Origin of the sequence: Rhizobium sp. WYJ-E13 (genome assembly GCF_018987265.1) — a bacterium.
Lineage (GTDB): Bacteria > Pseudomonadota > Alphaproteobacteria > Rhizobiales > Rhizobiaceae > Rhizobium.
The window spans coordinates 287826-343259 of the sequence record NZ_CP076855.1; the positions used below are offsets into that span (position 1 = coordinate 287826).

Annotated in this window: 56 protein-coding genes and 1 pseudogene (2 of these 57 running past the window's edge); 24 read left to right on the forward strand and 33 right to left on the reverse strand. The window is 58.3% G+C overall.

Annotated features, from left to right (window positions below; translation table 11 throughout):
* A protein-coding gene (locus tag KQ933_RS32735) for a DUF763 domain-containing protein (protein ID WP_216761049.1) crosses the window boundary here: on the forward strand, positions 1-945 show its 3' portion. 318 nt of this gene lie to the left of the window's left edge; 945 of the gene's 1263 nt are visible here — the last part of the coding sequence; its start codon lies beyond the left edge, outside the window; the stop codon is at positions 943-945.
* Between the two features lie 122 nt (positions 946-1067).
* Here KQ933_RS32735 and KQ933_RS32740 read toward each other — a convergent pair whose 3' ends face one another.
* The 6 genes from KQ933_RS32740 to KQ933_RS32765 form a co-directional block, all read right to left on the reverse strand.
* Positions 1068-1781, reverse strand: coding sequence for a hypothetical protein (locus tag KQ933_RS32740; protein ID WP_216761050.1), 714 nt, complete (start codon positions 1779-1781; stop codon positions 1068-1070).
* The gene (locus KQ933_RS32745; protein ID WP_216761052.1) at positions 1778-4849 is read right to left on the reverse strand and encodes a class I SAM-dependent DNA methyltransferase; all 3072 of its coding nucleotides are present in this window, start codon (positions 4847-4849) and stop codon (positions 1778-1780) included. Before KQ933_RS32745 ends, KQ933_RS32740 begins: the two co-directional genes overlap by 4 nt.
* Positions 4846-5310 (reverse strand): hypothetical protein, encoded by a 465-nt coding sequence (locus tag KQ933_RS32750; protein WP_216761053.1) that lies wholly within the window; start codon positions 5308-5310, stop codon positions 4846-4848. Before KQ933_RS32750 ends, KQ933_RS32745 begins: the two co-directional genes overlap by 4 nt.
* 195 nt (positions 5311-5505) lie before the next feature.
* Positions 5506-6144 carry a hypothetical protein gene (locus tag KQ933_RS32755; protein WP_216761055.1) on the reverse strand — a complete coding sequence of 213 codons (639 nt, stop codon included), beginning with the start codon at positions 6142-6144 and terminating at the stop codon, positions 5506-5508.
* Positions 6144-7649, reverse strand: coding sequence for an ATP-binding protein (locus KQ933_RS32760; protein WP_216761056.1), 1506 nt, complete (start codon positions 7647-7649; stop codon positions 6144-6146). The genes KQ933_RS32755 and KQ933_RS32760 overlap by 1 nt, the downstream gene beginning before the upstream one ends.
* 534 nt (positions 7650-8183) lie before the next feature.
* A complete protein-coding gene (locus tag KQ933_RS32765) occupies positions 8184-9224 on the reverse strand; it encodes an aldo/keto reductase (protein WP_216761058.1) in 1041 nt (346 codons plus the stop codon).
* 121 nt (positions 9225-9345) lie between these two features.
* Here KQ933_RS32765 and KQ933_RS32770 point away from each other — a divergent pair, with 121 nt between their 5' ends.
* Positions 9346-9948, forward strand: coding sequence for a TetR/AcrR family transcriptional regulator (locus KQ933_RS32770; RefSeq protein ID WP_216761059.1), 603 nt, complete (start codon positions 9346-9348; stop codon positions 9946-9948).
* Positions 9949-10123: 175 nt separating this feature from the next.
* On the forward strand, positions 10124-10879 hold the full coding sequence (locus tag KQ933_RS32775) for an SDR family NAD(P)-dependent oxidoreductase (protein WP_216761061.1): 756 nt from the start codon (positions 10124-10126) through the stop codon (positions 10877-10879).
* A 97-nt stretch (positions 10880-10976) separates the two neighbouring features.
* Here the strand turns inward: KQ933_RS32775 and KQ933_RS32780 are convergent, their stop codons facing one another.
* The gene (locus tag KQ933_RS32780; protein WP_216761063.1) at positions 10977-11513 is read right to left on the reverse strand and encodes a hypothetical protein; all 537 of its coding nucleotides are present in this window, start codon (positions 11511-11513) and stop codon (positions 10977-10979) included.
* Positions 11514-11631: 118 nt separating this feature from the next.
* On the opposite strand from KQ933_RS32780, the gene KQ933_RS32785 reads away from it, so the two are divergent.
* Complete coding sequence (locus KQ933_RS32785) at positions 11632-12546, forward strand: LysR family transcriptional regulator (protein WP_216761064.1); 915 nt, start codon at positions 11632-11634, stop codon at positions 12544-12546.
* A 129-nt stretch (positions 12547-12675) separates the two neighbouring features.
* Here the strand turns inward: KQ933_RS32785 and KQ933_RS32790 are convergent, their stop codons facing one another.
* A complete protein-coding gene (locus KQ933_RS32790) occupies positions 12676-13131 on the reverse strand; it encodes a MarR family winged helix-turn-helix transcriptional regulator (protein ID WP_216761066.1) in 456 nt (151 codons plus the stop codon).
* Positions 13112-13867, reverse strand: coding sequence for an SDR family oxidoreductase (locus KQ933_RS32795; protein ID WP_216761068.1), 756 nt, complete (start codon positions 13865-13867; stop codon positions 13112-13114). Before KQ933_RS32795 ends, KQ933_RS32790 begins: the two co-directional genes overlap by 20 nt.
* A gap of 95 nt (positions 13868-13962) precedes the next feature.
* On the opposite strand from KQ933_RS32795, the gene KQ933_RS32800 reads away from it, so the two are divergent.
* A complete protein-coding gene (locus tag KQ933_RS32800; RefSeq protein ID WP_216761069.1) occupies positions 13963-14346 on the forward strand; it encodes a hypothetical protein in 384 nt (127 codons plus the stop codon).
* Between the two features lie 128 nt (positions 14347-14474).
* Here the strand turns inward: KQ933_RS32800 and KQ933_RS32805 are convergent, their stop codons facing one another.
* The 5 genes from KQ933_RS32805 to KQ933_RS32825 all read right to left on the reverse strand — a co-directional run bounded on the left by KQ933_RS32805 (position 14475) and on the right by KQ933_RS32825 (position 16297).
* Positions 14475-14741, reverse strand: coding sequence for a hypothetical protein (locus tag KQ933_RS32805; RefSeq protein WP_216761336.1), 267 nt, complete (start codon positions 14739-14741; stop codon positions 14475-14477).
* 2 nt (positions 14742-14743) lie between these two features.
* Positions 14744-14986, reverse strand: a complete 243-nt coding sequence (locus KQ933_RS32810) for a hypothetical protein (RefSeq protein WP_253958477.1) — start codon at positions 14984-14986, stop codon at positions 14744-14746.
* A 15-nt stretch (positions 14987-15001) separates the two neighbouring features.
* Positions 15002-15247: a hypothetical protein gene (locus KQ933_RS32815; protein ID WP_168302186.1), complete on the reverse strand. Its 246-nt coding sequence runs from the start codon at positions 15245-15247 to the stop codon at positions 15002-15004.
* 84 nt (positions 15248-15331) lie between these two features.
* Entirely contained in the window at positions 15332-16108 is a 777-nt protein-coding gene (xth, locus tag KQ933_RS32820) for an exodeoxyribonuclease III (protein WP_216761070.1), read from the reverse strand.
* Positions 16109-16120: 12 nt separating this feature from the next.
* Positions 16121-16297, reverse strand: coding sequence for a hypothetical protein (locus KQ933_RS32825; protein ID WP_216761071.1), 177 nt, complete (start codon positions 16295-16297; stop codon positions 16121-16123).
* Positions 16298-16495: 198 nt separating this feature from the next.
* Between KQ933_RS32825 and KQ933_RS32830 the strand changes: the two genes are divergently transcribed.
* Genes KQ933_RS32830 through ligD (KQ933_RS32840) form a run of 3 tightly spaced genes read left to right on the forward strand, consistent with a single transcriptional unit; the run spans position 16496 to position 19254 of the window.
* Positions 16496-17398 (forward strand): Ku protein, encoded by a 903-nt coding sequence (locus tag KQ933_RS32830; protein ID WP_216761072.1) that lies wholly within the window; start codon positions 16496-16498, stop codon positions 17396-17398.
* A 12-nt stretch (positions 17399-17410) separates the two neighbouring features.
* Positions 17411-18226: a Ku protein gene (locus KQ933_RS32835; RefSeq protein ID WP_216761073.1), complete on the forward strand. Its 816-nt coding sequence runs from the start codon at positions 17411-17413 to the stop codon at positions 18224-18226.
* Positions 18223-19254 carry a non-homologous end-joining DNA ligase gene (gene ligD / locus KQ933_RS32840; protein WP_216761074.1) on the forward strand — a complete coding sequence of 344 codons (1032 nt, stop codon included), beginning with the start codon at positions 18223-18225 and terminating at the stop codon, positions 19252-19254. The genes KQ933_RS32835 and ligD (KQ933_RS32840) overlap by 4 nt, the downstream gene beginning before the upstream one ends.
* Before the next feature lie 32 nt (positions 19255-19286).
* Here ligD (KQ933_RS32840) and KQ933_RS32845 read toward each other — a convergent pair whose 3' ends face one another.
* Together KQ933_RS32845 and ligD (KQ933_RS32850) are read right to left on the reverse strand one after the other, a co-directional pair.
* Positions 19287-19706 carry a DUF4112 domain-containing protein gene (locus KQ933_RS32845; protein ID WP_216761075.1) on the reverse strand — a complete coding sequence of 140 codons (420 nt, stop codon included), beginning with the start codon at positions 19704-19706 and terminating at the stop codon, positions 19287-19289.
* Positions 19703-22363: a DNA ligase D gene (gene ligD, locus KQ933_RS32850; RefSeq protein ID WP_216761076.1), complete on the reverse strand. Its 2661-nt coding sequence runs from the start codon at positions 22361-22363 to the stop codon at positions 19703-19705. Before ligD (KQ933_RS32850) ends, KQ933_RS32845 begins: the two co-directional genes overlap by 4 nt.
* A gap of 624 nt (positions 22364-22987) precedes the next feature.
* Here ligD (KQ933_RS32850) and KQ933_RS32855 point away from each other — a divergent pair.
* Together KQ933_RS32855 and KQ933_RS32860 are read left to right on the forward strand one after the other, a co-directional pair.
* Positions 22988-23746 carry an ImuA family protein gene (locus tag KQ933_RS32855; protein WP_216761077.1) on the forward strand — a complete coding sequence of 253 codons (759 nt, stop codon included), beginning with the start codon at positions 22988-22990 and terminating at the stop codon, positions 23744-23746.
* Positions 23664-24056 (forward strand): annotated as a pseudogene (locus KQ933_RS32860) (DNA polymerase Y family protein); the annotation flags it as partial. The gene KQ933_RS32855 and the pseudogene KQ933_RS32860, both read left to right, overlap by 83 nt.
* 172 nt (positions 24057-24228) lie before the next feature.
* On the opposite strand, the gene KQ933_RS32865 reads toward KQ933_RS32860, so the two are convergent.
* From KQ933_RS32865 to KQ933_RS32875, 3 genes are all read right to left on the reverse strand, one after another.
* Positions 24229-25785 carry an ISL3 family transposase gene (locus tag KQ933_RS32865; RefSeq protein WP_216761078.1) on the reverse strand — a complete coding sequence of 519 codons (1557 nt, stop codon included), beginning with the start codon at positions 25783-25785 and terminating at the stop codon, positions 24229-24231.
* Positions 25786-25905: 120 nt separating this feature from the next.
* Positions 25906-26187: a WGR domain-containing protein gene (locus tag KQ933_RS32870; protein WP_216761338.1), complete on the reverse strand. Its 282-nt coding sequence runs from the start codon at positions 26185-26187 to the stop codon at positions 25906-25908.
* A gap of 165 nt (positions 26188-26352) precedes the next feature.
* Complete coding sequence (locus KQ933_RS32875) at positions 26353-26670, reverse strand: non-heme iron oxygenase ferredoxin subunit (RefSeq protein WP_216761079.1); 318 nt, start codon at positions 26668-26670, stop codon at positions 26353-26355.
* Between the two features lie 174 nt (positions 26671-26844).
* On the opposite strand from KQ933_RS32875, the gene KQ933_RS32880 reads away from it, so the two are divergent.
* From KQ933_RS32880 to KQ933_RS32895, 4 genes are read left to right on the forward strand one after another with little or no spacing between them, the layout of a single operon-like run.
* Positions 26845-28131, forward strand: coding sequence for a Rieske 2Fe-2S domain-containing protein (locus tag KQ933_RS32880; RefSeq protein ID WP_216761080.1), 1287 nt, complete (start codon positions 26845-26847; stop codon positions 28129-28131).
* A 10-nt stretch (positions 28132-28141) separates the two neighbouring features.
* Positions 28142-28666, forward strand: a complete 525-nt coding sequence (locus KQ933_RS32885) for a hypothetical protein (protein ID WP_216761081.1) — start codon at positions 28142-28144, stop codon at positions 28664-28666.
* Between the two features lie 37 nt (positions 28667-28703).
* Positions 28704-29573: an IclR family transcriptional regulator gene (locus KQ933_RS32890; RefSeq protein WP_253958478.1), complete on the forward strand. Its 870-nt coding sequence runs from the start codon at positions 28704-28706 to the stop codon at positions 29571-29573.
* Positions 29574-29589: 16 nt separating this feature from the next.
* Positions 29590-30600 (forward strand): FAD-binding oxidoreductase, encoded by a 1011-nt coding sequence (locus KQ933_RS32895; RefSeq protein WP_216761082.1) that lies wholly within the window; start codon positions 29590-29592, stop codon positions 30598-30600.
* A gap of 275 nt (positions 30601-30875) precedes the next feature.
* Here KQ933_RS32895 and KQ933_RS32900 read toward each other — a convergent pair whose 3' ends face one another.
* From KQ933_RS32900 to KQ933_RS32915, 4 genes are read right to left on the reverse strand one after another with little or no spacing between them, the layout of a single operon-like run.
* Positions 30876-31064 (reverse strand): hypothetical protein, encoded by a 189-nt coding sequence (locus tag KQ933_RS32900; RefSeq protein WP_216761083.1) that lies wholly within the window; start codon positions 31062-31064, stop codon positions 30876-30878.
* 7 nt (positions 31065-31071) lie between these two features.
* Positions 31072-31920, reverse strand: coding sequence for an alpha/beta fold hydrolase (locus tag KQ933_RS32905; protein ID WP_216761084.1), 849 nt, complete (start codon positions 31918-31920; stop codon positions 31072-31074).
* A 14-nt stretch (positions 31921-31934) separates the two neighbouring features.
* Positions 31935-32612, reverse strand: a complete 678-nt coding sequence (locus KQ933_RS32910) for an RraA family protein (RefSeq protein WP_216761085.1) — start codon at positions 32610-32612, stop codon at positions 31935-31937.
* A 9-nt stretch (positions 32613-32621) separates the two neighbouring features.
* Positions 32622-33731 (reverse strand): zinc-binding dehydrogenase, encoded by a 1110-nt coding sequence (locus KQ933_RS32915; RefSeq protein WP_216761086.1) that lies wholly within the window; start codon positions 33729-33731, stop codon positions 32622-32624.
* 77 nt (positions 33732-33808) lie between these two features.
* Here KQ933_RS32915 and KQ933_RS32920 point away from each other — a divergent pair, with 77 nt between their 5' ends.
* Positions 33809-34183: a hypothetical protein gene (locus KQ933_RS32920; RefSeq protein ID WP_253958479.1), complete on the forward strand. Its 375-nt coding sequence runs from the start codon at positions 33809-33811 to the stop codon at positions 34181-34183.
* Positions 34184-34194: 11 nt separating this feature from the next.
* On the opposite strand, the gene KQ933_RS32925 is transcribed toward KQ933_RS32920, so the two are convergent.
* The 7 genes from KQ933_RS32925 to KQ933_RS32955 all read right to left on the reverse strand — a co-directional run bounded on the left by KQ933_RS32925 (position 34195) and on the right by KQ933_RS32955 (position 42260).
* A complete protein-coding gene (locus KQ933_RS32925; RefSeq protein ID WP_216761087.1) occupies positions 34195-35235 on the reverse strand; it encodes an amidohydrolase family protein in 1041 nt (346 codons plus the stop codon).
* A 47-nt stretch (positions 35236-35282) separates the two neighbouring features.
* Positions 35283-36152, reverse strand: coding sequence for a phosphate ABC transporter substrate-binding protein (locus tag KQ933_RS32930; RefSeq protein ID WP_216761088.1), 870 nt, complete (start codon positions 36150-36152; stop codon positions 35283-35285).
* 178 nt (positions 36153-36330) lie between these two features.
* Positions 36331-37152, reverse strand: coding sequence for an ABC transporter permease (locus KQ933_RS32935; protein ID WP_216761089.1), 822 nt, complete (start codon positions 37150-37152; stop codon positions 36331-36333).
* Positions 37149-37994, reverse strand: a complete 846-nt coding sequence (locus KQ933_RS32940; protein ID WP_216761090.1) for an ABC transporter ATP-binding protein — start codon at positions 37992-37994, stop codon at positions 37149-37151. The genes KQ933_RS32935 and KQ933_RS32940 overlap by 4 nt, the downstream gene beginning before the upstream one ends.
* 8 nt (positions 37995-38002) lie before the next feature.
* Complete coding sequence (locus KQ933_RS32945; protein WP_216761091.1) at positions 38003-39040, reverse strand: ABC transporter substrate-binding protein; 1038 nt, start codon at positions 39038-39040, stop codon at positions 38003-38005.
* A gap of 134 nt (positions 39041-39174) precedes the next feature.
* A complete protein-coding gene (locus KQ933_RS32950; protein ID WP_216761092.1) occupies positions 39175-40335 on the reverse strand; it encodes an alpha-hydroxy acid oxidase in 1161 nt (386 codons plus the stop codon).
* 140 nt (positions 40336-40475) lie between these two features.
* Entirely contained in the window at positions 40476-42260 is a 1785-nt protein-coding gene (locus tag KQ933_RS32955) for a thiamine pyrophosphate-binding protein (protein ID WP_253958480.1), read from the reverse strand.
* 242 nt (positions 42261-42502) lie between these two features.
* On the opposite strand from KQ933_RS32955, the gene KQ933_RS32960 reads away from it, so the two are divergent.
* Genes KQ933_RS32960 through KQ933_RS32980 form a run of 5 tightly spaced genes read left to right on the forward strand, consistent with a single transcriptional unit; the run spans position 42503 to position 47421 of the window.
* Entirely contained in the window at positions 42503-43309 is an 807-nt protein-coding gene (locus tag KQ933_RS32960; RefSeq protein WP_216761093.1) for an ABC transporter ATP-binding protein, read from the forward strand.
* Positions 43310-43335: 26 nt separating this feature from the next.
* Positions 43336-44310, forward strand: a complete 975-nt coding sequence (locus KQ933_RS32965; protein ID WP_216761094.1) for an ABC transporter substrate-binding protein — start codon at positions 43336-43338, stop codon at positions 44308-44310.
* Between the two features lie 4 nt (positions 44311-44314).
* The gene (locus tag KQ933_RS32970) at positions 44315-45091 is read left to right on the forward strand and encodes an ABC transporter permease (protein WP_216761095.1); all 777 of its coding nucleotides are present in this window, start codon (positions 44315-44317) and stop codon (positions 45089-45091) included.
* A complete protein-coding gene (locus tag KQ933_RS32975; protein ID WP_216761096.1) occupies positions 45073-45882 on the forward strand; it encodes an ABC transporter permease in 810 nt (269 codons plus the stop codon). The genes KQ933_RS32970 and KQ933_RS32975 overlap by 19 nt, the downstream gene beginning before the upstream one ends.
* A 54-nt stretch (positions 45883-45936) precedes the next feature.
* A complete protein-coding gene (locus KQ933_RS32980) occupies positions 45937-47421 on the forward strand; it encodes an aldehyde dehydrogenase family protein (protein ID WP_216761097.1) in 1485 nt (494 codons plus the stop codon).
* Positions 47422-47876: 455 nt separating this feature from the next.
* On the opposite strand, the gene KQ933_RS32985 is transcribed toward KQ933_RS32980, so the two are convergent.
* The 3 genes from KQ933_RS32985 to KQ933_RS32995 form a co-directional block, all read right to left on the reverse strand.
* A complete protein-coding gene (locus KQ933_RS32985) occupies positions 47877-49088 on the reverse strand; it encodes a cytochrome P450 (RefSeq protein WP_216761098.1) in 1212 nt (403 codons plus the stop codon).
* Positions 49089-49748: 660 nt separating this feature from the next.
* Positions 49749-50741, reverse strand: a complete 993-nt coding sequence (locus KQ933_RS32990) for an ABC transporter substrate-binding protein (protein ID WP_216761099.1) — start codon at positions 50739-50741, stop codon at positions 49749-49751.
* A 170-nt stretch (positions 50742-50911) separates the two neighbouring features.
* Positions 50912-51670 carry an SDR family NAD(P)-dependent oxidoreductase gene (locus KQ933_RS32995; protein ID WP_216761100.1) on the reverse strand — a complete coding sequence of 253 codons (759 nt, stop codon included), beginning with the start codon at positions 51668-51670 and terminating at the stop codon, positions 50912-50914.
* 100 nt (positions 51671-51770) lie between these two features.
* Between KQ933_RS32995 and KQ933_RS33000 the strand changes: the two genes are divergently transcribed.
* The 4 genes from KQ933_RS33000 to KQ933_RS33015 all read left to right on the forward strand — a co-directional run.
* Positions 51771-53060 (forward strand): Rieske 2Fe-2S domain-containing protein, encoded by a 1290-nt coding sequence (locus tag KQ933_RS33000; protein ID WP_216761101.1) that lies wholly within the window; start codon positions 51771-51773, stop codon positions 53058-53060.
* Between the two features lie 58 nt (positions 53061-53118).
* Positions 53119-53697, forward strand: coding sequence for a DUF533 domain-containing protein (locus tag KQ933_RS33005; RefSeq protein ID WP_216761102.1), 579 nt, complete (start codon positions 53119-53121; stop codon positions 53695-53697).
* A gap of 57 nt (positions 53698-53754) precedes the next feature.
* The gene (locus KQ933_RS33010) at positions 53755-55182 is read left to right on the forward strand and encodes an aldehyde dehydrogenase family protein (RefSeq protein WP_216761103.1); all 1428 of its coding nucleotides are present in this window, start codon (positions 53755-53757) and stop codon (positions 55180-55182) included.
* Positions 55183-55275: 93 nt separating this feature from the next.
* On the forward strand, positions 55276-55434 hold the beginning of the coding sequence (locus KQ933_RS33015) for a PDR/VanB family oxidoreductase (protein WP_216761104.1). It continues 813 nt past the right edge of the window; 159 of the gene's 972 nt are visible here — the first part of the coding sequence; it begins with the start codon at positions 55276-55278; its stop codon lies beyond the right edge, outside the window.

Sequence of the window (55434 nt, forward strand, 5' to 3'; positions counted from 1 at the left end):
TCAGAACTGCTTGCAATTGCCGACCGCACCGGCTTCGATGGTAATCAGCTCGCGTCCACAAGCCGCCTCGTTGCCAAGGTGGACAGTGCAGCAGTCCAGGACGGCTTCGACCTCTACTTGCACGGTTTCATCACGACCGCGGACGGAAGCTGGGTGGTCGTCCAGCAAGGGATGAATGGTGACCGACGCCAGGCAAGGCGATATCACTGGCTCTCAGAGGGCCTAGAAAGCTTTGTGGATTCCCCTCATGCCGCAATCGAGGGGCGTGACCAGGGGCTGATCATGAATCTTGCGGATAAGAGAGCTCGTGCTTCTAGGGTCGCACAACTCGAACTTCTGAACGAACTCGGTCCCGAGCAAATCGCTGATGAGTTCTATAAGATAACAGGCACGGATCGACCGCGCCGGACGGCCGTGGAGCCTCAGTTGTCCTTGCCGCATCTGGTGATGCCAATTCGGCACGACGTTCGAGAATCTGACGTAAACATGGGCCGGCTGCATGGCAATCTTGCGGCCGCAGCCGATCGCGGGCCCAAGGACTTTGCGGATTTGCTGCTCACGCCAAATGTTGGACCCCGAACTGTAAGCGCTCTGGCGATGGTTGCCGAAGTCATTCACGGGGCGCCCTGTCGTTTCTCTGATCCAGCTCGCTTTTCTCTGGCCCATGGAGGAAAGGACCGGCATCCGTACCCAGTCCCAATCAAAATCTACGATGAAACGATCCGGGTAATGAAATCGGCCGTGAAGAAGGGACGGCTAGGCCAGCAGGAAGAACTGCTTGCTATAAAGCGTCTTGACGATCAGGCGCGTCGACTGGAGCGATACGTGACAGGGCCCGACCTCAAAGAAATCATCGCGGGCGAATTCCGACATTCGGCTGAGTTTGGCGGCCGGTCCATATTTGGACATGAAGTCGATCTCGAAGAAAAAAACAGAGATAGCTAATTTCTCATTTTCTCGGCTCAATAAAATTCTATAACGGCGAAGTGGTAGAGAGAGCTTACAAACCGCGTCGCGAAAACTCTGAAGCAGTCCAGCCCGGCTTCTCGGAAGTGATCGCAAGTCCGTCAGGCTGGAGCTGTCTGCGTTTCAAAATCAAGGATCGAATGCAGCACAGTGACAGGAGCCAGTCCGATCGCAGTTCGAGCGTGGTCCGACGCAAGTGAGATTCGTTCCACGCCGAGTTCGACTGAAGCGGTTCTCAAGGCCGCAACTCCTGCCGATAACGAGGTGGCGACCGCGGCGAGCCAACTGGTCGGGTTAACATAAGCATAGCCCACCATGCCTGCGGCAAGATCCTTGGAATAAGGCGGCTGGCGTTCGATGAAGCATCCCAGACCGTCCGCCGCCATGTAGCGGCCGGCGATATCACCAGGATTTCGTAAAGGCTTGGCTTCCACGACAAACGCGACGGCGCGCCCAGCCTCGAACTTCCGCTCGAAACGGAAATCGGCCTTCGACTTGCGCGTCCCATGCCTCTCGTCGCCCGGAGTTGGGCTTTCATAACTTACATGGATCCGATCACGATTGCTGTCGATCTCGGCATCATTTCGAAGCCGCCGCATCCGGTCGCCGAGGCCCGAGGTGATCTCGGGCTCTGTTGGGCTGTTACTTTTGCACCCGCCTAGAAACGAATTCCATTCGTCGGCCGTCCGCAACAGCGCGTGGCTGTCCTCCAGCAGGAGCAGCGCATCTGAGATGAACTCGCTCCACAGGTCGGCTTCCTGGAAAGTTAGCCCTCGCCCAACGAGCCATTGCTGCAACGAAATAACCGCCGTCATACAGCCTCTTTGCTATCGAATCCGGCCATCGCGGCGGCCGTGATAAGGTCCGCATCGGCAAACGCGCGCTCCAGCGTCCAGTGCATCCGTTCGCCCGGTTTGACAAGGACGCTCGCCATCTCCTCTCGCGACTGCCACAAGAAACGGCTTTGCGTCATGGCGCTCGCGCTGTTGCGGTTATAGGTCTCTATTGCCTTGTTCGCGAAGTAGTCGGCCCGACTGGCAGGGGAGTGGTTACTGGTCACGTATTCGATAACAACGGCGAGCAGGTCAGCGTCGACCCGCAAAACTCTTGCGCTGTATCGCTTTCGCCCGCCGTCAATCTCGTGCAGTAAGCCGGCAATATAGGTCTCGAGCTCGGCTTGGTCGCTCGCCCGCAATGCGTCATCGGGCGTCCCACCATCCGTGAACCCTTCTCTGAACGAATTGAACTCGTCGATCAGACGCTGATAAAGCGGCGGTAAGCCGAGTTTCGCGCAGATTATTGCTTCGCGTTCCTCGGGCGTGACCGTCAAGAGGTCGGCCCAGTCATCCCTCTCAAGACCGCCGAACGGCCATGGGAGATCGAGGACGGTACTCAGTTCGATATTCGCCCGATCGATCGTCATTCGACGTCCACTAACGAAGCACAGATAGCGGAAGGTGCTTGAGGCCATGTAGAGCGCAAGGGCCTCGAGGAACCGGCGATACCGGGCCGGAAGTTCCTCCCCCGCGAACTTTGGAAAGCAGGCAACGATGAAGAAACTTGTGGCGACGGGCAGCTCGACAAAGATGGCCGTCTCGCAGTTGCGCGGGAGAAGGACAACGTTGCCCATCAGATAGGGTCGCGAACCCGGAACGGCCCGTTCCAACTGTGAGGAAGGAAGTGGCACAATGCTTCGAGCCGGGAACAGGCTTCGCTCACGACCAAGCTGATACTTCCAGAACGTATCCCGCTTGGAGTCGTTGCTAAGGACAAAGCGGCTATCAAGATTTTGGTCGACCTCGATCTTAAATTGAAGGCCGATGGTATCGTTGAGCTGTCGCATCGCCTGCAGCCGCCCGGAAGCGATTTGCCGGTCGAGCTTGGCAAGCACTCGCCGGTCGACCGGGGAGCAGGTAAACAGATGGCGCCATCCAGCATCGGTCAGATCGTCCGCGTCCTGCCAAAGAACCTGCGTCCAGTCTTGAAGAAGTGTCCAAAGGCGCCCCTTCCTGCTAGCCGGCTGTGTGGATCGCAGCGGGCGGTACAGCCAGAAAGGCCGGTTCGATTCTCCTGTCGCCTTGCGCAAGATGACAGCGGCCGTTGCTTGACGCGCGCCTCGTTCGGCTTTCTTGTCCGCGGTGCCGGCGGTACGTGCGGAAGAGCGGCGAAACAACGCGTAGCGAAGATGCGCGAAATCAGCGATACCGATCAACTCGGTTTTCGTTCGCAACTCCCGCGTAAACTTGTCGGAGAAGGTGTTAACAAGGCTTTTCTGCGGAAGCAGGAGAGCCGCGACGCCTTCTTGCTTCAAATGTTCATGATAGGCCTTCCAGAGGAACAGTTCAGCTACCTGCTTATCACCAATCGGAACCTTGGACCGTTTGTGGTAGTCGTTCGCATGGTCGCTATCGAGCGTGCCTAGTTGGACCCAAGGCGGGTTTCCGACAACAACATCGCACGCGATCCCGCTCGATACATCGGAGAAGAAATCTCCGACTCTGATATTGGCCCCGCGCTCGGGTGTTGCCGTCAACATCGGAGGAAACAGTCGCCGGCGTCCGACTCGGACCGGCCACCGCGCATAATCGGCCGCCTCCTTTGGCTCAACATAATCGAGCATTGTTAGATACAGGCTAAAAGCTGCAACATGACAAGCAGTAGCATTCAGTTCGACGCCAAAGATTCTTTCCGTCATCAGCGTGTGGAGATAATCGAGCGGAAGATGCGCCTCGCCCGCCGTAAGTGCAGACTCCACGATCCGCCGATAGGCACCGACGAGAAAGACGCCGGATCCTGCGGCCGGATCGAAAACGCGGGTGTCAGCATTCAGCGATGTCGCCTCTTCAACGCGATCGAGCGCGTAGTCGGCAAGGAATGGCGGCGTGTAAAAGGCTCCGAAGCGTTTACCCGCTTCTCTGTTCTCGTTCCTCAGGAACATCTCGTAGATGGCTGAAAGCGTTTCCGTTCGAATGCTTGCAAAGTCGTAGTCGAGAAAGCTCAGTTGAAGCGCGTCGTTTGAGCCCAATTCGGCGCCGTGTCGCAGTACCCGTCTCAATAGGTTAAGGTGCTCGGCGTCATACGCGTCCGCATAGTCCTTGGGCATTGGGAAGATGCTGCCGTTGAACACTTCATCGAGACGGCCGAATAGCGTTTTGATGTCGGCAGACGACCATTCGCTGTCGACGCCCAGGCCTATTCCCGTCAGTTCCCACTCAGCCAGTCGCTCGGGGGTGATGAAACCGCGATCGACCAAGAAATAGAAATAGAGCAATCGTGCGATGAGCGCATTGATGACACTCGGCGCCAAGGCGCGGCGCGACCGCGTCTCCGCGGAAAAAGCAACAGATAAATCTGCGAGAGATCTCAGGAGGCGTTCATCGACGAACTCGTCTGCTGTGCGCGCTTCGTCGCGCCAAGCAAGAGAACTCCGCAGAACCTTCGCTGATAAAGGCGCCAATGCGGACTGTCCGCCAATGCCGACCAGCTTGTCGGACGGATCGATCGAAACCTCCGTCGCATACCGCTCCCAGCGGGACGACGAAAAACCGAATCCTTGACACACCCATAGCCGATCCGGCCCGACGGCTACGAGATAAGGTGCGAGCCCTTGGCTCCAGACGCTGCGATGCACCCGCATGGCATCGGCCGCATCCGAAACCGCAGCCAGATAGACCAGAGGGGTAAACCGTGCGTGCTCCGGGCCGAGCAACGTTCCTTGAGAGCCAGTCCAGAGCCCGAAGGCGGCCCGAACGTTCATTAACTGCGCCGCAAGCCGCAAGGCATGACGATGGTTCGGCTGGCTCGCGAAGGAATCCGCCAGAACATAGCCTGGATCCCCTCGATAACCGAGTAAGTCCGCGACTTTATCGAGCAAATCGCTCATCGGTGCTTCCTGCCGACAGCCTGAGGTGCAAAGGGAAGCGGTATTTGTGGTTGCTCCGCTCTTGAGGAAAAGGCCGCATCCCACAGGCGATCGACGATCGGCTCACAGGGAATCAGGATTGCAGGCTGTTCGTGCAGCAATCGCGAAGGATCAGACAATTCAATTGCCTCGGCCGTCACCATAATCACCGTTGAGCGGAGAGCCCCCGGTCGTTGCTGCGCGCAAAGATTGAAAAGTTCATCCCAGCGCTCCGCGAATTTGGCGATTCCGATATCGAGGGTATGCACCGCCGCCGCCAGTGCCGCCAGTGCGATCAACTCGCCTGCAGAAAAACGCGCGCTCTTGCCCGTTTTCTTCGCGAGGCACGGGATGACCTTACGCCAGTGGCGCCAAGCTTCCGGGCTAACGCCAGCGAACTTGCGGGCTTGTTCGCCCGTATATTGAATGGCGGTCGCTGACATGTTTTCTTGGGGCTAACAACAAGAACCTTGTTCTACTGCACCTTTATCCTTTTGCCAATCCTTCTGATGTGGATGCCGATGTTCGCAAGAAAGAACCTTAATGAGGTACCAAAGCTTCAGGCTGAGCAGTGACGGGTTCTTCCGTGGGCGAGAAAAGGAGGCATTGCGGGATCACAGAGCGCAAGTGGCGAGCGCCTAATCCTGCGGAACCGTCTCAAGGTAAGCTTTGATGCCGGCAAGTGCTACATGCATATCGATCCGATCTGAAAAGGGATCCATAAGGACACCGATCTGCTGGGCCATGGCAGGATGGATCGGCACCTTCGCTGCTCCCGCCTTCTTCTTTCCGTAGCGACTCAAGCCGCACATTGCGACTGTTTCGATACCCTTGTCCGTGAGAGGTTTGACGACTTTCCCGAACCACTGGATGTGATCGGCGTAGTTGTCAAAATGGGGATGAACAATTTTGTATTGCTCAGATCGAGTTGGGAACCGCTTGAGCGCGGGATTGACCCTGACCTCTTTCTCCTTCTTGGCAAGATTACAATCCTTGCAGGAAATGCTGAGGTTTTCAGGTACGAACATGAATCTGGCTGCTGCGTCACGGGATATGATGTGTTCCCCGTCCCAGACAGCATTATTGTTGGTCGCGATCTCAAAGGTGCAATAGCAGCACCGCTGATCCTGTTCAGCGATGTAATGATCTTTGATTTGTTTTCTAACTGGAGCTACTTCATCTTCACCCCAATAGGATCCAATCTGATCGACGGCAGGTCGGTTTTCGAAATCATTGACAATCAGCTGGTTTGCGTCGGAATAGACAACGGGGTTCATTACGACGCCTTCGTTCCCGCAGCCCGAGCGACGTTAGCGATATCCCCGATGATATCCGCAATCGGATCATTCGGTTTCAATTGCTCACTAATCTTCTGAAGATCGGCGGTCACTTCATTGAATTCAGGAGACCTCGACTTGCCTTCCGAGATGAGGCCAAGTGCTGCAACGACCCTTTCCCGGACGTAGAGGTTCCCGGGCATTGGCGTTCCGAAAACTTCCGCGAGCAGGTAGTCTGCCGATTGACCGGTGATATCTTCCGTCGCGGGGAGAGTCGGTTGGTCAAGCGCGATGACGTTCGCGTGCTTGGGAAGCTCAGATATGACCATGGGAGAATGTGTGGCAATAACGAAGTGGCATCCATTGAAGCGGGCGAATGTCTTAATCAAAAGGTCGACGTAATCGACCTGCCATTCGGGATGGAGGCTGAGTTCCGGTTCGTCGATCAAGACAAGGCTTGCATTGTTGATGACCGATGCCAGTGCGAGCAACGCGCAGATCATGCTCAGCTGGCCGGAACTGGCACGTCGCAGGTTCGAAACCGGACCGTTGATTTGCTTAACCTCGACGCCCGATAGCCTGAGAAAACCTGCTCGCCGTAGCGGTTGCAGGATGCGAAACGTTTCGTCGAGATCGCCTCCGTAGTTGAAGTCGGCGACTGTCCTGACGAAACCGTCCTCCGCGCGCGCCATCGCCAGCTCCAGAAGATTGTTCAACTCTACTTCGTCAAAGCCGCTCCGAAGCATTTCCTCGACATTGCGGCTCTCCGAAAAGTTGCCGATCGATTTCCAATCGACCCTTTCTCCACGTTGCAAACGCCGCAATACGGACGAATGGATTCGTATCTTGTAGATGACGGTCAAAATCGGCTCTAGGCCGAGGAATTGAAACACCGAACCAATGTTGATGCGACGAAGAGCTTCATTCTCCCCTTCCTCGAACAGGTTGTTCAGGGAACGGAACAGAAGCGATTCCATCGACGCTTTGCCGAATTGATCGCGAAGACCCAGATATTCGTAGACCGATGGATCAACCGGCTTCACAGAATGCCTTATGGAGCGGGGAACTGGGAATTTGTCGAAGGGGCTGATGGTGAGGGCTACCACGCGCCTTGGGAGTGGCAGATCGTAAATTGGTACAGGCAAGCCATCGACATGGCATTCCAGGCTTTGCTTGCCATGGTAGTCAATCGTGCAACGCCGACCATCGATCATGTATGAGAGGTGCTCGAGAGGAAACTCTTTGATCGTGCGCCGCTTTCGCGTCTGCAACTGCTCCAACGTGACGAACGTCTGGACGATCGAGCTGAGAAGATGCGACTTTCCAGTTCCGTTCTTGCCAATCAGTGCAGTAATGTGTTCCGAAGAAGATGACCGAAGGCTTTGAGGCGGCTCGCTAAACGAAACATGGGGATTCATCCACTCTCGTTGTCGACGCCAGGGAAGGTCTACCTGGACCTTCGCCGTGCGAGCAGCCAGCAGCTGAAAATCGTCCCGTGCGTACATAGATCCCCTCACACTGACCCTGTGGGTCATGCACCTGCATACCCATTCTTTGCTGCCTGCTAAATCACGTTGAGAGGTTGTAGCATGGCAATCCACAACAACATTGAAGATAGGAGCCGATAAGCGTCATTGACGACGGCGCCGCGCCATCTGCGAGCATGACATGTCGATGCTCCAGCTGAGGATTGAGGTTTATTGCAGGACGACCAGGGCTAAAACGAAACAGGCTCAGGAATAGCAAGCCACGGGTGAAACTAAGCATTTGCAAACCAACGAAAATTCAGAGTGCAATGCGTCGGGAAATTGGCCAGTCATTGGTTCAGATCCCTTCAAGAGCTGCGGCAACGAGATGATCCACGCGCCAATGCCACCCGCCGCCTTGCATGACTTCTTCTAGCTCCGTGGAGACGAAGCGCAGTAATCGCGGCTAGAGTGCCCCGCGGTCCTCGCCATATGTTCAAAGGCATACGTCCGGGGTACCGGCTCGTCGCCTCAGGAGACACTGTCGAGGACCTCGGTCATCGCCGGCCAGGATCAGGCGGCGGAAATAGCCGGAGCCGTGAACTGTTCAATCTTGCCGCCGGTATACCCCGGACGAGCGCCCTCGAGGACGTTGTAGGGAAAGGCCGTCGGGATCGCGCTGACCTGATCCAGGCGAGCGATCTGCTCGGTCGACAGGGTGACCTTCGCGGCAGCCAGGTTGGAGTTGAGCTGCTCGATGGTGCGCGGACCGATGATCGGTAGCGTGCCCTTTGCAGCGACCCACGCGATCGCGGCTTCGCCCGGCGCGACGCCCAGCTCGCTCGCGACGTCGATCAGGGTGTCGAGGATCGCCGTGCGCTGTGGCGAATTCTCCTGCTGGAAGACGTTGCCGCCCATTCCTTCCTTACGACCGGTCTCACCCTGGCGATACTTGCCGGTGAGAAGGCCGCCACCGAGCGGCGACCAGGAGACCATGCCGAGGCCGAGCGACTGGCCGGCAGCAAGCAGCTCCTGTTCGCTGGAGCGGACCACCAGGCTGTGCTCGAACTGGAGGCCGGCAATCGGAGCCGCACCCCGCAGCTCCGCGATAGTGACGGCGCGTGCCGCGCGCCACGCGGGGAAGTTCGACAGGCCGGCGTAGAGAACCTTGCCTGCGCGCACGAGGTCGTCGAAACCGCGCACGATCTCTTCGGCCGGCGTGACACCATCCGACATGTGGACGAACAAAATGTCGATATAGTCGCTTTTCAGCCGCGTCAGGCTGTCCTCGACCGACACGGTCATCGCCTTGCGGCTATTGCCGGTGACAAGGATGCTGCCCTTGGCGCCGGCGGGCATCGTATATTTGGTGGCGACGACGAAATCGTCACGACGGCCGACCAAGGCATCGCCGATGATTTCTTCCGATTGACCGCCCTGATAGACGCCCGCCGTATCGATGAAGTTGCCGCCTGCATCTGCATAGGCGTCGAGGATGCGACGGGATTCATCGCGCTCCTGACCATAGCCCCAGCCCGTGCCGAACATGCCGGTGCCGAGCACCAGCTCGGAAACGCGCAGACCCGTGTGCTGACCGAAAAGTTTGTAACGCATGTCTGTTTCTCCTGTAGGACATTTTAATTGCGACCACAATGTATCGCCATCGGGATCACTACTTGACTTTAATTGTGCCCGCAACTAAAAAAAATCGAAGGTTTGGATCGGAGAGTTCTTGATGCGTGTTTCGAAGGAGAAGGCGGCGGAAAATCGGGACGCGCTTCTCAGCGCGGCCAGCCGTCTCTTCCGGGAGCGGGGAATCGATGGAGTAGGCGTCGCAGAGGTCGCCAAGGAAGCGGGGCTCACACACGGCGCGCTTTATGCGCATTTCAAGTCGAAGGACGAGCTTGCCGCAGCGGCGTTTTCACATGGCTTCGCTGCCAACATGGAAGCCACGCGCGAATGGATCGGCGACAGACACATGGCGTTCGAGGAACTGCTCGACGGATATCTTTCTCCGTATATGCGCGAGAAGGTCTCTGACGGTTGTCCGATGGCCGCGTCCGTCAGCGAAATCAGCCACCATGACGAGGCCGTCAGCGAGAGTTTCACCAGCGCGTTCCTGGCTTGGGCTGCGATGAACGAAGCCTCGCTCGAACCTTCGATCCCCGAGGCCGACCGGCGAAGACTGGCGCTTGCCGCTACCGCTGCCGAGATCGGCGCTCTCGCAATCTCGCGGGCCGTGGCCAAGGCAGACCCCTCCCTATCGGACGAGGTGCTTGACGTTGTCCGAGCCGCCTTCGCTGACGCCCACGAGGTCGTAAAGATGCGATATAAATAACACCTCTGCGCGATCGCGCGCAGTCGCATTCACGCCAAACGCTGACAGCGCCGCCGCCGATTATCGGCGCGCGATGGATGGCGCTTGGGCTGAACACGCCAACCGGAAGGAGCTTAAATGACCGACACTCACCACTCTCGAACGCGCACCTGCCACCACATGGAGAAGTGAAATCATGGCTCAGAATCTGCAAGGCAAGGTCGCACTTGTGACGGGCGGCAGTTCCGGTATCGGGTTGGCCGCTGCGAGGCGGCTGGTTGCCGAAGGCGCATTCGTGTTCATCAGCGGCAGGCGCCAGGCTGAACTCGATAAAGCAGTCGCCGAAATCGGCAATGAGGTGACTGCCATTCAGGCCGACTCGTCGGTCTTGGGCGATCTCGATCGTCTCTACGACGCCATCCGCGCATCCAAGGGAAAACTCGATATCCTCGTCGCCAATGCCGGTATCCTGGAGAAGGCAACGCTTGGCGAGATCACTGAGGCCATGGTCGATCGCCTTCTTTCGGTGAACGTAAAAGGGACGATCTTCACCGTCCAGCAAGCACTGCCCTTACTTAGCGACGGGGCATCGATTGTTTTGACCTCGTCGGTTGTCGCGAACAAGGGCCTGCCGGGCGGCAGCAGCGTTTATGCCGCGACCAAAGCTGCCATTCGCGCTCTTGCTCGGAACTGGATTCTGGACCTTAAGCCGCGTGGCATTCGCGTGAACGTCGTTAGCCCCGGTCCGATCGAGACGCCCGGCCTTAAGGGCGGCGCCCCAGCGCAAGTTTCGGCTGACGCCTATCTCGCGGCGCTATCTCAGCATGTCCCAGCCGGACGCGTCGGCAGCCCGAACGAGATCGCCAACGTCATCGCCTTTCTCGCTTCCGATCAGTCCAGCTTCATCACAGGGGCTGATATCCAGGCCGATGGTGGTTTCGCTCAGATCTGACGGTATTTGCTGGAGCGCCGGATAGGGACATCGGCAAGCCGCAGAACATCGGCTTTTCCAAAGTCATCGAAGATGATCGCTTTCATCGCAGTGCTCCTTACTTCGAAAGTGCGCGACGGGCGATGCTGGCGGCAAACAATGGAGTTTCGCGACGGTTATGATCTCCGCCAGCGGCTTGGCGGGCGGCTGCCGCATCCTCATAAGTCACCCCATGCTCCTGAATGAAGCTCATGAACGCATCCGTCGGATGGGCTGTGACCTTGTTGGTATAACGCGTCCTGCTGTCGTCAATCTTCTCGGCGATCAGCTCCCAGACGACGTTGACCTGGGTACGACCGCTGGCCGTGAAGACATCCGAGATTGAGTTCATCCGGCAATAGGCTGGTTCGGCAACCTCGGCGACATAGTGCTGCACAACGAGGCCTGAGCCGATCTGTTCGACATTGATCGACATCCGGCGGCCGTCGTCGGTCCAGGTGACGCCTGCTGCAATGTGGTCGGGCGGGCAGCAGCGCAGATATTCCGCTTCGGGCAGGGTGAAGAGCCAATCCGCGATGTCGATCTTTTCAAGCGGGACGTCGATCTCCGCAGAATAGGCTGATTGTGAGAGAACTGTATCGAGGACCTTGACCATGAGAGTATTCCTTCTGTTTGGTGGGCAAAACTGCCCGTTGACGAGAAGGAAAGTGCCCCGGATGCCTGCCGATGATAACGAACTGAATGGTCCAAACGGTTTTGCGTCGTAGGCAAAGATGAAGGATCCACGCTTCGCCGAACATCTGGCGGTTTACGTCGACGTCGTCCGCGCCGGCAGCTTTTCGGCCGCGTCCCGGCGCCGGGCTGTGACGCCCTCCGCTGTCGTTCGACAGATCGATGCGCTCGAGCAGGACCTGGGCGTGCCGCTGCTTGTCCGCTCGACAAGGGCATTGTCGTTAACGGACGCGGGGCGTCACCTTTTTGAGCGCGCCCAGCGCCTGCTTGATGACCTGGCCGATACCCATGCCGAGGTGGCAGCTTTCGATGGCGCTGTCAGCGGTACGTTACGGATCGCCTGCTTCCCGACCTTCGGAAAGCGTTACGTCATTCCTGTCCTGGCATCGCTCTCACAGCAATATCCAGACTTACATGTCGAGCTTGATCTGACGGAAAGACTGGCCGACCCGGTGGCGGAGCGTCTGGATCTTGTGGTGAGAATGGGCGAGCTATCGGACAGCACGCTGATCGCCACCAAACTGGCACCGCACGATCGCATCCTCGTTGCAAGCCCTGCATATCTTGAGCAGCATGGCGTGCCGGAAACTGAAGCAGCCCTTCGCAATCATCGCCTTCTCGACAAGCTGCATGGCAACGACCTTCTGGGATGGTCTGCAGTTCTCGGCGCGCCGACAGGCGAGGCTTGTGCACATGTCGTTTTTCGGTCGGACGATTTTGAAGCGCTGAACGGGGCGGCTTTGGCCGGAATGGGTGTGGCGTTCTTGCCCGGCTGGGTAGCGGGTCCTTCGGTGAAGACAGGTGATCTGGTTCGTCTGTCGCTATCGGGCGAACGATGGAATGAAGCCGCCACCGGAATCTATCTTCTCCGCGCGCTGCAGGTACCATCGGCCAAGGTCAAAGTTTTCGCATTGGCGCTCAGAGAGCACATCGGAACACCACCATGCTGGAGTTGAGAGGCTTGAACGGGGAAGCTAATGACTGCTGAGGCGTTTGAGCCGTCCTTTTCGCCGCTAGCCAGTTCTCCGTCAGGTCTTTCAAGAGCTTACGGATTCAATCTGATCGCAGATACGTTGGATCGGACGTCAGAGCTTCGCCGCCAGCGCTTCCATCGCTTCCGCTTCCGCCTCTGTTAACTGAGACAAGTAGTTCTTCACGATCGCTACCTGCTTCGGTCGCGCCGAGGCGAGCAAAGCGCGCCCGGCTTCCCGAAGGACCACTTCTGCCTCCCTGCCGTTCCGCCGCCGCTCAATCAGGCCCCGCTCCTGCATCCGGGTGAGTTGGTGCGAAAGCCGGCTCTTGTCCCAGCCGAGCGACTTCATCAGGTCACTCTGCGCCAGGACCTGGCCCTGCTCCCCCAGCTCTTCGATACGAGACAGAACGGAAAAATCAGCACCGCTCACGCCAGGTCCAATCTCCCCTCTCATCACGCTGGCTGTCGTGGCCGATATCTTTTTCAGCGCCTGCCATAGAGCGAGTTCATGCCTGTCGAGATGAGATTGCGGCTCATCTCGTCCGTTCTTATCGATATCCTGCGACATTCGCCCGCTCTGCGCTCTGCCTAAATAAATCTTCATAGGGTTTCTCGGCTGCGACAAACGTGTCGGCTTCGGTGAAGCCGAAGCCTATCCTCTGCCGTCCGGCAGCCAGCCCGCTGAAGACCGTATCACAAAACGCATCAAGAGGAGCGCCGTGCGGTTCGGTGCCACCTAGATGTGTCTGCACGGCCGGCGGTATGATTTCCACTACTTGGCAGGACGTGTTGGCCAGCGCCTCCCGAAGAACCATCGTATAACTATGGATAGCGGCCTTGCACGCGCTGTAGGTCGGAGCGAAGACCTGGGGAACGAATGCGCCTCCCGAACTGACATTCGCGATCATCGACGGTCTGTCTTGGGCAAGGAGGCGGGGGATCAGCAAATGATTGAGGTGGATCGGGCCTGCCAGCAGTATATCGATCTCCTCCTGTCGCTCGACCCAGGGCGCATCATCTGCAGCAAGACTGACCCGTCGCTGAATACCGGCGTTGTTAATGACGACATTCAAGTTGGGCAGAAGTTCTGAAACGCGCGCGGCGAGCCGAAGACGATCGGTTTCGCTCCCTACGTCGCTTGCGAGATTGGTAAGGCGTTCATCTGCAATAACAAGCCTGGATGGATTGCGGCCCGTTACCACGACCCGCGCTCCGGCGCCCAAGAACCGCGTTGCCAGTCCAAGGCCTATCCCGCTTGTCCCGCCAGTAATCAGAACTTCACTTCCCCGGAAATCGAATGGCATCGAAAGTCTCCATTGGTTGACAAATCAACTGTAGAGGGGTTAAAGTTGACATGTCAACTGATCGAACAAGAGGGCGTGCCACGATGCTCCAGGCAATGAGCTTATTTGTGATCCTGACGGCGCTATACAGCATTTACGCTGGCGTCCGCGCCAACATCAGGGTCTATCAAGCGAGCGGCCTGGGACCTCCTCAAGCGATGATGGGCTCCGTCTTTGGCTGCATGGCCGTCTTCATCGGCGTGCTGCTCGTTCTATGCGCCCGCGATCTGCAGAACCGAGGATCGATCGTGATGTGGGAAGGCGTTTTGAGATTGGTGGCGGGAAGCATCATGATGTTCTTCACGATGAAAGACACGTCTGGGACGATGGCACGTTCCCGTCCGCTCTTTGATCTGATCGTTGGCGGGATCTACATTGTAGCACTGCCGATAGCGCTCGAACGATCACCGCTTTATCTTCTTCTGGACCGGCTGAGGTAGTTCAGCCGGTCCAGCGGCGTGGTCAAACCTGAGCTATCCTGACCGAAAACGATCCTTACCACGACAGCCGACGTTGCTTTGAATATCGGGACCACGGCGGCTGCATGCCGATCCTACGTCACCCGGGATTATTGAAGCAGCTGCGCCTTGATCGCCTGTCCGACAATGGTCAACTGCAGCACCGGTTCGCCGCGAATGAAGCTTTCCTCGACCAGTTCCATCTTTTCCAGCCGCTCGACGAGCTTCTCCGATAGCCGCTTGTCACCCACGAGCCAACCGCGACCGACTTTTCTTTGCCGCCGAAAAAATGCGATCGCTCTCAGCGCTTCTTCTTGCGTCCGCGTGAGGCTGCGTATCGTCTCCCCGGCGGCCGGATGGTCTACCGTGTTTTGCATGGTCACGGCCCTTCGCCTCTGTTTGATGTCTTATCGGCGCCCGGCCAATCGTTGGAAGGCTCCGCTATTGGTTCCTCCGCCGGATCAGGGTCACGATCATAGGCGAGCTGTCGCTTTGCCAGAACGTCCTGCAGCGTCTCTATGACACGTGCCGTTCCATGGCCCTCACTTGCGAAACGATCGATGATCTCGGCGACGACATCGTCCAGTTGCTGAAACAGTCGTTCCGGATTTCTCTCACTCATCGAAAACCCTCCTGATCAGCCACCGATCCGGCGTTGCTTCCAATCCTTATACGGTGCCAGCAGCTGGCCGGGGAACCGATCCTCTATGGCCGTCTCCACCATGGCGATCTGGGCGAACACATCGCTCTCATCGCGATCTTTAGGAGGAATTCTCTCGCTGCCCTCTTCAAGCTTCTGCATCATTAAAAACACTTCTTCGTCCGTCATCGCCGCCAAGCGATCCGCGAACTCCGCGGCATCGAATTCTTGTTGAGCGGGCATGCCGTCACTCCTATGTTTCGCCATCGGACATCGCTAAGGGTGGCGCGCCTGGAAACGACCGCCCCGATATGTCCTTGAGATATGCTATCCGTCGTCCAGTTCAATCCAAACCGGCGCGTGGTCGCTGGTGTGCTCCCATCCACGCGCGAACTTGTCCACGCCACAGGCCTGCAGTCGTTCCCGCAGTGATGGACTGAGAAGGAAATGGTCGATGCGAAGGCCTGCGTCTCGGGCGAAGGCGTTGCGGAAATACTTCCAGAACGTATAGATCCGCTCTTCCGGATGCAGCAGCCGAACAGCGTCCGTCCAGCCCATAGCAATGAGTTCGGCATAAGCTGCGCGCACCTCAGGCCGAAACAGCGCATCGTCGCGCCAGCGCTCCGGCTTGTAGACGTCGAGATCGGTCGGCATGACGTTGAAGTCTCCGACCAATGCCACGGGCACATCGAGCTCGAACAGTTCCGCCGCATAGGAATGCAGCCGCTCGAACCAGCGGAGTTTGTAGTCGAACTTCGGCCCTGGTGCTGGATTGCCGTTCGGAAGATAAAGGCAGCCGACGACGATCCCATCGATGGCAGCCTCGATGTAACGGCTGTGACTATCGTCGGGGTCTCCCGGTAAGCCGCGGCGCGTCTCGCGCGGATCCTGATCCCGCGCTAGGATCGCCACGCCATTCCAGGATTTCTGGCCGTGCCAGATGGCGCCATAGCCTGCACGCTCGATCTCGCGGCGCGGAAACTTCTCGTCCGGCGCCTTCAATTCCTGCAGACAGACGACGTCGGGTTGAGCTTCGGCCAGCCAGCGGAGCAGTACCTCGAGCCGGCCATTGATGCCGTTGACATTATAGGTGGCGAGCTTCACTAAGCGTTTCCGTCAGTGCTTGCGGTCACCCTTGTCGCCCTGACCCGGCTTCGCAGCATGCTTGGCGTCGTGGCGAGCGTCGGCGGACAGCGACCGCGAGACGTCGACGCTCTCCTTGAACTTGCCTTCCTTATCACGGCGGACGTAACGTTTGTCGGTCCCGGTATCGATCAGTTCACGCTTGCTCATGGCAGGACTCCTCTTGGGGTGCTGCAAGAAGAAACGCGCGCGGCCGCGAAAAGATGCACCTGAATCAAGACTCTAGCGCAGACTCGCAAAACGAGCGGCGCGATTGGCCTAAGTCGTTGAAAAATGATTCGTTTCGACTCGGAACAATTACATACCGATTCGCTTGAATCGCGTAAGTTGTGTCAGGAGTTCTGCGTCATGGTTGCCCCAAGAGCGAATTGGAAAGGCTTCATCAAATTCGGAGAGGTCGCCTGTCCGGCGGCGCTCTATACCGCGGCTTCGTCGTCGGAGCGGATCGCCTTCAACACGCTGAACCGCAAGACGGGCAACCGGGTGAAGCGTGAGTTCGTCGACAGCGAGACCGGCGATCCGGTTGAACGGGACGAACAGGTGAAGGGCTACGAGATCGAGAACGGGCAGTACATCATCCTTGAACCCGAGGAAGTGGCAGCCGCGGTCCCTGACAGCGACAAGACGCTGAAGATCGATGCCTTCATCCCCTGCAACGAGATCGATGACGTCTATTTTGACAAGCCTTACTATCTGGCGCCGGACAAGATGGGCACCGATGCCTTTGTGCTTTTGCGCGACGGCATGAAAAAAGCCAAGGTTGCCGCGATCACCCGCACAGTCCTCTTCCGCCGTGTGCGTACAGTTCTCATCCGGCCGCACGGCAAAGGGCTGATCGCTACCACACTGAACTTCGATTACGAGGTGCGCTCCTCCGAAGAGGCGTTCGAGGAGCTGCCGGATCTGAAGATCGAAGGTGAGATGCTTGAGCTCGCCGAGCACATCATCGGCACCAAGAAGGGCAGCTTCGATGCGAGCACCTTCGACGATCGCTACGAAGCTGCCGTCGCCGAGCTGGTGAAGGCCAAGATCGAGGGCAGGGCGCTACCGAAGAAGAAGGCTCCGCCCGCCTCCAAGCCCAGCGATCTTCTCCAGGCTCTCAGAGAGAGCGCCGGCATTGGTGGGAAGAAAGCCGAACCGAAACGCACCGCCGCCAATGCCAACAAGGGGGTATCGCGTCAGAAGGCCGCGAAACCGGCGACGGCCGCCAAATCGAAGTCGGCGGCCGCGCCAACGCGGCGCGCGGGCTGATCGGAGGAGACCATGTCCGTTCGCCCCTATTGGAAAGGTTATCTGAAGCTTTCGCTCGTCACCTGCCCGGTGCAGATGATGCCGGCGACCTCCGGGAGCGAGAAGGTTCGCTTCCACACCCTCAACCGCGAAACCCAGAACCGCGTCGTCAGTCATTATGTCGACAGCGTCACCGGCAAGGAGGTGAAAGACGAGGACGAGGTCAAGGGTTACCAGCGCGGCGAGAATGATTACGTCATGCTGGAAGACGAGGAGCTGGAGAACGTTGCACTCGACAGCACGAAGACGATCGACATCTCGACCTTCACACCGCGCGACAGTGTCGAATGGATCTGGCTCGACACGCCGTATTACCTGTCGCCCAACGATCCCGTCGGGCAGGAAGCCTTTTCCGTCATCCGCGACGCGATGGAAGCGCAGGACATGGTCGGCATCTCTCGTCTTGTGATCTCGCGCCGGGAACGCGCCGTCATGCTGGAGCCACGCGGCAAGGGTATCGTCCTCTGGACGTTACGTTATGGGGATGAAGTGCGTGACGAGGATACCTATTTTGCAGGGATCGACGACGACGAGACAGCGGACAGCGAGATGATTCCCCTGGTACAGCAACTCATCAAGAAACAGACTCAGCACTGGAACCCGAAGATGGTCATCGATCCGGTCCAGGATCGGTTGCTCGACATCATCGCGGAAAAGAAGAAGGCGCTGAAGAAGCCGTCGAAGGCCAAGGCGAAAGCGCCAGCCGCGGCGCCCGGCCCGAACAATGTCATCAATATAATGGATGCCCTGAAGAAATCGGTCGCGGCCGAGACCCGGGCCGGCAAATGAAAAGACCCACCAAGGCGCTTCTCCAGGACGACAGTCTTTCCGCCAAATCGCAGCCGCGTCGCAAGCGCGATCCGGCACAGCCGAATCTTCCCTTCGATCCGATGCCCGATCGGGTCGAGCCATGCCTTGCCTTGCTGAAGCCGGCTCCACCGGTTGGTCCGGATTGGGCCTACGAGATCAAGTGGGACGGCTATAGGCTCGCGATCCACATCGAGCCGAAGGGTGTGCGGATCATCACGCGCGGCGGCCATGACTGGACGCATCGCTTCCCGACAATTGCGGAGGCTGCCAAAAACCTGGGCGTGTCGACAGCCATCCTCGACGGAGAGGCTGTTGTGCTGAATAGCGAGGGCCGGTCCGACTTCGGAGCGCTGCAGCGATCGCTGGGCGGACGCGGCGGCAAGCGTGCCTCGGGGGAATCCGTCCTCTTCGCCTTCGACCTCTTATACTTCGACGGGCACGATCTCACGAAGACCGAGCTGTCGGTCCGCCGGCATCTCCTGACCGACCTGCTCGACGGAGCCGTCGGCGCGATACAGCTTTCCGAGGAGGTCCAGGGTGATGGCGCCGAGCTTCTCGAGAACGCCCGCTCGCTTGGACTGGAAGGCATTATCGCCAAACACCGGGACCGTCCCTATCGATCCGGCCGGACTGGCGACTGGCTGAAGATCAAATGCATTCAGAGCGAGAGTTTCATGATCGTCGGCTACGAACAGTCCGCCACCGCCCGAGGCGGGATCGGCAGCCTGCTGCTTGCTGCCCGGCGTGGCCACGACTGGATCTATGTCGGCGAAGTCGGCACGGGCTTCAAGGAAAAGGACGCAGCCTACCTGAAGAAGACGCTCGACAAGCTGAAGACGAGGACGCCGGCCGTTCCGCTCAAGGGCAAGAATTACGTCTTTGCGCAACCGACGCTGATCGCCGAGATCGAATTCCGCGGCTGGACCGACGACGGCAATCTGCGACACGCATCCTATAAAGTGTTGCGTGAGATCCAGGACAATGCTGCAGTTTACGAACTCGACTGAGCTGGATGTCGGCGGCCGTCGAACAGGGCCGTTCAATCGCGCGGCGACCGTCTGCGATCGAGATCGGAATGGTCGAGACCGAAGTGTTCCAGGACGAGGTCGAGGTTCCGACGGTTGGATTTGAAGTAGACGTCGAACAGGTCCCCGACCAATGGGACACTGCCGGCCACCGCGTCGAAACCGATATTGACCAGCATCTTAAAAAGCTTGTCGTTCGGCACGCCAAGGAGCCGTGCCTCGTTGACGATGTAGAGACTAATTGCAGCGCCGGCGAAGTCACCGACAACAGGCACCAACCCGATCACTGAATCTGCTCCGAAGGAAAAGCGCGTTCCGGGAATGCGCAGCGCCGTGTCCATGAGCCGCGCCAGCCCGCGCATGCGGCGAAGGCGGGCCAAACGGTCGATGTTGCCGAAATCAGTGTCCTGCCTATGCGCTCGCTCGTATGTCATGCCGCCACTTTCATCATCTTGCCCAGCCGTTTGATCGCCTGCTCCAGAGACCTTTGCCCGTCGCAATAGTCCTGCCAGGCGCTCGTCTTCCCCAAGAGCGCCGGCACGGTGCGGATGGTAAAGCGTTTCGGATCGAGATCCGTCTTCACCTGGCTCCAGGTGAGCGGCATCGATACGGTGGCGCCCGGACGGGCACGCGGCGACAGTGGGGCGACGGCAGTCGCCATCCGATCGTTGCGGAGGTAGTCGAGGAAGATCCGGCCGTTGCGTTGGTTCTTCGCCATCTTGATCAGATAAAGCTCAGGGTTCCCGCGGGCCATCTGCAGGCAGACATCGTGGGCGAACCCTTTTGCCTCCGGCCAGCTCAACTTCTTCCCCTTCGCTATCGCAAGCGGGGTGACGACGTGCAGCCCTTTGCCACCGGTCGTCTTGCAGAAGCTGACGAGGCCGAGTTCCTCCAGCCGGTCGCGCATCTCGCGGGCGGCTTCTACGACGTTGGAGAAGGGAACGTCCGGACCCGGATCAAGATCGAAGACGAGACGGCCCGGCACTTCCGGTTGGCCCGGTTCGCAATTCCAGGGATGCAGCTCGACCCCGCCGATCTGGGCGATGGCGGCAAGACCTTCGACCCGATCGATCTGGAGATAGGGTTTCTTGTCGCCGAACACCTTGACCAGTCCGAGCAGGTTGGACGTTCCCGGCATCGTATGCCGCTGAAAGAACTGCTCGCCGCCGATACCATCGGGGGTTCGGATGATCGAGCAAGGCCGTCCCTTGATATGGTCGATCAGCCAACGACCGACCGTTTCATGATAGCGGGCGAGATCCTCCTTGGTGACCGGCTCTCCGTCATTAGCATCCGGCCAGAGCGGCTTGTCAGGGCTTGAGATCATGACGCCCATCACCTCGGCCTTGGCGTTCTTGCCGCGCGACGGTCTGGGTGGCTTTGTCACGGCTGGCGTCGGAGTGTCGGTCTTTGCCGGAGATGCCGGCTTTTCGGCCTCGACTTCGGCTGCGGGCTTGTCTTCACGCAAGCCCTTGAAGGCCGCCTGGCGGACCAGGCCGTCCGCTGTCCAGCCGGCGAACTCAATCTCCGCGACCAGTTCCGGCTTCACCCAGACGACATTGGGGTCCTTTTTCGGCGCCCCAATACCGGTAAACGGGGACTTGGCCGTTTCCAGCGCGCGCAGTTTGGGAAGCAGCACACCGACCTTGCCAGCGCCGTAGCCCGTGCCGACACGGCCGACATAGACGAAATGGCTACCGCGGTTGACGCCGACCAGCAACGAGCGGAACTTGCCGTTGGTCTTGGCATAGGCACCGATGACGACTTCATGGCCGGCGCGGCACTTGGACTTCGCCCAGGTCTCGGTGCGGCCCGATTGATAGGGCGCATCCGCCTGTTTCGAGACGATCCCTTCCAGGGAGAGCTTGCAAGCAGACTTCAGGACGGCATCTCCGCCAGTCTCGAAATGCTCGACAAACCGCAGGCGTGGATCCTCGCCGGCATCGCTCAGCAATGTCTGCAACCGTTCCTTCCGGTCGGTGAGCGGCAGTTGCCGCAGGTCTTCATCGCCTTCGAACAGCAGGTCGAAAGCGAAATAGACCAGTGCGTCCGTCTTTCCTTCCGACAGTGCCGCCTGAAGCGCTGCGAAGTCCGGCGCCCCGTTTTCGTCGAGGGCGCAGATCTCCCCGTCGATCATGGCATCCGGCAGGTTTGCAAACGATGTCGCGATCGCCGGATATTTTGCCGTCCAGTCCAGGCCCTTTCGGGTCTTCAGCGTCACGTCACCATTTTCGATGCGCGCCTGGATGCGGTAGCCGTCGAACTTGATCTCGTGGATCCAGCCCTCGGACGAGGGTGGGCGTTCCAGCGTTTCGCAAAGCTGCGGCGCGATGAAGTCGGGCATGGCGGACTTCACTGGCTTGGCAGCTTTGGCTGGGGCTGATTTCCTTTTAGTTTTGGTTTCTTTGCGCTCTTCCGCAGCAAGACCGTGGTTGCTGTCCCAGACCGCATCCGCCTGAACGTCGCCGCTCTGGACCATGAATGGCTTCGGCTTCCTGCCTTTGCCGGCGGCAATCGCTTCCATGGTTCGGCCGGAGGCGACCGACGTTGCGTTCTCCTCAAGGACGGCCGCGCCGTCTTCCTCGACCGAGAAATCGTCATGGTGCTTGATAAGCAGCCAATTGGTCCGCTTACCGCCGTCGCGGTCATTGCGCATCCGTACAAGTACGAAGCTGCCGTGCAGCCGCTCTCCTTCCAGGGTGAACTTGAAGTCGCCCTTGGCCAGCGCCTGCTCCGGCGTCTTGTTGCCTTCCGGCTCCCAATAGCCACGGTCCCAGAGCATCACCGTGCCGCCGCCATATTGGCCCTTGGGGATAGTGCCTTCGAAGTCGCCGTAGTCGAGCGGGTGGTCCTCGACCTCGACCGCCAACCGTTTGTCGTGCGGATCCATCGACGGTCCCTTGGTGACCGCCCAGGACTTGAAGACACCGTCGAGTTCAAGCCGCAGATCGTAATGCAGCCGCGTTGCGTCATGCTTCTGGATGACGAAGCGCCTGCGGTTCGATGGATTCAGCTTCGCTGCGCCGCTCGGCTCCTGCGTCTTCTGAAAATCGCGCTTCCGCTTGTAGGTCGAGAGCTTGTCGTTTGCCATGGCAGTCCCCGATACACATCCGCCTCCCGCCTCGGATGAAGACGGGATGAGGAGCGGGCCAGACAGGTGAGACGCTCCACTGCCGTTTCGTTGGCCGTGACCGGAAAATCATCGCGTTCGTCATCCCTGTCACGTCCGGTTGACACAGCACGCGACCTCAACAAGCAAAAGGCAACAGATTGTCGTTTTGTTCCATGGAGTTGGGCAGGAGCGCTTCCGGCTCTGAATGATCGACCTCGCACCATCGGAATTGGTATGCGTCCTCCGCATGACTGCGCTGCAGCAAAGTCTATTTGATAGGCAAGGAGAACCTGTATGATTTGCCTATCGAAGCGATGCACTTCCTCCCGCGGCAGGCTTTTTCGTTTGGGCCGCTATCAAGCCACGGCATGTTTCAGGTCCTTGTGCAAAACGCGGAAAAAAATGAGGCGGTGGAGTCACTTGGCTCCCGCAGCCTAGGCTCCTGATTCGTTTCATCATTTCGCCTACAGCCCTTTAGCGGAGCCTAAATAAGCTCGATAAGACCGGCTTGACTCTGTCACTGACACGGAACAAAAGAAGAACACCAGCAATTTTCGGGGACATGAAGTCCATGCAACACGAGCCGAGGGAGGTCCGTGAACGATGTCGCGCGTCCGTAGCCCTCGGGTCATCGAGGAACTCAGGGATCGTATTGCGCACCTGGAAGGCGGCGCGGCAAAGAAGGCTGCCGTGTTGCCATTCGGCGTTCGCGAAATGGACGAGCGTCTGCCGGGCGGTGGGCTGTCTTATGGCGCGCTTCACGAGGTCGCCGGTGGCGGCTCGGGCACTGTGGACGGCGCGGCGGCGGCACTGTTCGCCGCCGGCATTGCCGCGCGCTCGAAAGGAAAGGTGCTCTGGTGCCTGACGAGACCTGACCTGTTTTTTCCCGCCATCGCCCAGGCCGGCCTTCATCCCGACCGTGTGATCTTCTGCGAAGGCGACAAGGAGGAAGATGTCCTGGCCTCTATGGAGGAAGGGCTCTCCTTCGGTGGCTTGGCAGCCGTGGTCGGGGAGCTGGTGCGGTTGCCGATGGTCGCATCCCGGCGGCTGCAGCTGGCTGCCGAAAAGACAGGAACCATGGGGCTCGTCGTACGCAGATGGCGGCGCCAGACGGAAGCGTCGGACTTTGGCAATCTGACGGCCTCGACGACCCGCTGGAGGGTGAGCGTGCTTCCGTCGGAGGAACTGCCGGTGGCAGGGGTCGGCCGGCCCCGATGGCTGTTGGAATTGATGCGCGTGAAAGCAGGCGAGTATGCTGAGTTTGAAATAGGAGCCCGTGATGCCAAGGGTCGTGTGTGTCTACTTCCCCACTCTGCCAACAGACCGGATACGTCGACATGGAGAGGGAGCCGTGCCAGCTGATCAGCCGCTCGTCGTCATTTCCAAATCGGGGTCGAAGCGGTGGATCTCGGCGGCCGATACCGCCGCACGCAAACTTCGTCTGAAGGTCGGCATGCCGGCGAGCAAAGCCCAGGCCGTGGTCGCGAACCTCACGATGGTCGATGCTGATTCGGCTGTTGATGCTGCTGCCCTTGAGCGGCTCGCGCTATGGGCGCTGCGGCAATACAGCCCTGTCGTTGCCGTCGATGGCACGGACGGGATCGTCATGGACACGGAAGGCGCCGATCACCTTCAGGGCGGCGAGGATCTGCTGATCTCCGGGTTGGTCAACGGCTTAAGAGGGGAGCATGAGGATTTGTGGGGTGGGCCGGAACGGAGTATGTCGTCGCCATTGAATTTCGACGGAACTGGTGAGCGTGAAGAGGGCAAGACGAACAACGAGCGCTCGCGGTGTCAATCGGCGCGGAAAGTTGGCTCTGACGCAGTTTTGGTGGTGATGGATTTTATCCCGCGCCGATGACGCGGGCTTGGAGAAAGTCAATTTTCCCGCGGCCATACATCTGGCGTTTCACAAGTTTGAGCTTGGTGATCTGCCCCTCCGTCTGGCCGTTCGACCATGGCGAAGTAATCGCGGCGCTGACGGCTGCACGGTCTTTGACGACGCCGTTGGCGAAGGAAGCTATCAAACCCGTTCGGGCTCTCTCCAACCATGGATCGAGATCAGCGAGGGATTTCTTGCGGATCATCGCCTGGAAGGCGGCGATGGCTTCCCGTGCCTCAACGAGCAGCGGCGCGCCGCCCTCAATCGTCGCAACCGTCACGGTCTCAGACTTGGAGAGGTCGTCACGACCTATGGTCATAAGACGCGCGATGGTCTTGGCCGAAGGCGCTCGGCTCAAGGTGCCCTCGTCGACCTTCTCCGCTTTTCGACGACGTGTGGCCCACTCGGTGACAACGCGAACGCACCCGCGGAACCCTTGGTTCTTGAGCTGCCGCCACAGCTCTGTCCCGTTCCGCTGTCCGGCCGCCCATTGAGCGTCAAGCCACGGCAGATGGAGTTCAAGCGAGTTCTCGCGGACACGGAAGACATCAGAGCGTTGACCACGCAACACGCGCCGGACCAGGCCGCGGCTGTACCCCGTTTGTCGGACGATCTCCTTGATTGCGGCTCCCGACTTGGCCAGGTCGAGAATGGCGGCGTTGGTGTCTTCGCGGCGAAGATATCCCTCGTACTGGATGCGCTCGGCGGCAGTCAGCAATTTGGGATTGATCGTGGCAGATCCGATCGCGGTTCGGATCTGGCGCATGGATTTGCGCACCGCATCGAGGAATGCCCGGCTGGAGTTCTCCATTAAGTGCCAGCGGTCAGCGACCTGGGTGGCGTGTGGCAACGCCCTGACTGCGGCCGTCGCGTAACCACCGCCGCGGTCGCGAGCTACGATGCTGATCTGGGGTTGTTCCGAAAGCCAAGCCTGGGCCGTCGATGGCTCCCGATCTGGCAGGAGAGCAATAGTTTTGCGCCGTTCCAGATCGCAGATGATGGTCCCATAGCGTTGGTTACGTCGCCACGCCCAATCGTCGATCCCGATCACGGTCGGCGGGACAAAGCGCGGACTGCCGCGCCGTCGCACGACGCGCAGCAGCGTATCGTTGCTTACCGGCAACATCAGCCTCTTGGCAAAGGTCGCCGCTGGCCTGCCACCCAGTGCAAGCCCGAGATGATGGACTATGTGGTCGAGCCTGGCGGTTCGCCGCGCCGAAGGCGCGAGAATGTCCCCGTCGAAGCGCTCGGCGAAGATTCTCCGGCCGCACAACACTGCATCGCAGTGGAACCGGCGCGCTTCAATGACAAGCCGAACGGGCTTTCCCACCAAGGGCAGGTCAGCCAAGCGTCGTTGATATCGACTGTGGATTCGTTCCGACCTTGTTCCACAGATCGGGCAAAGGCTTGCTTTGCTCGCCGACCGTGCTGCGATCAACATTACGTCGTCATCAATGGCTGTATTGTCGACTATAAAGCCGCGACGGACGAGCGTCGACGGTCGGAGCGAATGGCCCATGGCGTTGATTCCTTGTGTGAAACCAACATCAGCCAGCACTTGATTTCATCAAAAGTGAGTCAGAGCCAACATTGGACGCCGAAACACACCGCGATTAACGATCCGCGCACCAACGCCCCATTAAGACGTTCTCGATCGGTACCCCCGACCACGCTTGATACGTAGAAGTTCGAGGAAGAGATCGACCGCTTCCGGCTCTGATCGGAAGAGATGAACCATACGCTGACCGCGACTGCCAATCCGCCCCCAACTGCGGGTCAATGACGTCTCGCCGAACAGCGTCGGCTCGACCGACAGCGCATAGTAGCGCGCCATGTTCTTCGATGGATCGATGCGTTCTAATAAGGCTGCGTGCTCATGCCGGCAGAATCGCAAAGACGACTGCTCTACGTCCAACGACATTTGTGAATCGATCCGACCTGACCGATTCACGTTGGTGATGTTGCGCTGGTCAGGTCTCGGTTCTTCGAACAATCCTCGCAAATTCCGGGTCGGCGTAGGAGCGAAGTGTATGTCCGCAATCGGTCTCTGTCCGGCGGCGATAGCACACAGATCACGCGTTCGCAATTAAACGTCAATCATCACATCTGTTCCTTCCACGGTCACATTATACGTTTTTACCGGGACCATGCAGGGTGGCGCCGTCACTTGGCCTGTGCGAACGTCGAATTTCCCGTTGTGAAAGTCACACTCGATCTCGTGGCCTTCCAGAAAACCTTCCGAAAGCGACCCGGGTCCGTGGGTACAGAGATCGTCGGTCACGTAGAACATGCCGTTGACGTTAAATACTGCGAGTACGAGGTCCTCGATTTCTACCCTCAGCGCGCTGTCCCAATCGACATCTTCAGTCGAACATACCCTCAACCTCGTGCGCAAGTCGTTCATCGACAATCTCCTCCCCTTACCTGCCGCTTGACGTCGCAGTTAGCGACATGTAGTTTAAAACGAAACGCCGTTCCCTATAGAGGAACAGTGGCAGTTTAGCAAAGAGATAAGTGACGTCAATCGGATTTTTGGAACGATCACTGCCACGACGTCGTATAATCCGGAGGAGAAGAGATGCTCAGGAAAGAACAGAACGATCTTTTGACCCAGACCGACATAGGAACGCCTATGGGTGACATGTTCCGCTGCTACTGGATACCCGCTCTCTTGGCAGAGGAACTCCCGGAAAACGACTGCGCGCCCGTTCGTGTCAAGCTGCTGGGTGAGCGCTTGCTCGCGGTTCGTGACAGCGAAGGCGGCTACGGATTGATCGATGAGTTTTGCGCACATCGAGGCGTATCGCTGTGGTTCGGTCGCAACGAAGAGCACGGTATTCGTTGTCCCTATCACGGATGGAAATATGACCGGACTGGGCAGTGCATCGAAGTTCCGTCCGAACCAACGGAGAGTGGGTACTGCAGCAAAATCAAGCTGAAGTCGTATCCTTTGATTAAGGTCGGCGACATTCTCTGGACCTATATGGGGCCTGCCGACAAGCAGCCGCCACACCCGGAATGGGAATTCGCCCTCGTTCCGTCCGAACAGACCTTCACCTCGAAACGCTGGCAAGAGTGCAACTGGCTCCAGGCGATGGAGGGCGGTATCGATTCCAGCCATGTATCCTGGCTTCATAGCGGAAATCTCAATAGCGATCCGCTTTTCAAGGGATCGCGTGGAAATCAGTACAACATGTCGGATGCCCGTCCCTTCTTCGAGGTCGCCGACATGCAGGGTGGACTTTTTATCGGAGCCCGCCGCAACGCAGAGGATGGATACTACTACTGGCGTATAACCCCCTGGGTAATGCCGTCCTTCACGATGGTTCCGCCCCGCGGAGACCATCCCGTCCACGGACATTTCTGGATTCCCATTGACGACGAAAACTGCTGGGCGTGGAGCTTCGATTATCATCCGGTCCGCGCGCTGACGGCGGAAGAGCGCCAGGCAATGAAGGACGGCAAGGGAATTCATGTCGCCTATGTCCCAGGCACTTACCGCCCGGCAGCGAATAAGGACAACGACTACCTGATGGACCGCGAAGCCCAGCGTAAGGGCATCACATACTCAGGTGTCGAAGGTATCGCCATGCAGGATGCATCGCTGCAAGAGAGCATGGGGCCGGTCGTGGACCGCACCAAGGAAAACCTCGTCTCGACGGACAATGGGATCATCATGGCGCGCCATAGACTGTTGAAAGCGGCGAGAGCCTTTACAGAGAAAGGCGTCGTCCCTCCGGGGGTGGACCCGGCACACCATCGCGTTCGTTCGGCCTCCATCGTTCTACCTGTCGAGAAGGCATACATCGATATCGTCGATGAAGCCCTCACCGTCGTCAGTGGCAAAGCGCAGACAACCGTCTAAGGAGGACGCAATGCAACTCGGACTGAGCGAGAGCGCACGCGTGACGACCAAAGAGGAGTCACGCTACCGCATTAACTATCCGAACTCGTGCCCACGGAAGTCGAGGGTCATCGCCCTTGATCAGCGCGGGACCGCAGCCCTTCGACGTCTCGCGCAGGAGGTTGATCTGCCGACGGCACACCTTCTCAGCTTCGTCGGTGCAACCAGCGTCAACGACAACCTGAAGATTTTGGCGGTCGACGCCGTTCTGGAAGACCTGACAGGTCGAACTTTCAGCTTGTCAGAAGAGATAGGAGAAGCTGACATCGTCGTGATGGTTGCGACTGCGGGGGGGGCGGCAGATGCGGCGGAAATCATTGGCAACGCGTGCTTCGTCCGTAGCAAGATGACGACAGGGTTGATCGTGAACGCCGCACGGGCCCGGTCGGACGAACTTCATCGCACATTGACGGCCATGAGGCCCTTTGCGGCAATGCTCGTCATCTCGGACGGAGAAGAGCACATCGGCGAAATGCTGTCAGCACTGAGAGCTTGATTGTCAGTCATGGTGTGGAAGTCTGCGGAGCTATGATATGGAAGACGCCATAGTTCTCGACAAGAAATGGAAGACGCCCACCATGAATGCCCCGTTGGTTCACAAGGCAGGCCAAAAAAAGACCAAGCCGACGACAAGGAACCGCTTGTCGTCCGTTGCTACGGCCGCACGCCTCTTAAAGGTGTTCTCGGAACAGGAAGCTGAAATCGGAGTGAGTGCTCTTGCTCAAAGACTGAAAGTTTCCAAGAGCACCGTTCACCGTTTGGCGGTCACACTCGTCGCGGAAGGGTTTCTGGAGCAGAATCCGGAAACCGAACGCTATCGTCTCGGAATCGGTCTTTTTGGGCTCGGCACTCTCGTGCGTCGTCGTATGAACCTCTCGAACGAGGCGCGCCCATACCTTTTCGATCTAAGGAAACATACGGGAGAAACCGTTCTTCTTGGCATTCCCGCAGACATGCAGGTAATGCACATTTACGATCTTGAAAGCCCTCAGGCACTTTCCATAAAGTCCGATCTGGGAGCCCGAAAGCCTGCCCATTGCACCGCTGTGGGGCGCGCCATTTTTGCCTTCAGTGGCGACGCGGTCATCGACAAGCTCATGGGTGAGCCGCTGGAGCAGCGGACGCCCCATACGATAATCGATCCGATCCAGGTACGGAATATTTTCGCGCAAGTTCGCGATCGTGGATTTGCGATCGAGAACGAGGAGAGCGATCTGGGAATCCGAGCGATCGCCGCCCCGGTTCGAGATTCATCGGGCGGGGTAGTCGGAGCGATAGGCGTCGCCGGGCCGTCTCAGCGTCTGTCGATCGAATCCATCGAAGGTTTCGCGCCAGCAATTCTCGAAGCGGCGGCAGCCGTATCGTCACGGCTGGGCTACCAGCCAGGATATAGTCTTAGGTAATGATGAGGAGAAATGCATGACCGTGATGACATTGAGTGGGACCGATACGAGATGGTCCTGCGCCGACGGTGACACGATCATGCGATCCGCTATTCGCGCCGGTCTCGGTTTTCCCTATGAATGCAATGTCGGCTCTTGCGGCAACTGCCGTTTCGATCTTCTCGAAGGAGAGATCGAGGAACTCAGGCCCGATGCGCCGGGTCTTAGCGATCGGGACCGCCAGCGCGGCCGCCGTCTTGGCTGCCAGGCAAAGCCGCTCACCGACTGTCTCATTAAGCTCCGGCTAATGCCGCAATATGAAAGCAGCCATTTGCCTGTGCGCCAAAAGGGCGTGCTCGTGGGAGTTACGGAAATCACCCATGACATCCGTGAATTCCGGTTTTGCCTTGATACGCCGACTCCCTTTATTTCTGGCCAGTATGCGCTGCTGACGCTCGATGGCGTTAAGGGCAGCCGGGCCTATTCGATGGCGAACCGAGGCGACCAGCCCGAGGAATGGCATTTCCAGGTCCGGCGCGTTCCCAATGGTGTAGCCACTTCAATGCTTTTCGACAGATTGAAGGCGGGCGACCCGATCGGTATCGACGGCCCCTATGGCATGGCCTATTTGCGCGAGGATTCGCCGCGCGATATCATCTGTCTTGCTGGCGGTTCCGGCCTGTCGCCGATGATCTCGGTGACGCGAGCGGCGGCGGTATCGCCTCTACTCGACGGGCGGAGGATCGATTTCATCTATGGCGGCCGCGAGGCGCGCGACATCTGCGGCCGGGAGATGCTGGAAGAGCTTCCGGGCTTCGGCAGCAGGCTGCATTATCATCCCGTCGTGTCGGGCATGCCCGCGGAGGGTGATGGCTGGGACGGTTATCGCGGTTTCGTTCACGAGGTCGCGGCCAAGCTCTTTGCCGAGCGCCTGCCGGAATGTGAAATCTATTTCGCCGGTCCGCCGTTGATGGGGCAGGCCATCCAGAAAATGCTGATCGACCTTGGCGTCCCGCAGCGCCAGGTTCATTTCGACCAGTTTTACTAGAATTCGGTTGTTTAGGCGGAACCGGGTTGGGCATTATCTTCGGGGTTCAAAGCAGGTTCAACATTCTGGCCGGCGAAGGATGCCGCCTGAATAGCGCGGCCGGTCCCGGTTGCATGGATGGACACAAGCGATGGGCGATCTCGGGCAACCTCACTCAATCCCGACGAGATGCCAGTCATGGATCATGTCGGCTGCCACAAGGCTGGCACGATCCGAGCAGCCACCCGCAAAGCCGTTGCTGCACCGTTCCTACCGCAACATTCACCGGATCTTGATCACATGGAAAAGGTATTCACCACGATCAAGCCGTCGCTGACGCACTTCCTGTCATCCTTCAATCCGTCACGGCGAAAGTGCGTGAGAGTTACTTCGGCGAAGCCGGACAGGAACAGGCCCAAAAACAATTCCGCTCCATTGAGCTTCATTGGGGCGTTGGCGTCGGAAAAACGGGGGCCCCAGGTCACTCCGGTGTCAACTGCCTGAGAGGAAGTTGATTACTCGCGCATTGGTGTTTTCGGCCTCGAGCTGCGGGACCGGGATATCCCAATAGTCCGAGCCCGGAATGCACTCCTGCAGGTAGCGTGCGGCCGACGTCGCATGCGAGAAATCGGCGCCAGGGACGATCAGGGTCCGAATGTCGAGCCTGATAAGATCCTCGGGCTCGGCGCCCGGCGACGTGTCACGATCGATAAGGCCACGCGGCATGCCGGCGATGATTGCCTTGTAATGATCGACATTCATCGAAAGGTAGCGTTCGGCGAATTCCTTGTCGTGGCGAAGAACCGAGACCCAGGGACCGCCGCGTGGATCTGTGCCGAAGGCCTTGTTGCCTTCCCCGGCGAGTGCGACGACGGCTTGCAGTCCGTTCTGCTGAACGAAGGCAAGATGTTCGGCGAAGCGCTGATGACCCGTCATGCGGTAGCGCGCGCCGCCAACTGGCCAGAAAAGCACCATCTTGTCGACCCGCTCTGGGAAATCCGTGGCGAAGGCCATCGCCACGCTGCAGCCCATGCAGCCACCCATGATATGGGCCTTGTCGATGCCGAGATGATCGAGCAGGCCAGTCGCCTGCGCGACATAGTCCTGCCAGGTGACGCGCTCGACCCGCCCGCCCGACTGGCCGGTTTCACGGCGGTCGAAAAGGATGCAGGTGAAGTGCGAGGGCAGCTGCTCCAGAAACTGGATCTGCACATAAATACCCTGTGTGCGCCATTTCTCGATCGTGGCGTCGAAACCACCGGGCGAGAACATCAGCAGAGGCGGACCATTGCCGATCACCTCATAGCGGGTGCTGATACCATCGATTACTGCCGTTGCCATCAATTCCTCCTGCCCTACAGGCCTTCACAGCCGAGCTTGCTCAGGCTTTCGTCGACCCAGAGCTTCGGATCGAGCTTGCCGGCAAGCGTATTGGCCACGGTCCTGGCTTCCGCTTCGTTCTTGGCCTTGGCCTGTGTGTAGATCTCCTCCGTCATGCCGTAGGGCACGCAGAGCAGGCCATCATCGTCGCCGATAACGAGGTCGCCGGGATTGATGACCATACCGCCAAAGGCGATCGGCACGTTGATTTCGCCGGGGCCGTCCTTATAGGGGCCGCGATGCGTCACACCGGCGGCAAAGACCGGGAAGGTGCCCGCCTTGATCCAGCCATAGTCACGCACTGCGCCGTTGATGACGACGCCGGTCACACCGATCTTCATGGCGTGGGAAAGCATCATCTCTCCGACGAGCGCATTGGTGAGATCAGCGCCGGCGTCGACGACGATGACATCGCCTGGTTCGGCCATCAACAGGGCCTTGTGGATCATGAGATTGTCACCGGGCCGCGTTTTCACGGTGAAGGCAGCCCCCGACATCTGGCCAGAGGCATGCATCGGGCGAAGTGCGGGGCCGCCAGCCGTCATGCGCGACATCACATCGCTGACATTGGCGACGGGCAGGGTGCGGAACTTCTCGATGGTCGCCGCATCGACCTTCTGGATACGCGGCACAATTCGAAAACCGAGGGTCATGATGCGCTCCTATTCCCAGGGCAACAGCGATGCGTGGATCACATCGGGCACGCCCTGGCCGCCGACCGACTGGATGGCAAGGGCTGCATCCTTGAGACCGAAGCGGTGGGTGGTGATCTTCTCGAGCGCAAAGCGATTGGAGGCGATCTGCTCGAGCGCCAGCTCGCAGGCCCGGTAGCTGTGGCCACGGGCGCTCTTGATGGTGATTGCCTTGGTCGTGACCCTCTCAAGCGGGAAGTTGGGGAACTCCTTCATCTCGCCCTGCACCAGGATCGTGCCCGCCTTACGAACGAGTGCCTCGACACCGAGCACGATCGGGATCGTGCCGGCACCTGCGGTACAGTCGAGCGAAATATCGACGCCCTTGCCGCCTGTGATCTCCATGATGCGAGCGAGCGGATCTTCTTTCTGGACGTCGATGACATAATCGGCGCCGAGCTGCTTGGCGACTTCCAGGCGCGCCGTATCCTTGGTCGTGCCGGTCACGATGATGAGAGAGGCGCCGGCCTGCTTGCAGATCACGGTCTGCGACAGGCCCTGCTGACCCGGCCCCTGGATGAGTACCGTCGAATTATAGCCGACGCCGGCATCGAAGAGCGACCATTCCACACCGTTTGCCATCGGGGTGACGAGACCGGCAAGCTCCGGCGTAACACCCTTCGGCACGCGATGGACGACGGCGTTCCACGGCAGGTAGACATATTGCGCAAAACCGCCCCATAGATGCGGGGCGCGCTCGGCCGAGGTGTAGCCGTAACGGATGCTTTCGGGGTTGTTACGCCAGTCGGTATTCTCGCAATGGCGATACTGGCCCTGATGGCACCATTGGCATTTGCCGCACATGACGTAATGTTCGACGAAGACGAGATCGCCTTCCTTGAACCCCTTACGGCGGGTGAACTCGCGGCCGGCCTTGGCGATGTAGCCGATATTCTCGTGGCCCATGATTGTCGGCGCATTGTTCGGCGGCGTCTTGAAGAGCTTGACGTCGGTACCACAGATGCCGGCCACTTCCATCTTCAAAAGGGCGGCATCTTCCGGCACATCCGGCATCGGATACTCACGGAAATCCATGATGCTCGGGCCGGTACGGACGGCGGCTAGAACCTTCTCTGTCATGCTTCACTCCCTTGGTACGGGCTGCGAGCCGGCGGCAGAAGTGCTGCAGGGCAAGCCCTCAGTTTCGACAAACCTTTTTGACAAGCGGCGCGGCCGCGCCCTATGGTGACGATCGAGAGCGGGCGATCGAGCGCCGCCAAACCCAGCCGGAAACCATGCTGAAGACCGCAAGCCGCAACGCCGGAAAGATTGACGCCGTCCGCCAAATCAAGGACTGGACGCGCGAGCGTTTCAGCCTGAACGAGGACATTCCGGTCATGGTTGCGGAAGTTACCTGCGGCCTTCCGGGCTGCCCGCCGATCGAGACGATCGTGACCTTCTGGACGGCGCCGGAGACCCGGCACGCCTTCAAGGCGTTCAAACCTGCCATCGAGGTTACGGCAGACGACCTGCCGCCCCCCTGGATGAAGAACGCCATTATTTCCGACAGCAGTGATCTTTCCTGCTGCTGATGGTGCGGCGATCATTGCGGCATGCCTGGACGGCCGCGGCGTGACAGCTGCGCATCGAGGCGCGGATAGACGCGGCGCGCATTGCCCTCGAAAATCTTGTAGCGGCTGATCTCGTCGAGCGTTTCGAGCTTGTCGATATAGCGCTTCGTATCGTCGTAATGATGCCCCGTCTCCGGGTCGATGCCCTTGACGGCGCCGAGCATTTCCGAGGCGAAAAGGATGTTTTCGACCGGGATCACCTTCGACATCAGTTCAATGCCCGGATAGTGATAGACGCAGGTGTCGAAGAAGACGTTCTTCAGCAGGTGCTCGGTCAGCAGCGGCTTTTTCATCTCCTGCGCCAGGCCGCGATAGCGGCCCCAATGGAAGGGTACTGCGCCGCCGCCATGTGGAATGACGAATTTCAGGGTCGGGAAATCCGTAAACAGATCCCCCTGCAGCAGCTGCATGAAGGCCGTCGTATCGCCATTGATGTAATGGGCGCCGGTGTGATGGAAGCATGCGTTGCAAGATGATGAGACATGGATCATCGCCGGCACGTCCAACTCACAGAGCGTTTCGTAAAGCGGATACCACTGGCGATCCGTCAACGGCCGATCGGTCCAGTAGCCGCCGGAGGGATCCGGGTTGAGATTGACGCCGACGAAATCGAGCTCTTCGACGATGCGCCTGAGTTCGGGAATACAGTTCTTCGGCGCCGCACCCGGATGTTGCGGCAACTGGCCGACGGCTGCAAAATTGTCCGGCAAGAGCTTGCAGATACGATGGATCAGGTCGTTGGACATCGATGTCCACTGCTGGCTCACCGCTTCGGTGCCGACATGGTGGGCCATGCCGGCGGCGCGCGGCGAAAAGATCGTCAGATCGCTGCCACGGTCCTTCTGGAGCTTCAGCTGCGGCGCCACCGATTGGCGCAGCATGTCGTCGGAAATGCCGAGATCGGTGCTCGTCGGCCGGCGCATGGCGTCCGCAAGCCCGGCGAGCTGCTTGTCGCGGAACTGGTGGAGCGCCTGGGGCTCGGTGGTGTAATGTCCGTGAATGTCGATGATCATGCGCAATCCTCCTTGCGTCATCGAAGAAAACTGGTGTCCGGCATCAATCAGATGCGGACGAACAGTTCGTCGACCTCGTAGCGACGCGGCGTAACCTGCTGGTCGGCGGAATAATCGAAAGCAAGCTGCAGCGAGCGGCGGTTCGCCTCCAGACCGTAAGCCGGGGGCGGCGTTGCGCCATCCTCCTCGATAGCGATGCGGCGCGCTTCTTCGAACAGTTCCATCAGCTCTCCGGCGAGCCAGGAATACTCGGCGAGCAGCGCATTGCGCACCGTCAGCACATGGTTGATCGGCACGATCCCCGTCCGCTCGATCCAGGATTCGGCTGCCTTGTCGCCATCAGGAACGACGGTGCGGATATCAGAGGGATCGACGACGCGCTCGCCCATGATCGCCGAGAGCTCGCCCGATAGCATCAGCTCGCGAAGCCCCACGGACCTTTCGTTGCGCACGGCATTTGCGGGATCGGTATATTCGCTGAGATGGGCGTCCTCCATCGTCAGCCAGGTGATACTACCAAGATCGACGCCGTAATCTTCCTTGATGATGCCGCGCACCCACACACCCGATGTCTGCGCATAGGCACGTACGCCGACTTTCGTCTTGTTGAGGTCCTTCGGCTCGCGAATGGCCGAATCGACCGGACAAACGAGATTGGCGTGCGGCAGACGGCTCCAGAGCGGGATGGCGATGCCGGTGAGCGGCTTGGCGTAGTGATGTGCAAGAAGATGGGTGACGACGGCAAGCTCTGACACATCGAGCTCGTCGCCGCGAACCATGGTGCGGAAGGCCTTCGGCAGTGGTTCGTAATCGCGGAACTCGAAGGTCACGCGGCTTGACGAGACACGACCATCCGTCAGCGGCTTGACGTGGGCGTGTTTTCCCAGCGCCGTGCGCAGCAGCAATTTATCTGGCATCGAGCCCTCCAAGCAGGATGTTCCTTTATAAGGAACATCGTTCCAGTTTAACATGATAGTGATTTACCGATCTCCGTCAATCTCGGGAGCGGCCTCCTGGCCATTGTCGATCTTGGAGAATGGAAAGGCGCTGGTGCGACCCTACAAAGGCCTTCGCCTATGGTTCTGGTCGTTGCGCCTAGCGTGCGGTTTTTTTCCACGGAACCAGTTTGCGTTCCAATTCATTGAGCGTAACCGAACTCAAAAAGCCGAGAAACGCGATCACGAGTAAGCCGACGTACATCTGCTCAACTGAAAGCAGTTCCCAAGCGTTCCAGATCATGTAGCCGAGTCCGCTTTTTGATCCGATCATCTCTGCGATCGCTATGAGCATCAGACCGAGACCGAGACCGAGCTTTATGCCGCTCATGATGTGTGGAACCGCGCCGGGAAGCGCGATCGTTGAAAACACATGCCAGCGATTTGCACCATAGTTACGCCCGACGTCCAAGAAGATCTTGTTGATCTCAAGCACGCCAGTCGCGGTATTTATGAGGACTGGATAAAACACCCCAATCGCAACCATCGCGATCTTGGAGGCTTCACCGAGGCCGCAAATCAGCAGCAGCAGCGGGAAGATTGCGCTTTTGGGTACGGGATAGGTTGCCGAGATCAGTGGGTCAACGATCGCCTTGAGCGGACGTGACAGACCGATCGCGACCCCCAGAAGGAGCCCTGGGATGCCTCCCACGAGCGTACCCCAGAAAAGGCGCTGCATCGTGGCCCAGGTGTTAATCCACAGCGAACCGTCCGAAACCAGGGAAAGAAAAGTCGCGAAGATCTTAGTCGGCGCGGGGAAAAAGCGCTGGTCAATTAGCCCCGCCCTTGCGGCCATTTCCCAAATAGTCAGCAGCACCAGCGGCGATGCCACGCTGATGATCCGGTCGCGAGTGTCGCTGTCCAGGCGTTTCCTCGGTGCCCGCACATCGCTCCTCACGATTGCCTTTGACTTCACTGTCATGCCTTTACCTCCCCGAGATCCCTTGATCTTGCTCTTTGCACCTCGTCGCGCAGTTGACCCCATATCGAGTAGACGAATTCGCCATATGCCGGACGGGAGCGCAGTTCGAGGACGGATCTCGGGCGCTCGAACGGGACATTTATTATTTCCTTGATGCGGCCCGGTTGCGCCGACATCACCATTACGCGGTCTCCCAGAGTGACTGCTTCGTCAACACTGTGCGTAATGAAGAGCACCGTCTTTCGCGTCTCCTCCCATATCTTGAGCAACTCCTCTTGCAACAACAGTTTGTTTTGCTCATCCAGCGCGGAAAACGGCTCGTCCATGAGCAAGATGTCCGGGTCGTTTGCAAAGGCCCTTGCAATGGAGACACGTTGGCGCATACCCCCAGACAGTTGATGCGGATAGGCTTGAGCGAACCGCGTCAGGCCCGTCCGATCCAGGTAGTGCCCAACTACGTCCTTGATTTTCGACTTTGGGACGTGACGCAGGCGCAGCCCGTAGGAAGCGTTCTCCCATACGGTCATCCAAGGGAATAGGGAGTCGCCTTGAAACACCATCGAGTTGCCCGGCCGGTTCTGAGAGGGCGCGCTGACCTCAACGGTGCCGGAGGTCTGCGTTTCGAGATTTGCCAGTATACGAAGGAGGGTGGTCTTGCCGCATCCGCTCGGACCGACGATCATAAAAAAGCAACCTTCGGAGATATCAAGCGATACGTTGTCGAGTGCCGTCATGGTGCCCGATGGGGTTTCGAACGACTTCGTCAGGTCGGTCAACCGGATTTTGGTCGTGTCGCAGATGGCGTCTGTAACACTTCGCAGATAAGACGACGTTTGTGCCATGGCGAGCCTCACTTCTTCGGTTCATAAGGGCCGAGTTTCTTCACGGCGCTTTCCGCAAAACTGGTATCGACGACCTTATCGATCGAAACATCGCCCTCCATCAGGCCTTCCGATTGGAAGTATTGAAGGTCGGTCCGAAGACTATCCATGTTTAGCTTGCCGTCAGGGTTCGTGCCTTGTGGGACGATTGTCCGGAAAGTCTCGGGATCCTTGATCGATGTATACTCGGTAAGGATGGACACGACCTCCTCGGCATTCGGTCCAGCCAACTGTCCATTGGCGAGTGCATCATTATAGTCGCGCACTGCGCGCAAGTAGGCGCGCATGAATGCTTCGGCGACGTCGTGGTGGTGCTCGACGAAATCGGTGGCATAGAGCACGACTGCGAGTTGGTGGTTTGGGTAGATCTGATCGTCGCCCATGAACCGCACCGCGGCACCGCGCCGGATGGCTTCGGTCGCCGACGGCTCCGTGGTGAGTGCGGCGTCGACCGCCTTGTTCTCCAGAGCCATTACATGCTGGGGAAATGACAGGTAGAGCCGCTCGACGTCAGCAGGTTTCAGTCCGCCCTTCTTCAAGGCCTCGTTCATGGTCGAAGTGGAAGCACTGCCGTTGGCGCTACCGGCAATTTTGAGCCCCTTGAGATCTGCAAGCGTCTTGAACTTCCCGCTGTCAATAAGATCCTTCCGGATCAGGAGCGGCTGGTAGCCGTAGCCGGGTGGTGTGGAGCCCTTATCCGCCACGATCTTGATCCCTATGCCGCGGGCTACGGCGTTGTAGAGGCCCACCGAGGGTGATCCACCCGCAACGTCGAGCTGCCCTGCTCCAAGGGGCGCTACCATTTTTGCACCAGCATCGAAGGGGATGAATTTGGCTTCGATCCCCTCTTCTTTGAAGTAGCCCTTTTTGTCCGCGATAAAGAACGCCACGTCACTACTGGAGTTAACAATACCGACATTAACGGTCGCCACATCGGCTGCCATCGTCCCAAGACAGCCTAACGCTAACGACGCTACAGTAACGGTGCCAAATAACAGATTTTTCATGCTCTCCTCCGTTCAAACATAACCGCCACGATCCTACCCCCCGCAACGCTATGTTCCTCTATGCGGAACTACGTTCCGTAATTAGAAGCGTATAGACACGTGGGATCTATGTCAAATCCGGCGGGGCCGTCCCGTCACCAAAAGGCCTTTCGTCGCAGTTCCAACGTCGCGAGCTCTTCGACCGTCGCGCATCCCGTCAAGCGCATGGTCCGGCGCAGCTCATCGGTCAGGATCGACAGCGCGCGTTCCCCGCCGCGCTGGCCACCTGCCGCCAACCCGTAAAGCGCCGACCTGCCGACGAGAACGGCCTTTGCTCCCAGAGCAAGGGCCTTGGCGATGTCGGCGCCTCGTTCGAAGCCGCCGTCAACCAGCAAGGTGGTTTTTGTCCCTACTGCTGCGGCGATATCGGCAAGGGCATGGGCGGTCGGCAGCGCGCAATCCAACTGGCGGCCGCCATGGTTGGAGACGACGATCCCATCGACGCCTTGTTCGACCGCCCTCACTGCGTCCGCCGAGGAGAGAATGCCTTTGACCAGGAGAGGTCCTTTCCACGCTTCCCTGATGTGTGCGAGGTCCCGCCAGGCGAATGACGGGTTTCGTTGCATTCTGGAAAAATCCGCCATTTGCCTCGCCGTTGCATTCGATGGTAGGAAGTCTGCGAGGTTCTCCAGCCTGGCTGCCCCGCCACGCAGCCACACCGCGCCGAGCCAACGTGGGTGCATCAGGCCGTCCAACAACACTCTGACAGACCAGCGAATGTTGTGCGCAAAACCGTTTCGAAGATCGCGTTCGCGCTTCCCCGGCACCAGTGAGTCGACGGTGACGATCAGGCCATCGAAACCTGCCGATGCGGCGCGATCGATCAGTCGTCTACTGAACGACGGTTCTCCCCAAGGATATAGCTGGAACCAGCGGCGACTGCTGACCCGGGGGGTAATTTCCTCCAAAGCGCAGCTTGAAGCGGTCGAAAGACAAAAACCGAGCCCGGCAGCCTCGGCTGCTCTGGCGAGCGCCAAATCGCCGTCACGCCATGACAAACCGTTGAGCCCGGTAGGGGCAATCAGAAGCGGAGCGCTGTATGTCTGGCCGAAGAGCTCTGTTTCAGTGTTGACCGATCCACCCGCCAGGATGCGTGGGACAAAACAGATCGCCCGGAGCGCTTCCCGGTTGGCGCCTAAAGTGGTTTCGTCTTCCGCACCGCCTTCGATATAGTCGTACACAATGCGAGGGAGTCGGCGCAGTGCAAGTTGCTTGAGATCATCGATATTGATGGCATTGGCAACGTCCTTGTTCATCCAAATTCGCCCTGAGGAGTGCTGGTGGTCATAGACTAACGATCCGTTCCCGCAGGTCATGCCAGAACCGATCGGAGTGAGATTAATGCGTTCTTATTTTGAGCCGGTCGTCCGAGCCGCAGCGCTCAACTGGCGCGCTCTCAATCGGCGCGCGTCAATCCGGCCACCATGTTCGGGCTGTACCCGGGCTTGACCCGCGCGTCGATCACGACCGGACGACCTTCCTTGGCGATCTCAACCGCCTTTCGAACTGCCGAGGAGAGTTCGCCCGCAGTGGAGACGGGGCCGATGCCTTCGACACCTTGTGCCCGTGCGATTTCGGCGATCGCGATGTCGGGATCCGCGATCTGTTGTCCGATCCACTTATTTTCGATCGGCCTCTCGCGCATCGTTGCCACGCGTTCCTGATGCACCTCATCATTGAAAAACGAACGATTGTTTGCAACTATAGCAACGAAAGGAATTCGATAATGTGCCGCCGTCCAAAATGCAGACGCTGCCATCATGAAATCCCCGTCGCCCAGAACTCCGACGGCCAGTCTGCCGGTGCCACGCAACCCGAGTGCGGCGCCGATCAGCATTCCCGGTCCCGACCCGATGCCCGCACCACCGTCACCCCCCAGGTAGTCGAGCGGATGTCGGAAGTGCCAGGCTTCCCCCGCCCAGCCCAGCGGCAGGCGCACCATGGATATGCATTCGCTCGAAAGAGCCTCGCCGAGTGCGGAGGCGAGGGCGAGAACATCCAATTCAGTTTCCTCGGCTACCGCGTTGAACGCAGGCAGTGCTGGAAGTTCCGCTGGTTCCTCTCCGGAGACAACGCCAAGCGCGTCGGCAAGCAGGTGAACGGCCACATCCGGCTCACAAGCCAAGTGGATATCCACCGCAGGCAGCGACTGGTGTTCCATTCCCCAGCCATTGTGCAAAACGTGATCTTGCGAAACTTGGATTACAATGGCTTTTCTCTGCTTTGCTTGTTTCAGCGTCCCCGCGAGATCGACCCAGTCAAGGCTTAGGATCACATCTGCGCCGGCGAGCGTGGTGATCGCCGCGTCATCGAGAAAATGCGCGGGTTTCGCGCAGTGCGCGCGATGGTCTGTTGGGAACGCCGCTCCGACCTTGATGTCGGTGATAACTGAAGCCCCGAGTGCCTCGACCAAGGCGACTCGGCGCGCCCAGTCCTTCGGACTGCGAGACACCCTGCCGGCGAGAACAACAACCCGTTTTGCAGCTCCCAACGCGTGAGCGGCCTCCCCCACAGCTTGTGCGGAAGGTGCGGCGGGTAATGGCGGACGATGCCGCGTTACGTCCGGCAATTCGGGTAAGGCGTCCAGCTTTTTTTCTTGGACAGATACGTCGAAATTGACGTATGTCGGCCCTGAGGGCGCGGTCCGCGAGATCATATTCGCTCTCAAGATGGCTTCTATTCCAGACTCCACCGATGCAGGCTGGTCGTCCCATTTAACGAAGTGGCGAACGAGAGCGCCTTGATCGCGGGACGTATGCAACCAGTCGATCCATGGACGGCGCAATGCGGCGTCTACAGGCCCTGTTGCCCCGAAAACAAGCATTGGTACCCGGTCGCACCAAGCGTTGAATATCGCCATGGATCCATGCATAAGGCCGACGTTCGAGTGCAGGATGACGGCCAGCGGTTCGCCTGTCACCTTGGCGAAACCGTGTGCGATCGCTACGGCATGTTCCTCATGGAGGCATAGGAGCATCTGAGGATGCTCATTGCCCAGCCTGTTGACTAGACTGTCATGGAGCCCTCGAAAGCTGGATCCTGGATTCAAAGCGACGTAGCGAATGCCGATTTTTCGAAGCATTTCGGCAAAAACGTCGCTGCCCCAAACGCTTTTCAGCCCGCTGGCAACCGGGCGCTCTACGTCCTCGAGCTCAGGTGCCAGCTTTTCAAAATTGCCCAATGTTTCCTCCCCGATTCATGGCAAAAGTAAGAATACAAAAAAACTTAGAAACCTAATGAAAAGCTGATGTCAAGTCGATATCGGCAGTCCGCCCCCCCCCAAGTCATGGCGAAAAAACAGCTGAAATACGCTTGACAGCCCCCCGCACTGCGGCCAGATTAAACCAAATACTACGATATCGAAGTATTTTCCGGCGCGTGTTTTCAGTACCGTGGACCGGCATCGACACTGGTGGAGGACCAATGCCGCTTGAAATTCGCAATGTCGCAAAGTCGTTTCGGGGCGTGAATGGAAGCAAGAAGACGATTCTGTCCGAAATATCGGCCACGATAGAAGACGGCGAGTTTGTCTCGATCATCGGGCCGAGTGGATGTGGAAAGTCCACTTTATTCAACATCATAGGAGGGATGCTCTCTGACTACGACGGCGATGTGATTGTCGACGGAAAGAAAATCCGAGGCCCGCATCCGGACATCGGGACAGTGTTCCAGGAAGAGTCGACTTTTCCCTGGCGTACCGCGCTGAAAAATATCGAGTTGCCGCTGGAACTTCGGGGTGTTGGAGCGTCGGAGCGTCGGCGCAGGGCTGAGAGACTGCTGGACCTCGTTGGATTATCGGGTTTCGAAAACCACCATCCAGCCGAGCTTTCAGGCGGCATGCGTCAACGGGTTTCCATCGCCCGTACACTCGCGTTCCAGCCGCGCATAATGTTGATGGACGAACCGTTCGGAGCTCTGGACGAACAAACCAGGTTGTTGCTGGGCGACAAGATCCTCGAGATCTGGCGCGACATTCAGCAGACCACACTGCTCATTACCCACAACATCACCGAGGCGGTTCAGATGAGCGACCGGGTGATCGTGATGTCGCATCGGCCCGGCCAGGTCAAAAGGATCGTCACGATTGACCTGCCGCGACCGCGCAGCTCCGCCAGCATGGGGGATAAGGCATTTGGGGATTACGTCAGCCTCATCTGGCAGGATCTGAAGGAGGAAGCGTCGCGGTTTCTGCAGGAGAGTGAGATCGAGAGAAACCGCCAACTTCAATAGGTCAATTAAACAATTGGGAGGAAATAATGAATTGCAGAATTGCGCAGTGTGCGGCCCTCGTTGGTTTTCTTATGTTGCAGTCCGGGGCGTCAGCCGCTGACCTCATCAGGGTTGCGGACAGCCAGAAGGGGTCCTGGGAGCAGACGCTCATCGAACTCGGTAGGGACAAAGGCATCTTCAAGAAATACGATATCGATCTCGAAATCCTCTGGACGGACGGCGGAGCGGACTCCCAGCAGGCCGTGATTGCAGGAAGCATGGATATCGCGATCGGGACCGGCACGTTGGGGGTAATCAGCGCTTACGCGAAGGGTGCGCCCGTGGAGATATTGAGCGCATCTATGACAGGCGCATCGGACCTCTATTGGTTTGTTCGCCACGACAGTCCAGTCAAGACATTTCGAGACTCGGCAGGCAAGACGGTGGCATTCTCGCGGCCTGGATCGTCCACAAACGTCATCGCTTTAGCGCTTATCAAAGAAGCGGGCACCGACGCGAAGTTGGTTCCAGCGGGCGGTCCTGCTGCCTCGATGACCCAAGTCATGTCCGGCCAGGTCGATATCGGCTGGTCGGTGGTGCCAGTAGGTCTCGACCGGGAAGCCACTGGCCAGATCAGGGTCATCGCTTCCGGTAACGACGTGGCGGGCGTGAGGGATCAGACCGTTCGAGTGAATATAGTGAACAGGGACTTCTACAAGGAGAACCCTGACCTCGTTAAACGATTCATGAAAGCCTACCAAGAAACATTCCAGTGGGCTTACGACACCGATGAGGCGCTTGAACTGTGGAGCAAAATGAACCAGCTCGACTTGGCGGCCGGTAAGAAGGCAAGGGATCGAGGCTGTCCACGAGAAGCCGTACAACTGTTCCCGGTCAGGGGAATGGACAGGAACATCGCTGAGGCGATCGAGAGCAAGCGACTGAACGCTCCATTACCGCCTGAAAAAGTATCCGAGATGCTGGCCGTATCGAAAGAGCTTCAGCAGGCGATTGGGGGATAGTTGGATGAATACGGCGTTGAAGCCACGCACATGGCCAGACAAGGCCATGTGCGTGGCCGGGAATATCTTGCTGGTCGTGGCGGTCGGGTGCGGAATACAGGTTGTCGTCACATCCGGAATGGTCTCCGAGTTTGTCATACCGCGCGCTAGCGACATACTTGCCGCAGTGCCCCGATTGGTAAGCGAGGAACATCTTGTAGCGCTATTCGCGACCACCGTGTCCATGGCCTTCGTTGCCACGCTTGCGGGGCTCCTTGTGGGCATTCCCGCAGCATGGTTACTCTATCGCTATAAAGAGTTCGGCCAGGCATACGAAAGCTGGCTCGGGGCTCTGTTCTCGGCTCCTATAATTCTGCTTTATCCGCTGTTTCTCGTGGTCTTTGGTCGTGGCGTCCAGACAATCGTCATAATGAGCTTCATCGTGGGCATCGTCCCGATCGTTCTGAACACCTATACGGGCCTGAACCGGACTCCTCCGATCTACATCAAGGTCGCCCGCAGTTTTAACATGACCGATCGGCAGATGGCCTGGAAGGTCATTCTCCCGGCTGCAATTCCGTCAATCATGACGGGCCTTCGACTGGCTCTTGTCTACACGCTGATCAATACGGTCGCGATCGAGTTCCTTATCAGCATTGGCGGGCTCGGTTATCTGATCGGGGACCTCTATGACCGATACGATCTGCCCGGGACCTATGCCGCGGTGTGCTTTGTCATTATCGCAAGTGTGCTGTTCTTCAATATGCTCGAAAGGTTGGAACGTTGGCTGACACCCCGGTGATCCCCGCCGTCGCAATTCCCGCGCGATCCGCGAAATTGTCCAAGGTCGCCACAATCCGGATCGTCACGGTCCTCATTCTGGGGATCGGATACGAAATGGTTGCCCGCTCCGGGATATTGTTTGAGGGAGTGGTTCCTTCGTCCGTGATCGTGCTCCAACGTTTGGTGACCACATTACTCGACAGCAGCTTCTATCCACATCTTGCGGTCACTGCGACGGAGGTCATCTGCGGTTTGTTGGTCGGGGCATCTCTCGGGATAGCCACGGGTGTTGCCTTTGGGCTTAGCTGGCCGCTGGCACGGCTCCTGAGTCCATGGGTCAACTATCTGGCGCCGACCCCAAAGATCGTATTCCTCCCGATCCTTCTACTCGGATTCGGCGTCGGCATGGGATCCAAGATCGCGATGGCGTCAATTTCGGCGTTCTTCCCTGTTGCCATGGCAACCTACCGAGGCGTCCAACAAATCAACGGGGTACATATTCGGGTGGCGTTTTCTTTCAACGCGACACGGATGCAACTGTTAACCAAGGTCTTCCTGCCTTCGCTCGTCGCTCCCGTTGTCACCGCCTTGCGGCTGGCTCTTGGGGTCGCGTTTGTCGGCACGCTCCTGGCTGAGATAAAGCTGTCGAACCAAGGCTTGGGCTACCTGATTATCCAACACTACAACGCAATGAGGATACCGGACATGTACGCGATCCTGATCATTACGTTCGCGATCGTCATGGCCGCCAATGCCGCCATGGATGGCCTGGTGGCGGCGATCATGCGCAGAATGTCAGGGGCGAAGTAGGGCCTGGCTGCTGCCTTGATGCGGCAAAGAATTACACAAGGACAGGGTGACGGAATGTCATACGCCAAAAAATACTCTGATGAAGTTCATGATGCTTTGCCAAAGAACCGCAGTCTATACTACGCGGGTGGATGGCATAAGGCGAAGAGCGGTGGTCTCCGATCGGTTAGAAGCCCGGCAAACCAGGAAGAGTTAGGGCACGTGTCCTGGGCGGATGCCGACGATGTCGATGAAGCCGTTCGGGCCGCCTATTCGGGTTTCAAGATATGGCGCGGCGTAAAGCCACTGGAGCGTTGCAAAATCCTTAGGCGCTCTGCCGATGTAATCCGCGCCCATCGACGCGAACTCGCTCTGATCGATGCTGCCGACGGCGGCAATCCTGTGAAGGAACTGCTGAAAGACGTAGACATCGCTGCTGCCACGATCGACTATTACGCCGGACTGATCACGGAAATAAAGGGTGACACTATTCCCATGGGGGATGGCGTCTTGAACTACTCCGTACGCGAACCTTTAGGGGTAATTGTCCGGATCAGCGCGTTCAACCACCCGATGCTTTTCGCCGGAATGAAAATCGCAGCGCCTCTCGCGGCCGGGAATTCGGTCATTGTGAAGTCCCCGGATCAGGCCCCGCTCTCGTCTTTGAGGCTGGCCGAACTGCTCGGTGACCTTTTCCCGCCGGGTGTTCTTACGGTGTTGTCTGGCGGGCGCGAATGCGGTGAAGCTCTCGTTACACATCCAAAGGTTGCGAAGATTGGATTGATCGGGTCGGTTCCAACTGGAAGGGCGATCCTGAAGGGGGCCGCAGCGGGCATGAAGAAAGTCACCCTGGAACTCGGTGGCAAAAATGCACTGATTGCATGCGCGGACGCCGACCCGGATAAGGTGGCCGAGGGGATCGTGAAGGGAATGAATTTCGCTTGGTGCGGTCAGTCCTGTGGATCGACGTCTCGTGCCTTCCTGCACTCCGACATTCACGATGCGGTCATCGAGCGGGTAAAGGCGGCAGTAGAGAGGATCAGGCCAGGCTTGCCGACAGATGATACGACCGAAATGGGATCCCTAATCAGTAGGGAGCATAGAGACAAGGTCTGGTCCCATATTAGATCCGCGAAGGAGGAGGGCGCCAGATTGGTGACGGGGGCGGAGGCGCCCGCGGAACCGGGCCTGTCCGATGGATTTTACATCCTTCCAACGGTTTTTGCCGATGTGACCCAGTCGATGACGCTCGCAAAGGAAGAGGTGTTCGGGCCGGTGCTGGCCGTTCTAAAATGGGAAGACGAAGTCGCGCTGATGAAGGATGTCAACGCTGTCGACTTCGGCTTGACGGCCGCCATATGGACGTCGAACCTGTCGACCGCTCACCGGTTGGCCCACGAGGTCGAAGCCGGTTATGTTTGGATCAATAACACCAGCGCCCATTTCCTTGGCGCGCCGTTCGGCGGAACGAAGCAGTCGGGGCTTGGGCGCGAAGAATCCATCAGCGAATTGCTGGATTGCACGGACGTGAAAAACATCAATGTGACCTTCCAGCCCTGAGCCACCTTGCTCGAGGAATTCTAACTGCTGCTTCTATGTTGAAAGATAGCGCGTGCGGCTTCCGGCGTCTTCGGTCCCAATCCAAAGGCGGCAGGCATGGCTGATAGTAGTGGACGCAGCCGCGTGCTTTCCGTTTAGGTAGAGATGGCGGCTCTTCATGACGTGCACAAAGGACATTTCTACGCAAGATGCTATGGGGCATATTGGATGTCCGGTTCTTATCAGATCCGATAGCGGTGTCCTCCAAAATAAGGCGTGGTGAAAAGGTGGAATATGATGCAACGCGAATGCTGGTGCAGATCGGGTTTCGCACGTCGATTTGCACCATAGGTTGTGCTGGCAGGACCGATCCTGATGGTGGTCTATGCTGCAAGAACCAATCATCGTTGGCCACACCATTCCACCCACCTGCAGCGGGAAAAGGAAGGGCTGGCGCGGGGAATAGTCGCACGAGATTACAGGCCGCTCGTCACGACCAGTTGGTCGACCCGCCTGATACCAGCATGACCGTGGGCTGCCGGATAGTTTCCAACAACCGTCATTCCTGGCATCTTCTCCAGTAACGCACTTATGCCCTCTTCGAGCTCTGCCTTAGCGAGAGCCTCTCCCAGGCATCGGTGCGGCCCGCCACCGAATACCGCGTGCCATCTTGAATGCTCTCTGTTGATATCGAAGCGATCGGGATTTTCGAAGCGCTCCGGATCGCGCAGCGCAGACATTGTGGAGAGAGCTACGATGGAACCCTCAGGAATGGTGCTCCCGTCGAGAACAAGGTCCTCGGTGGCAAACCGCGGGACCGACGCCACTGCAGGCTCAAGCCGCAAGGATTCGAGAACGGCCGAATGGACGAGCCTCGTGTCAGCCTTGATCGCGTTCAATTGCTCCGTGTTCTGCAATAGTAGGGACACGAGGAAAACCATCGCCGCGCGCGTTGTATCGCTGCCTCCGATGATTACCGTCACCAGTTGTTGAATCTCTTCACGAGCAGAAAGGGTTCCAGACGCCGCGACGGCTTGTATATAACTGGATATGAGGTCGCCGCGCGGATTCATACGGCGATCATTCACCAGGCCTTCAACGTAGGCGCTGAGTTCTGCCGCAGCTTCATTCATGTCCAAAAGATGATCAACAGTCCACGTGTGGGTAAAAGCGCGGGCTACCCGATAAACCAGGCTGGTAAAATGCGGAACATCGCAGGCCTCTATTCCAAGGAGTGAGGCAATCGTTCTGGCCGGCAGAAGTGCCGCAAACTGATCGCGGATTTCGAGAGCGGCATCCGGCGCGACGCCTTCCAGAAGCCGACGAGCCTCGTCCCTGATCTTGGGGCGCATTTCTTCGATCATACGAAACGCAAATTGCCGTGTGAGAGGGCTGCGCCGATTTCGATGAACGTCGTCATTCGAAAACAGCATACTCGAGCTTATCAACTCGTAAAGCGGTCCCGTGGACACGCCGCGCAGGTTCATAAGTTCCGTTTCCACCTGACGAGTTCCAGGATGGGTGAAGAGACGTTCGACGTCTTTCGCCCGCAGGACTAAATACACGCCATCGCTGCGTCTAAAGAAGGGCATTCGGGCGCGCGCCGCACGGAATGTTTCGTGAGGATTGGCGTCGAGCTCTGAATAAGAAAGAGTGGTGAAATCGAAGTCGTCCGCATATTGCAGCATTGATCCTGGCCTCCGTTGCGCTCTAGCATAAGGAGGATTTGTTTTCCTTTGACACCGTGAACGAGACAGATGATTGCAGATGCAGCCCATTGTAATCGTGTCGGCATGCTTTGCGCTTGTGCCGCGACACACGATCGGAAGCCTTCGATGAGGTTCGCGTATCGGTCGGATGGGACTAACAGATAACCTATGTGAGAACGTGTTTCTATGACGGAGGCCAGGGGCCAAACGATTTTGCGGATGCGCGTCACTGTCCTATCATGCGACGATTGTCGCCGCGCTGGGCGACTCCAGACGATGGTGGCCAGGCTTGTTGGCCGACCTGAAGCCGCTTCTTCCGTAGGCCCTACTTTTGTCTTCGGCCTGTATCCAGGCTCTTGGGATTAAGCGTCGACGAAGCACTCAGCCGGAGCTTGCTCCAGCTGAAAACGTGTGAGCGACACATCGGATACGCAAATCGCTGGGGCCAACGGATCAAATAGGTACGACGCGGAATCCTTATGGAAAGCACATGGTCGGACCTGCGGACGAGTGGCCCCGCAGGCTGACAAGGAACACGATGACTTTCGAGAAGAGGCTCTTTAAAGGGCATGCCTGACGAGGATTGCCTCGCCGGGCACGTCGAAACAGCCGAGCAAACGGATGATGAAACCTTCCTGCTTACAGTGAGTATGTCTCGAAGCTAGACGGGTGAAAAAGCTCGTCGACCTGCACCCGACGGGGAGACAAGCCCTGTTCATGATGATAGCGAAGAAACGTCTCCAGAACATGATGATTGCTTTCAACGCCGTAGGTCCACGCATCCGAACCCATAAGCGCTCGTGTTCGGCCTACGAGCTCCTCGATAAACGGCAAAGTGACCTTGTTTGCAGATGTGTCGAGGAGGGCATCTTCGGCAACTTTCTTGGCAGAGGCAAATGCCTTGAACAGCGATGCCGGAAGCCACGGGTGTGTCGCGGCGAGACTGCGGCGGATACCGACAACATGCATGATCGGAAAGATCTTCGTGTCACGGTAATAATCTTCGGCCTCGGAAATGGTATCCGCAAAAAGACGCGAGATATTGGGGTCGCCCTCGTCGAAACATTTAGGCGAGCGCGGGCCGATGAACGCATCGATATCTCCGCAGGCCAACATCTCGTTGAGGGTTGCACCGGCGGGAGCTGGGATCACTGTCAGATCTTGGGGTAGCTCCACATTTATCTTTTCGGGACGTCCGGGCTCGTTCATTCCCCCACGTACCCAGATAATCTCGGACGGTTTCACGCCATATCGGTCCTGCAATATGCCGCGAAGCCAAACGTTGGCAGTCAATTGATATTCTGCGATACCGACACGCCGTCCTCTCAGAAGGGCGGCGTCGCGAATGCCCCGGTCTTTCCGAACGTATACAGAAGTATGCCGGAACGCCCGGGATAGAAATACGGGAATGGCGATGTATTCCGGGTTCGATCGGGCAATGGAAATGCAGTAGGACGACAGTGAGAGCTCGCTTATATCGAAAGCGGACTGTCGGAAGGCCCGAAAGAACATCTCTTCAGGCGACAGCAGGATACAGGAAGGATTGACCCCTTCGATCCTCACGCGGCCATCGAATATTGCGCGGGTCCTGTCGTAGTCTCCCATAGCCAGTGAAAGGGTTATGGCTGACATTTTTTCTCCTGTTTTGACGTGCAATGCACAGGCGCCAGGTGCGCTTGCAGCCGATTTGCTGAGATTATAGTTTAGCTACCTAAGTAATTGGCGCGGCGAAACGGGCCGATATTGCACTCTAAGATAGCGAAATGCCCGCAAAACATGTAATCGCTTGATGCCGGCTTTCGTTACTTCATGACGGCACCGCCGTCGACGACGAGTGTCTGCCCAGTTACGAAGTCGCTATCTTGCGAGCAGAAGAAAAGGAGCGCGCCAATGAGGTCCGCTGGTACCTGAGAGCGCGGGATTGCGCGGGACGCTACTGTGGCTTCCGCACCTTTGCCCTGCCATGTCGGATTGGTTGCGACATTCTCACTCATCGTGAGCCCTGGCGCGATGGCGTTAACGCATACGCCGCTGGCACCGAGTTCACGCGCGAGGCATCGCGTCATAGCCACGACGGCTCCCTTGGAGGACACGTAGTGCAGCATGCCGGCCATGCCTTTGAACACCGTGCCCGAGGCGATGTTCAAGATCTTCCCGTGATTTTGCGAGATCATATGAGGAGCGACCGCCTGTGAGCATAGGAAAGGCCCGCGAACGTTGACGTCCATCACCTTGTCCCACTCCGACGGATCGATCTCCAAGAAAGGCTTCTTATTCAGGCTCGCGAAGATCGCGGCATTGTTGACAAGCCCATCGATCCGCCCGAATTCCGAAACGGCGGTGGCGACCATTTCGCCGACCGAATCTTTGTCGGAGACATCCGTGGAGACAAAGCGGGCCAATCCCCCGTTGCGGACGATTGCATCGGCGGTGCCTTCGCCATTGGCAATGTCAGCCAGAATTAGTTGAGCGCCTTCGGCGGCAAGTGCCTGGCTGAAGACGGCGCCGATCCCGGACGCTGCGCCTGTTACGATTACAACCTTACCCTTCAATCTGTCCATGATTTTCTCCTGTGGCGGTCGAGCAATTCGGCACTCGACATCCGGGGCAACATGGCATATCCTGAACAACTTAGGAAGCTAAGAATTTTTTGGAGGAGCAATGCTTACCGCAGAAGAAAACGATTTGATCTGCCGCGTCGAAGGTGAGGCCCCAATGGGCAAGCTGATGAGAGAATTTTGGTTGCCCGCTTGTCTGTCGGAGGAGGTTCCTTCAAACGACTGCGATCCGGTGCGTGTGCGGCTGCTCGGAGAGGACCTCGTGGCATTCCGCGATAGCGACGGACGTGTTGGTATCGTCGGGGAGTTTTGTCCGCACCGACGGGCGTCGCTGTTCTTTGGACGTAACGAGGAGTGCGGCTTACGTTGCCTCTATCATGGCTGGAAAATCGATGTGGAAGGCACGGTACTGGAAATGGCCTCGGAGCCGCCGGAAAGTACCTTCAAGGACAAGATCAAGCACACGGCGTATCCCACAAGAGAGGCCGGTGGGTTCATCTGGGTGTATATGGGCGACAAGTCACGCATGCCGGAGTTCGAGCCGCCGCTATTTGCGCCGACGCCGGAGACAAAGGTCAGCATTCTTAAAGTGCATGTAAAGGCAAACTGGGCCCAGTGTCTCGAAGGAGCCATCGATTCCGCCCACAGCTCGAGCCTGCATTCCACCGATATGCCGCCCGCGATGGTCGGTAGTTCGACTGCCACGGGAACCGCCTGGCAGCGACCGTCGACCGACAAAGCGCCGCGTCTGCAGCCGGAGCCCACGGACTACGGTTTCAAATACGCCGCGATCCGAAGGCCGATCAAGAATTCGGCGACTCACGATTACGTGCGAATCACGCATTTTGTTGCCCCGTTCACAGTGCTCATTCCGCCCAACAACGTCTACAACGTCTCGCAGATGAACGCTCCGACCGACGATGAAAACTCGGTACTCTATATCATAGCCTGGACGGAAAGCGGGCCTGGAGTCGATCAGGAGGCCTGGAGAAAGTTCACCCGCATGCGTGTCGGAATTGAGCTAGATGAAACCTACCGCAAGGTCGACACCCGTGAAAACAATTACGGCCAGGACCGTCAAAAGATGCGATTGGGAGACTTTACGGGAATATCCGGCTTTCCGCATCAAGACATCGTCATGTGGGAAACCATGGGGTCGATGGCCAACCGTACGGAAGAGCGCTTGGGCGCCAGCGATGTGGCGATCGTCGAGTTCCGGCGGACGATGGTTAAGGCCGTCCGGGAGTTCCTGGAGGGGAAGCCGGCGATCGGAACACAGGCCTCGCGCGGACCGCGACCGGGACTACGTTCGTTTGAGGGCGTAATTCCGAAAACGACCGATTGGCGGGATCTCGGCAAGGCCGGTAGTGCAACAGCCGCCGCTGCGGAGTGACAACCGCCTGGTTCGGCAAGACTCCGGTCCCCAACCCCAGCCAATAGAAGAGCGCAGCATGGACGCACTTTATACCCTCGACCGGTTCTTCGATCTCTGTTCGAAAGAACCGGCGCCGGCTGACAATGAATTGTCGGCGGCATTTGCAAGACTGAAGCCCAGCGGATGTCCAGATTTTCCAAGACCCGATGGAGCACGGGCTTTCGCCGCCATCGAGCATCTTGCCAGGGAGGCGACAGACGCCGTCGATCAGACTTCCAGCAGGGCTAGCCCAAGCAAGGACGTAGGCGCTTTTGCAGAGCTTCTCGTTGCAGCCTCGATCGCTGCCGCCAAGTCTGACCAGCGCTTTAACGAAGAAGACCTGAAGGCGATTGCCTCTCTTCTGGAGGCCGAAGCTGATCGCGACAGCAATATAAGGATGGTGCGTGAAGAAATTCTACGGCCGATGATGATCGAGCATATGACACGGCGCCACTGGACAAGGGCGGAGACGGTGGAACTCTACACAGCTTCGCGCCTGGCAATTGATGCAAGCGACGAGCTCTCCGAACATTACCTCAAGATGCTCGCGGCACGGCTTGGTTTGGAGCAGGCTCTGACCGACCAGATCGAAGTCGTGATCGCACGGAGGAGGTGACCTATGGATCAGGTTATAAAGATTGCGGAAGGCATCTGGGAGCCTACGAGGCTTCCGATGCTCATCGACGGCGAAGACGTTATCGTGTCCGATTGGATCGAAGTTCGAAATCCAGCTACTCCGGACGAGGTTGTCGGGTTCGTCCCGCGTGCGACGCCGCGCGACGTCCAGGCGGCCGTCACTGTTGCGAAGTCGGCGCAGAAGGAATGGGGCAGCAAGAGCTTCTGCACGAGAGCGGAGATTCTTTCGATGGCCATCGATACGCTGCGAAAGGACGTCGAAGAGCGAGCGGTGTTGCTTGTCAGGGAGAACGGCAAGGTTCTTTCCGAAGCTCTTGGAGAGATCAAAGCGATACCCGCGCGACAGGAGCTTGCTTTTGGGCTTGCTCCGGAACTCGATGCCGGGAAATTCTTCGAGAATGCAAACGGTCAGACCAAGGTATCCTATCGGCCATTCGGTGTCGTTGCTTCGATCGTTCCCTGGAACGCACCTTTGAGCCTTGGGTTCGGCCAACTCGTGTCAGCGCTCCTTGCTGGGAACGCTGTCGTTCTTAAACCACCGGAGTCCTGCCCGCTGACGCTCATGTGGTCCGTTCGGATGTTCGCGGAGCGACTGCCCCGTGGATTGGTAAATATTGTGACCGGTTATCCGGAGGAGATTGGTGACGCCCTCACGCGCCATCCGGACGTAGGAAAAATTGCCTTCACAGGGAGTATCCCCGCTGCGCGCCGAATCATGGCAGGGGCAGCCGACACGATCAAAAGCTTGACGCTGGAACTTGGCGGCAACGATCCTGCAGTCATTCTCCCCGACCTCGATCTCACCGATGAAACGATGGATAGAATGGCCCGCGCCGTCTTTCGTATGTCTGGTCAAATATGCATGGCGATCAAGCGGATCTATGTGCCCGCCAAGATTGAGGGCAGGTTCCTCGATCGCTTTTCCCGGTCTGTCGACCGGATGGTGCTGGGGAACGGCTTGCGTGACGGGGTCACGATGGGGCCGCTGCACACTCGCAAGTCCCTCGATCGCGCGACCCGACTTGTCGCGGATGCCGAAGCTGCGGGAGCCGAGGTCATTCGGCTCGGATCGATCGACCCCTCCGTCGCCGACGGGGGAGGCTATTTTATGCAGCCGACCGTCGTTACCTCGGTGTCGGATGACGTCGAGCTCATCGTTGACGAGCAGTTCTGCCCTGCAATTCCTGTTTCGAAGTATACGGATATCGACGATGCGGTGGATCGGGCCAACCAGTCGGTTTTTGCGCTCGGCGCTTCTATTTGGAGTGCCGATGTGGAGAGTGCGGCCAAGATAGCGCGTCGCTTCGAAGCAGGAACAGTTTTTGTGAATGCTCATGGCACCGAGGCAGTTAACAGGCGGGCACCCTATGGCGGCATGAAGCAGAGCGGTATCGGTAGGAAGTCCGGCATCGAAGGTATTCTCGAGTATTCGGAAGCCCAGACGCTGTCGACGTTCCTCGGATAAGGCAAAAACGTCGTTATTCAAACTGCGTTCAATGAAACAACCGCTGGAGAAGACCTTGCTTGGGCGCTCACGAGCCGGGAGAATGATATAGATATGTCAAAAACAACAAGCGAAGCGGCGACACTGCGACTGAAGGTGACTTCGAAGCGGGAGATCGCTGTCGGAATACATCAGTTTGAACTGCGACACACGGAAGGGAAGGAACTCCCCGCGTTCACGCCAGGTTCCCACCTGACAGTCTCGCTGCCGAAC

Bases quoted from the DNA above. Each gene is read 5' to 3' on its own strand.
- KQ933_RS32740 (WP_216761050.1), bottom strand. From the start codon at position 1,781: ATGACGGCGGTTATTTCGTTGCAGCAATGGCTCGTTGGGCGAGGGCTA.
- KQ933_RS32745 (WP_216761052.1), bottom strand. From the start codon at position 4,849: ATGAGCGATTTGCTCGATAAAGTCGCGGACTTACTCGGTTATCGAGGG.
- KQ933_RS32750 (WP_216761053.1), bottom strand. From the start codon at position 5,310: ATGTCAGCGACCGCCATTCAATATACGGGCGAACAAGCCCGCAAGTTC.
- KQ933_RS32755 (WP_216761055.1), bottom strand. From the start codon at position 6,144: ATGAACCCCGTTGTCTATTCCGACGCAAACCAGCTGATTGTCAATGAT.
- KQ933_RS32760 (WP_216761056.1), bottom strand. From the start codon at position 7,649: ATGTACGCACGGGACGATTTTCAGCTGCTGGCTGCTCGCACGGCGAAG.
- KQ933_RS32765 (WP_216761058.1), bottom strand. From the start codon at position 9,224: ATGCGTTACAAACTTTTCGGTCAGCACACGGGTCTGCGCGTTTCCGAG.
- KQ933_RS32770 (WP_216761059.1), top strand. From the start codon at position 9,346: ATGCGTGTTTCGAAGGAGAAGGCGGCGGAAAATCGGGACGCGCTTCTC.
- KQ933_RS32775 (WP_216761061.1), top strand. From the start codon at position 10,124: ATGGCTCAGAATCTGCAAGGCAAGGTCGCACTTGTGACGGGCGGCAGT.
- KQ933_RS32780 (WP_216761063.1), bottom strand. From the start codon at position 11,513: ATGGTCAAGGTCCTCGATACAGTTCTCTCACAATCAGCCTATTCTGCG.
- KQ933_RS32785 (WP_216761064.1), top strand. From the start codon at position 11,632: ATGAAGGATCCACGCTTCGCCGAACATCTGGCGGTTTACGTCGACGTC.
- KQ933_RS32790 (WP_216761066.1), bottom strand. From the start codon at position 13,131: ATGTCGCAGGATATCGATAAGAACGGACGAGATGAGCCGCAATCTCAT.
- KQ933_RS32795 (WP_216761068.1), bottom strand. From the start codon at position 13,867: ATGCCATTCGATTTCCGGGGAAGTGAAGTTCTGATTACTGGCGGGACA.
- KQ933_RS32800 (WP_216761069.1), top strand. From the start codon at position 13,963: ATGAGCTTATTTGTGATCCTGACGGCGCTATACAGCATTTACGCTGGC.
- KQ933_RS32805 (WP_216761336.1), bottom strand. From the start codon at position 14,741: ATGCAAAACACGGTAGACCATCCGGCCGCCGGGGAGACGATACGCAGC.
- KQ933_RS32810 (WP_253958477.1), bottom strand. From the start codon at position 14,986: ATGAGTGAGAGAAATCCGGAACGACTGTTTCAGCAACTGGACGATGTC.
- KQ933_RS32815 (WP_168302186.1), bottom strand. From the start codon at position 15,247: ATGCCCGCTCAACAAGAATTCGATGCCGCGGAGTTCGCGGATCGCTTG.
- KQ933_RS32825 (WP_216761071.1), bottom strand. From the start codon at position 16,297: ATGAGCAAGCGTGAACTGATCGATACCGGGACCGACAAACGTTACGTC.
- KQ933_RS32830 (WP_216761072.1), top strand. From the start codon at position 16,496: ATGGTTGCCCCAAGAGCGAATTGGAAAGGCTTCATCAAATTCGGAGAG.
- KQ933_RS32835 (WP_216761073.1), top strand. From the start codon at position 17,411: ATGTCCGTTCGCCCCTATTGGAAAGGTTATCTGAAGCTTTCGCTCGTC.
- ligD (WP_216761074.1), top strand. From the start codon at position 18,223: ATGAAAAGACCCACCAAGGCGCTTCTCCAGGACGACAGTCTTTCCGCC.
- KQ933_RS32845 (WP_216761075.1), bottom strand. From the start codon at position 19,706: ATGACATACGAGCGAGCGCATAGGCAGGACACTGATTTCGGCAACATC.
- ligD (WP_216761076.1), bottom strand. From the start codon at position 22,363: ATGGCAAACGACAAGCTCTCGACCTACAAGCGGAAGCGCGATTTTCAG.
- KQ933_RS32855 (WP_216761077.1), top strand. From the start codon at position 22,988: ATGTCGCGCGTCCGTAGCCCTCGGGTCATCGAGGAACTCAGGGATCGT.
- KQ933_RS32865 (WP_216761078.1), bottom strand. From the start codon at position 25,785: ATGGGCCATTCGCTCCGACCGTCGACGCTCGTCCGTCGCGGCTTTATA.
- KQ933_RS32870 (WP_216761338.1), bottom strand. From the start codon at position 26,187: ATGTCGTTGGACGTAGAGCAGTCGTCTTTGCGATTCTGCCGGCATGAG.
- KQ933_RS32875 (WP_216761079.1), bottom strand. From the start codon at position 26,670: ATGAACGACTTGCGCACGAGGTTGAGGGTATGTTCGACTGAAGATGTC.
- KQ933_RS32880 (WP_216761080.1), top strand. From the start codon at position 26,845: ATGCTCAGGAAAGAACAGAACGATCTTTTGACCCAGACCGACATAGGA.
- KQ933_RS32885 (WP_216761081.1), top strand. From the start codon at position 28,142: ATGCAACTCGGACTGAGCGAGAGCGCACGCGTGACGACCAAAGAGGAG.
- KQ933_RS32890 (WP_253958478.1), top strand. From the start codon at position 28,704: ATGGAAGACGCCATAGTTCTCGACAAGAAATGGAAGACGCCCACCATG.
- KQ933_RS32895 (WP_216761082.1), top strand. From the start codon at position 29,590: ATGACCGTGATGACATTGAGTGGGACCGATACGAGATGGTCCTGCGCC.
- KQ933_RS32905 (WP_216761084.1), bottom strand. From the start codon at position 31,920: ATGGCAACGGCAGTAATCGATGGTATCAGCACCCGCTATGAGGTGATC.
- KQ933_RS32910 (WP_216761085.1), bottom strand. From the start codon at position 32,612: ATGACCCTCGGTTTTCGAATTGTGCCGCGTATCCAGAAGGTCGATGCG.
- KQ933_RS32915 (WP_216761086.1), bottom strand. From the start codon at position 33,731: ATGACAGAGAAGGTTCTAGCCGCCGTCCGTACCGGCCCGAGCATCATG.
- KQ933_RS32925 (WP_216761087.1), bottom strand. From the start codon at position 35,235: ATGATCATCGACATTCACGGACATTACACCACCGAGCCCCAGGCGCTC.
- KQ933_RS32930 (WP_216761088.1), bottom strand. From the start codon at position 36,152: ATGCCAGATAAATTGCTGCTGCGCACGGCGCTGGGAAAACACGCCCAC.
- KQ933_RS32935 (WP_216761089.1), bottom strand. From the start codon at position 37,152: ATGACAGTGAAGTCAAAGGCAATCGTGAGGAGCGATGTGCGGGCACCG.
- KQ933_RS32940 (WP_216761090.1), bottom strand. From the start codon at position 37,994: ATGGCACAAACGTCGTCTTATCTGCGAAGTGTTACAGACGCCATCTGC.
- KQ933_RS32945 (WP_216761091.1), bottom strand. From the start codon at position 39,040: ATGAAAAATCTGTTATTTGGCACCGTTACTGTAGCGTCGTTAGCGTTA.
- KQ933_RS32950 (WP_216761092.1), bottom strand. From the start codon at position 40,335: ATGAACAAGGACGTTGCCAATGCCATCAATATCGATGATCTCAAGCAA.
- KQ933_RS32960 (WP_216761093.1), top strand. From the start codon at position 42,503: ATGCCGCTTGAAATTCGCAATGTCGCAAAGTCGTTTCGGGGCGTGAAT.
- KQ933_RS32965 (WP_216761094.1), top strand. From the start codon at position 43,336: ATGAATTGCAGAATTGCGCAGTGTGCGGCCCTCGTTGGTTTTCTTATG.
- KQ933_RS32970 (WP_216761095.1), top strand. From the start codon at position 44,315: ATGAATACGGCGTTGAAGCCACGCACATGGCCAGACAAGGCCATGTGC.
- KQ933_RS32980 (WP_216761097.1), top strand. From the start codon at position 45,937: ATGTCATACGCCAAAAAATACTCTGATGAAGTTCATGATGCTTTGCCA.
- KQ933_RS32985 (WP_216761098.1), bottom strand. From the start codon at position 49,088: ATGCTGCAATATGCGGACGACTTCGATTTCACCACTCTTTCTTATTCA.
- KQ933_RS32990 (WP_216761099.1), bottom strand. From the start codon at position 50,741: ATGTCAGCCATAACCCTTTCACTGGCTATGGGAGACTACGACAGGACC.
- KQ933_RS32995 (WP_216761100.1), bottom strand. From the start codon at position 51,670: ATGGACAGATTGAAGGGTAAGGTTGTAATCGTAACAGGCGCAGCGTCC.
- KQ933_RS33000 (WP_216761101.1), top strand. From the start codon at position 51,771: ATGCTTACCGCAGAAGAAAACGATTTGATCTGCCGCGTCGAAGGTGAG.
- KQ933_RS33005 (WP_216761102.1), top strand. From the start codon at position 53,119: ATGGACGCACTTTATACCCTCGACCGGTTCTTCGATCTCTGTTCGAAA.
- KQ933_RS33010 (WP_216761103.1), top strand. From the start codon at position 53,755: ATGCTCATCGACGGCGAAGACGTTATCGTGTCCGATTGGATCGAAGTT.